51 protein-coding genes (2 of these 51 running past the window's edge) are annotated in these 57,390 nt (G+C 67.9%); 39 read left to right on the top strand and 12 right to left on the bottom strand.

Translation table 11 applies throughout. The annotated features are described in order from the left end of the window. On the bottom strand, nt 1-428 hold the 5' portion of the coding sequence (locus LRM18_RS04030) for a hypothetical protein (protein WP_182067751.1). Its footprint begins 19 nt before the window's first position; only the first 428 of its 447 coding nucleotides appear in the window; it begins with the start codon at nt 426-428; its stop codon lies off the left edge, out of view. Between the two features lie 681 nt (nt 429-1,109). On the opposite strand from LRM18_RS04030, the gene LRM18_RS04025 reads away from it, so the two are divergent. Continuing rightward, nucleotides 1,110-1,424 carry a hypothetical protein gene (locus LRM18_RS04025; RefSeq protein ID WP_270951381.1) on the top strand — a complete coding sequence of 105 codons (315 nt, stop codon included), beginning with the start codon at nt 1,110-1,112 and terminating at the stop codon, nt 1,422-1,424. Between the two features lie 49 nt (nt 1,425-1,473). On the opposite strand, the gene LRM18_RS04020 is transcribed toward LRM18_RS04025, so the two are convergent. The 5 genes from LRM18_RS04020 to LRM18_RS04000 form a co-directional block, all read right to left on the bottom strand. Beyond that, nucleotides 1,474-1,821, bottom strand: a complete 348-nt coding sequence (locus LRM18_RS04020; RefSeq protein WP_019659905.1) for an RcnB family protein — start codon at nt 1,819-1,821, stop codon at nt 1,474-1,476. Between the two features lie 133 nt (nt 1,822-1,954). Continuing rightward, the gene (locus tag LRM18_RS04015) at nt 1,955-3,391 is read right to left on the bottom strand and encodes an efflux transporter outer membrane subunit (RefSeq protein WP_270951378.1); all 1,437 of its coding nucleotides are present in this window, start codon (nt 3,389-3,391) and stop codon (nt 1,955-1,957) included. Next, nucleotides 3,388-4,272 (bottom strand): biotin/lipoyl-binding protein, encoded by an 885-nt coding sequence (locus LRM18_RS04010; RefSeq protein ID WP_270951375.1) that lies wholly within the window; start codon nt 4,270-4,272, stop codon nt 3,388-3,390. The genes LRM18_RS04015 and LRM18_RS04010 overlap by 4 nt, the downstream gene beginning before the upstream one ends. A gap of 1 nt (nt 4,273) precedes the next feature. Continuing rightward, nucleotides 4,274-4,483 (bottom strand): DUF1656 domain-containing protein, encoded by a 210-nt coding sequence (locus LRM18_RS04005; RefSeq protein WP_270951373.1) that lies wholly within the window; start codon nt 4,481-4,483, stop codon nt 4,274-4,276. Nucleotides 4,484-4,487: 4 nt separating this feature from the next. Beyond that, entirely contained in the window at nt 4,488-6,449 is a 1,962-nt protein-coding gene (locus tag LRM18_RS04000) for an FUSC family protein (protein ID WP_270951371.1), read from the bottom strand. A 79-nt stretch (nt 6,450-6,528) separates the two neighbouring features. Between LRM18_RS04000 and LRM18_RS03995 the strand changes: the two genes are divergently transcribed. Beyond that, entirely contained in the window at nt 6,529-7,323 is a 795-nt protein-coding gene (locus LRM18_RS03995; RefSeq protein ID WP_272576347.1) for a helix-turn-helix transcriptional regulator, read from the top strand. A 34-nt stretch (nt 7,324-7,357) separates the two neighbouring features. On the opposite strand, the gene LRM18_RS03990 is transcribed toward LRM18_RS03995, so the two are convergent. Beyond that, nucleotides 7,358-8,179, bottom strand: coding sequence for an alpha/beta hydrolase (locus tag LRM18_RS03990; RefSeq protein WP_206631892.1), 822 nt, complete (start codon nt 8,177-8,179; stop codon nt 7,358-7,360). A 355-nt stretch (nt 8,180-8,534) separates the two neighbouring features. On the opposite strand from LRM18_RS03990, the gene LRM18_RS03985 reads away from it, so the two are divergent. The 4 genes from LRM18_RS03985 to LRM18_RS03970 all read left to right on the top strand — a co-directional run bounded on the left by LRM18_RS03985 (nt 8,535) and on the right by LRM18_RS03970 (nt 15,532). Further along, nucleotides 8,535-13,226: an RHS repeat-associated core domain-containing protein gene (locus tag LRM18_RS03985; protein WP_270951445.1), complete on the top strand. Its 4,692-nt coding sequence runs from the start codon at nt 8,535-8,537 to the stop codon at nt 13,224-13,226. 12 nt (nt 13,227-13,238) lie between these two features. Further along, nucleotides 13,239-13,562 (top strand): hypothetical protein, encoded by a 324-nt coding sequence (locus LRM18_RS03980; RefSeq protein ID WP_130767970.1) that lies wholly within the window; start codon nt 13,239-13,241, stop codon nt 13,560-13,562. 952 nt (nt 13,563-14,514) lie between these two features. Next, nucleotides 14,515-14,901 carry a hypothetical protein gene (locus LRM18_RS03975; protein WP_270951364.1) on the top strand — a complete coding sequence of 129 codons (387 nt, stop codon included), beginning with the start codon at nt 14,515-14,517 and terminating at the stop codon, nt 14,899-14,901. A 244-nt stretch (nt 14,902-15,145) separates the two neighbouring features. Next, entirely contained in the window at nt 15,146-15,532 is a 387-nt protein-coding gene (locus LRM18_RS03970; protein WP_074725434.1) for a hypothetical protein, read from the top strand. Between the two features lie 19 nt (nt 15,533-15,551). Here LRM18_RS03970 and LRM18_RS03965 read toward each other — a convergent pair whose 3' ends face one another. Beyond that, nucleotides 15,552-15,926, bottom strand: a complete 375-nt coding sequence (locus LRM18_RS03965) for a hypothetical protein (protein WP_270951361.1) — start codon at nt 15,924-15,926, stop codon at nt 15,552-15,554. Nucleotides 15,927-16,492: 566 nt separating this feature from the next. Between LRM18_RS03965 and moaA the strand changes: the two genes are divergently transcribed. From moaA to LRM18_RS03910, 11 genes are all read left to right on the top strand, one after another. After that, on the top strand, nt 16,493-17,473 hold the full coding sequence (gene moaA / locus LRM18_RS03960) for a GTP 3',8-cyclase MoaA (protein WP_057493281.1): 981 nt from the start codon (nt 16,493-16,495) through the stop codon (nt 17,471-17,473). Nucleotides 17,474-17,481: 8 nt separating this feature from the next. Continuing rightward, nucleotides 17,482-18,477 carry a bifunctional molybdenum cofactor biosynthesis protein MoaC/MoaB gene (moaCB, locus tag LRM18_RS03955; RefSeq protein ID WP_270951358.1) on the top strand — a complete coding sequence of 332 codons (996 nt, stop codon included), beginning with the start codon at nt 17,482-17,484 and terminating at the stop codon, nt 18,475-18,477. After that, entirely contained in the window at nt 18,477-19,730 is a 1,254-nt protein-coding gene (gene glp / locus LRM18_RS03950; protein WP_270951356.1) for a gephyrin-like molybdotransferase Glp, read from the top strand. Before moaCB ends, glp begins: the two co-directional genes overlap by 1 nt. After that, nucleotides 19,730-19,990, top strand: coding sequence for a MoaD/ThiS family protein (locus tag LRM18_RS03945; protein ID WP_005413671.1), 261 nt, complete (start codon nt 19,730-19,732; stop codon nt 19,988-19,990). Before glp ends, LRM18_RS03945 begins: the two co-directional genes overlap by 1 nt. Before the next feature lie 3 nt (nt 19,991-19,993). Beyond that, nucleotides 19,994-20,494 carry a molybdenum cofactor biosynthesis protein MoaE gene (locus tag LRM18_RS03940; protein WP_270951349.1) on the top strand — a complete coding sequence of 167 codons (501 nt, stop codon included), beginning with the start codon at nt 19,994-19,996 and terminating at the stop codon, nt 20,492-20,494. A 105-nt stretch (nt 20,495-20,599) separates the two neighbouring features. Then, on the top strand, nt 20,600-21,148 hold the full coding sequence (locus tag LRM18_RS03935; protein ID WP_270951347.1) for a molybdenum cofactor guanylyltransferase: 549 nt from the start codon (nt 20,600-20,602) through the stop codon (nt 21,146-21,148). Continuing rightward, nucleotides 21,145-21,510, top strand: a complete 366-nt coding sequence (locus LRM18_RS03930) for a hypothetical protein (RefSeq protein ID WP_064238682.1) — start codon at nt 21,145-21,147, stop codon at nt 21,508-21,510. The genes LRM18_RS03935 and LRM18_RS03930 overlap by 4 nt, the downstream gene beginning before the upstream one ends. Nucleotides 21,511-21,578: 68 nt before the next feature. Next, a complete protein-coding gene (locus tag LRM18_RS03925) occupies nt 21,579-22,355 on the top strand; it encodes a helix-turn-helix domain-containing protein (protein ID WP_074725304.1) in 777 nt (258 codons plus the stop codon). 19 nt (nt 22,356-22,374) lie between these two features. Continuing rightward, nucleotides 22,375-23,118 (top strand): molybdate ABC transporter substrate-binding protein, encoded by a 744-nt coding sequence (modA, locus tag LRM18_RS03920; protein ID WP_270951343.1) that lies wholly within the window; start codon nt 22,375-22,377, stop codon nt 23,116-23,118. Between the two features lie 3 nt (nt 23,119-23,121). Continuing rightward, entirely contained in the window at nt 23,122-23,805 is a 684-nt protein-coding gene (modB, locus tag LRM18_RS03915) for a molybdate ABC transporter permease subunit (protein ID WP_270951341.1), read from the top strand. Continuing rightward, a complete protein-coding gene (locus LRM18_RS03910; RefSeq protein WP_270951339.1) occupies nt 23,795-24,463 on the top strand; it encodes an ATP-binding cassette domain-containing protein in 669 nt (222 codons plus the stop codon). The genes modB and LRM18_RS03910 overlap by 11 nt, the downstream gene beginning before the upstream one ends. Before the next feature lie 333 nt (nt 24,464-24,796). On the opposite strand, the gene LRM18_RS03905 is transcribed toward LRM18_RS03910, so the two are convergent. Together LRM18_RS03905 and LRM18_RS03900 are read right to left on the bottom strand one after the other, a co-directional pair. Further along, nucleotides 24,797-26,326: a sulfite reductase flavoprotein subunit alpha gene (locus LRM18_RS03905; protein ID WP_270951337.1), complete on the bottom strand. Its 1,530-nt coding sequence runs from the start codon at nt 26,324-26,326 to the stop codon at nt 24,797-24,799. Further along, entirely contained in the window at nt 26,323-26,751 is a 429-nt protein-coding gene (locus tag LRM18_RS03900; RefSeq protein ID WP_049469642.1) for a PAS domain-containing protein, read from the bottom strand. Before LRM18_RS03900 ends, LRM18_RS03905 begins: the two co-directional genes overlap by 4 nt. Nucleotides 26,752-27,190: 439 nt before the next feature. On the opposite strand from LRM18_RS03900, the gene glgA reads away from it, so the two are divergent. Genes glgA through glgX form a run of 7 tightly spaced genes read left to right on the top strand, consistent with a single transcriptional unit; the run spans nt 27,191 to nt 39,320 of the window. Next, nucleotides 27,191-28,717: a glycogen synthase GlgA gene (gene glgA / locus LRM18_RS03895; protein WP_270951333.1), complete on the top strand. Its 1,527-nt coding sequence runs from the start codon at nt 27,191-27,193 to the stop codon at nt 28,715-28,717. Then, nucleotides 28,714-30,948, top strand: a complete 2,235-nt coding sequence (locus tag LRM18_RS03890) for a 1,4-alpha-glucan branching enzyme (RefSeq protein WP_270951331.1) — start codon at nt 28,714-28,716, stop codon at nt 30,946-30,948. Before glgA ends, LRM18_RS03890 begins: the two co-directional genes overlap by 4 nt. Continuing rightward, nucleotides 30,945-32,663 carry a malto-oligosyltrehalose trehalohydrolase gene (gene treZ, locus LRM18_RS03885; protein ID WP_270951329.1) on the top strand — a complete coding sequence of 573 codons (1,719 nt, stop codon included), beginning with the start codon at nt 30,945-30,947 and terminating at the stop codon, nt 32,661-32,663. The genes LRM18_RS03890 and treZ overlap by 4 nt, the downstream gene beginning before the upstream one ends. After that, on the top strand, nt 32,660-34,504 hold the full coding sequence (locus LRM18_RS03880; protein ID WP_270951327.1) for a 4-alpha-glucanotransferase: 1,845 nt from the start codon (nt 32,660-32,662) through the stop codon (nt 34,502-34,504). Before treZ ends, LRM18_RS03880 begins: the two co-directional genes overlap by 4 nt. Next, a complete protein-coding gene (gene treY / locus LRM18_RS03875) occupies nt 34,501-37,074 on the top strand; it encodes a malto-oligosyltrehalose synthase (RefSeq protein WP_270951325.1) in 2,574 nt (857 codons plus the stop codon). The genes LRM18_RS03880 and treY overlap by 4 nt, the downstream gene beginning before the upstream one ends. Further along, nucleotides 37,043-37,213 carry a DUF2934 domain-containing protein gene (locus tag LRM18_RS03870; RefSeq protein WP_074725295.1) on the top strand — a complete coding sequence of 57 codons (171 nt, stop codon included), beginning with the start codon at nt 37,043-37,045 and terminating at the stop codon, nt 37,211-37,213. The genes treY and LRM18_RS03870 overlap by 32 nt, the downstream gene beginning before the upstream one ends. Then, on the top strand, nt 37,200-39,320 hold the full coding sequence (gene glgX, locus LRM18_RS03865) for a glycogen debranching protein GlgX (RefSeq protein ID WP_053463038.1): 2,121 nt from the start codon (nt 37,200-37,202) through the stop codon (nt 39,318-39,320). The genes LRM18_RS03870 and glgX overlap by 14 nt, the downstream gene beginning before the upstream one ends. A gap of 70 nt (nt 39,321-39,390) precedes the next feature. Here glgX and LRM18_RS03860 read toward each other — a convergent pair whose 3' ends face one another. Together LRM18_RS03860 and LRM18_RS03855 are read right to left on the bottom strand one after the other, a co-directional pair. Next, nucleotides 39,391-39,705 carry an AzlD family protein gene (locus tag LRM18_RS03860; RefSeq protein WP_057493297.1) on the bottom strand — a complete coding sequence of 105 codons (315 nt, stop codon included), beginning with the start codon at nt 39,703-39,705 and terminating at the stop codon, nt 39,391-39,393. After that, nucleotides 39,702-40,433 carry an AzlC family ABC transporter permease gene (locus LRM18_RS03855; RefSeq protein WP_049468526.1) on the bottom strand — a complete coding sequence of 244 codons (732 nt, stop codon included), beginning with the start codon at nt 40,431-40,433 and terminating at the stop codon, nt 39,702-39,704. The genes LRM18_RS03860 and LRM18_RS03855 overlap by 4 nt, the downstream gene beginning before the upstream one ends. 125 nt (nt 40,434-40,558) lie before the next feature. On the opposite strand from LRM18_RS03855, the gene LRM18_RS03850 reads away from it, so the two are divergent. From LRM18_RS03850 to LRM18_RS03780, 15 genes are all read left to right on the top strand, one after another. Next, entirely contained in the window at nt 40,559-41,023 is a 465-nt protein-coding gene (locus tag LRM18_RS03850; protein WP_049468528.1) for an Lrp/AsnC family transcriptional regulator, read from the top strand. A gap of 476 nt (nt 41,024-41,499) precedes the next feature. Continuing rightward, complete coding sequence (locus tag LRM18_RS03845) at nt 41,500-42,180, top strand: STN domain-containing protein (protein ID WP_329849286.1); 681 nt, start codon at nt 41,500-41,502, stop codon at nt 42,178-42,180. Between the two features lie 16 nt (nt 42,181-42,196). Beyond that, nucleotides 42,197-42,727 (top strand): sigma-70 family RNA polymerase sigma factor, encoded by a 531-nt coding sequence (locus tag LRM18_RS03840; RefSeq protein WP_049466488.1) that lies wholly within the window; start codon nt 42,197-42,199, stop codon nt 42,725-42,727. Nucleotides 42,728-42,796: 69 nt separating this feature from the next. Then, on the top strand, nt 42,797-43,777 hold the full coding sequence (locus LRM18_RS03835) for a DUF4880 domain-containing protein (RefSeq protein WP_270951317.1): 981 nt from the start codon (nt 42,797-42,799) through the stop codon (nt 43,775-43,777). Nucleotides 43,778-43,835: 58 nt separating this feature from the next. After that, a complete protein-coding gene (locus LRM18_RS03830) occupies nt 43,836-44,387 on the top strand; it encodes a transposase (protein WP_270951316.1) in 552 nt (183 codons plus the stop codon). A gap of 120 nt (nt 44,388-44,507) precedes the next feature. Beyond that, nucleotides 44,508-45,092 (top strand): hypothetical protein, encoded by a 585-nt coding sequence (locus LRM18_RS03825; RefSeq protein ID WP_270951314.1) that lies wholly within the window; start codon nt 44,508-44,510, stop codon nt 45,090-45,092. A 57-nt stretch (nt 45,093-45,149) separates the two neighbouring features. Beyond that, complete coding sequence (gene gspG / locus LRM18_RS03820) at nt 45,150-45,587, top strand: type II secretion system major pseudopilin GspG (protein ID WP_049466480.1); 438 nt, start codon at nt 45,150-45,152, stop codon at nt 45,585-45,587. A gap of 54 nt (nt 45,588-45,641) precedes the next feature. After that, entirely contained in the window at nt 45,642-46,502 is an 861-nt protein-coding gene (gene gspK, locus LRM18_RS03815) for a type II secretion system minor pseudopilin GspK (protein ID WP_154331490.1), read from the top strand. Next, nucleotides 46,499-47,662 carry a type II secretion system protein GspL gene (gene gspL, locus LRM18_RS03810; protein ID WP_270951310.1) on the top strand — a complete coding sequence of 388 codons (1,164 nt, stop codon included), beginning with the start codon at nt 46,499-46,501 and terminating at the stop codon, nt 47,660-47,662. The genes gspK and gspL overlap by 4 nt, the downstream gene beginning before the upstream one ends. Further along, nucleotides 47,659-48,186 carry a type II secretion system protein GspM gene (gene gspM / locus LRM18_RS03805; protein ID WP_057493305.1) on the top strand — a complete coding sequence of 176 codons (528 nt, stop codon included), beginning with the start codon at nt 47,659-47,661 and terminating at the stop codon, nt 48,184-48,186. The genes gspL and gspM overlap by 4 nt, the downstream gene beginning before the upstream one ends. Then, nucleotides 48,183-50,564, top strand: a complete 2,382-nt coding sequence (gspD, locus tag LRM18_RS03800) for a type II secretion system secretin GspD (RefSeq protein WP_270951307.1) — start codon at nt 48,183-48,185, stop codon at nt 50,562-50,564. Before gspM ends, gspD begins: the two co-directional genes overlap by 4 nt. After that, a complete protein-coding gene (gspE, locus tag LRM18_RS03795; RefSeq protein ID WP_270951305.1) occupies nt 50,561-51,994 on the top strand; it encodes a type II secretion system ATPase GspE in 1,434 nt (477 codons plus the stop codon). The genes gspD and gspE overlap by 4 nt, the downstream gene beginning before the upstream one ends. Nucleotides 51,995-52,001: 7 nt before the next feature. Beyond that, nucleotides 52,002-53,201, top strand: coding sequence for a type II secretion system inner membrane protein GspF (gene gspF, locus LRM18_RS03790; protein WP_270951303.1), 1,200 nt, complete (start codon nt 52,002-52,004; stop codon nt 53,199-53,201). Between the two features lie 551 nt (nt 53,202-53,752). Beyond that, complete coding sequence (locus LRM18_RS03785; RefSeq protein ID WP_057493307.1) at nt 53,753-54,943, top strand: substrate-binding domain-containing protein; 1,191 nt, start codon at nt 53,753-53,755, stop codon at nt 54,941-54,943. Nucleotides 54,944-55,146: 203 nt separating this feature from the next. Then, on the top strand, nt 55,147-57,390 hold the beginning of the coding sequence (locus LRM18_RS03780; protein WP_270951300.1) for a filamentous haemagglutinin family protein. 10,152 nt of this gene lie beyond the right edge of the window; the window shows 2,244 of its 12,396 coding nt (coding positions 1-2,244); its start codon is at nt 55,147-55,149; its stop codon lies beyond the right edge, outside the window.

Below are 57,390 nucleotides of genomic sequence, written 5' to 3'. Positions count from 1 at the left end.
CAGAAGAGCACGTGGTCTTCGGTCCTGTTGATGGCGACGAAGACTGATTTTCCGGATTCGGGCGCGCAGCGAAAGACACGGTACGACGACTTGAGCGTCCAGTCGCCCGGCCACCAGTATCGATCGAACGCAACAGGATCGCTGCTACTGAATGTCGTTGCCTGGCAATCCGCAGGCAGCTGCAGTGATACCGCAGGGGGTTTGGTGAAGGCCAGCGCGCTGGTGTTCGAGTCGAGGTCATGTACCTCTCGCAGGTCGGTCGCCGCTTGCGGCACCCAGCCGGGAATCCATCCCTTGTTCACCATGTCGGAATCGAGCGCCTCGCGCAGCGTGTCGAACGAACTGTCCATCACCAGGCCGCAGGCGCACAGTACACTGCAGAGTGTCACGACGATGGCGCGCCGGATCACTCCTCCAGGGCTGATCATCGTTGTCGTCCTCACCGGGGAGCACCCTGACCCGCTCTTCTGGCGCCAGACGCTTGAGCCGCTCTCGCAGTTCCAGTCGCAGGGCCGGTCGCTGGATTTGGCATGGCGCCGCCCTTGGGCCCGTACCGCTTCACGAACAGACGGTGCGCCTGCGTGATCCTGTCCTTCCGGCGCTTGCCTGCCATCGACGGGTGTCCCTGCGTTCATCCTGAATCATCGGTCGGCGCACGCTAGCACGGTTGCCGGGCGCCGCAACAGGTCCGCTTGTCGTTGAAGTTTGACGTCGAAGAGCGTCTGCGCGGATGATGCGCGGGCGCGCGGCGCAGGAGGGGATCTGTCAATGAGGACACTGATGTGGGGGCTGGTCGGGCTGTTTATGGCGTACGTGGCCGGTTGCTCGGCGATCTCGGCGTGGCATTCCCACGCGCTTGCCTCGGTCTCGGTCGGGGCGAGCAGGGCAGAGGTACTGCGGGCGCTGGGGCACCCTGACGTGGTGGAGCACGCCGGTGCTCCCTTTACCCGCTATGCCAGCCGTGGATGCAGTGGTCGCTGTGCGCAGCGATGGTGGTATGAGAACCGGCTGCGCCTGGATACCCAAGCCTGGTCGGTAGAGCTGGATGCTTCCGATCGCGTGCTCGCAACGTCGCGCTGGACATCACCGTAGAAGACCGCGACGAGCGCATGCGTATCCATCGACCTTTCATCTTCATCGCAAGCCTGGCCCTGATGGCGTGGTGCGGGCTGATGGGCGTACTGGTGCTCACCCATGGCTTCAACGAGCACGGCCTGCGCTGCGGCAGGCTGTGCTCACTGGAGACCTCCATCCGCCTGCTCTTTGGTGATCGGGGATTCGAAATACTGGTGGCGATGGGGCTATTTGCCACAGCGCTGATGTGCGGGTATATCGCGCTGCGGGAGGGCCTGCATGGCGGGCCGCGGAGGCGGGCGGGGCGCCGTGGGCGCAGACACCGCCGACCGGGGCGGCCCCGGTCGTAAGGTGTCTGCACCGAGGCAGATCGCCCCGCGTGGGACGTTGCAGGTCGCTTCAACGATGCAGGGCGTCGACAATCAAGCCGGTGGCGATCTCCACCAACAGGTACTCGTTGTCGGACTGGCGCACCCAGCGCCGGTCGCGGCCCGGCTCGCGCAGGTGATAGCGGGCGTAATCGTCTACCCAGTAGCGGCGGTCCACTTCGGCCCAGGGCAGGCGCTCGCCACGACGCCAGGCCTTCTTCTGCCAACCCGGCGGCGGCGCATCGCGGTGGTGCGGGCCGCCTGCATGCGGCGGCGGGCCGTTGCCGCGGGCATGGTGCGGCGGATCGGCGAAGGCGGGCGCTACGGCGAGTGCTGCGGCCGAGCCCACGGCAATGGCAAGAAGACGTATGGATGTCATCGGGATGCCTCCGTCATGGCCGCGATATGCGGCGCTGTGAGCGCGAATATAGGGCAGGCTGTGTGAATGAATACGGGTGTGGACAGGGCTTTCATGAACAGATCGGGGAGCGGCTGCGGCTGCGAAGACGATCTCAGCGGGCCGCACCAACGGCGACGGCCCCTCCAGCCCAACCGCCACCCAGTGACAGGAACACATCCATCTGACGGTCGACCCGCTGCGCGCGCGAGGCGGCCAGTGCGGACTCCGCATCTGCCAGCGCGGCCTGGGCCGAAAGCACGTCGAGGAAATCGATCCTGCCGTAACGGTACAGTTGCTGTGCCTGCCCGGCGGCCCGCTCGGCATCCCCACGCGCCTGCGCCAGGCTGCGCTCGCGTTCAAGCTCCTGCGTGCAGGCAGAAAGCGCGGTCTCGGTCTGGCGCAGGGCCTGCAGCACCACGCCGTCGAAAGAAGCAAGAGTGGCCTCTGCATTGGCGCCGGCCGCCGCGATGCGGGCCTCGGCCACGCGGCGGTTGGGCCAGTGCCATGAGAGCAGTGGCCCGACGCTCACCCCGGAACCGTCGGCCGAAAGCAGCTGACGCCGCGTGCCCGCTGTACCCAGGGAACCGCCCAAGGTGACCCGCGGATAAAGGTCTGCGGTCTCTACGCCGATCATCGCCGTGGCCGCCGCAAGGCCGCGCTCGGCGGCACGTATGTCGGGGCGCCGCTGGAGCAGCTGCCAGCCGTCACCGACCGGCAGCGCCTGCTCCAGCTCAGGGGGCTGGGGGCAGGCTTCCGCCTCCCTGGGATAGTCTGCCGGGACCCTGCCCATCAGTGCGGCCAGCTCGAACAGTGCGGCCTGGCGCTCCGCCAGCAGGTGCGGTACCGCCGCCGCGCTGCGGTTGACCGCGGCGCCGGCACGGCTGACATCGAAGTCCGTTCCACGCCCGCCTGCAGCCAGGCGACGGGTTGCCTCCAGCGTGGCGTGCTGTATCGCCAGCACCTGTCGGGTTGCAGTGAGCGTGTGATTGCGGGTGCACACCTGGAGATAGGCCCGGGTGACGGCCGCAGCGACGACCACGCGGACCTGGTCCCGTGCCGCAGCGACGACCTCCGCGTCCGCGTTGGCGGCTTCGATGCCGCGTCGGATGCCACCTGCAAGATCCAGTGGATAGGAGAGGTGAAGGCCCAGCACATACGACTGCGGCGCGGCCGACGCCTGGGTGTAGCCACCGGCATGGGTGAGCGTGCCCGATGCATCCACGTCGGTTTGCACGGCCCCGCGCGCGCGGTACTCCAGCACGGTAGCGCTGGCGCGCCGAAGGTTGGCCTCGGCGGCGCGCAGGTCGGTATTGGCTGCCAGTGCTTCGCCTACATAGGCGTCAAGCTGCGGGTCGCCATACAGCTGCCACCACCGATCCGGAGGCACGTCGCGGCTGAACGATGCGTCCTGGCCCGAGATGAACGGCCGCGCCGCCTGGGGAGAGGCCGCGACGGCATTCGCAGGCAGGTGATAGTCGGGGCCGGAGACGCAGGCCGTCATCGGCAGCAGGAGGGCAAGCAGCCCACCACGCACTGTTCGCACGCTCACTTGCAGGCTCCCTGTGCCGAGGGTGTGATGGTGACAGTCGCGGTGCGACCCACGATCAGGCGGGTATCCGCCGGCGTATCGTCGATACGGATGCGTACCGGGATGCGCTGGGCCAGCCTGACCCAGGTATAGGTCGGTGCCACGGCAGGCAGCAGGTTGTGCGTGCTCGAGCGCTGATCGTCGGCAATGCCGGCGGCGATGGTCTCCACGTGTCCGCGGACATCGCGGGCGTCGCCCATCAGCCGCGCCACGGCGGCATCGCCCTCGGTGATGCAGCCCAGTTTGGTTTCCTCGAAGTAGCCCTCGATACGCAGGCTGCCGGTGTCGATCAGCGCCAGCGCCTGCGCGCCCGGTTGCAGGTAGTCGCCGGCATGCAGGTCCAGGTTGGTGACGATGCCATCGGTACTCGCGCGCACCTCGGTGCGTTGCACGTTGAGCTGGGCAACGCGCTGCTCGGCCCGTGCCTGCGCCAGGGCGGCCAGCTCGGTATCGACCTTGGCCGCATTGCGTTCGCGTGTTTCCGAGGCGACCAGGTTGCCCAGTGCGTTGTCCCGCGTCGATTCTCGGCGGGCCAGCGCCAGCGTGGCGCGTGCGCTGCTGACCGCTGCGTCGGCCTTCTCAAGTGCGGCAGCGAAGCGCGGTTGATCCAGCACCAGTAGCAGTTGTCCGGCGCTGACCCGCTGGTTGTCGTGCACCCGCACCTGGGTCACCAGCCCCCCCATGTCTGATGCAACGCGCACCACATCGGCGCGCACCCGCCCGTCCCGCGTCCACGGGCGCATTTCGTAACGACTCCAGAGCGAAAGCGCGGCGACGGCAGCAAGTGCGCACACGCCCAGTGTGGCGCTCCAGCGCCCGATGACAGCAAGCAGGTGTTTCATTTCATCTCTCGAGCAGGGGCGCGAGCCGGATCATCAGCTCCGCCAGGATCACGAACAGGGACAGGCCCACCAGAGGCCGCGCGGCGAACCACCGGTACAGGCCGAGGCTGGCGAGCAGACGTGAGGTCAGCACCGACAGCACCAGCGCGGCCACCGCCACGGCGAGCAGTGCTGGAATGAGCACCCCATCAATGGAAAGATCAGGAAGCATGAGGTCAGTGCCGATGGGTGAGCGCGGGTACCAGCAGGTCGCGGCGCAGGCTGCAGAGCAGATGCAACAGGTGATCCCGATCAGCCCCGCTGCGGGCCGTCGCGGCCTCGTGCATGCGGTCCAGCAGTTCCAGAAGATGGATGTCGACACTGCGTGCCGAGTGGGCGCGTACCCTGAAATGTGCAGCGATGCGTTCGACCAGTGCCGCATGAAGCGCCCGGACCTGCGGGTTGTCCTGGCACTTGTCCAGTGCGCGGAGTTGGTTGGATGCACGTGCCGCGCGCACGTCCGCAAACAATGCCCGCAGGTCGTCTGCGGCACTGGAACCGCCCCGCAACCGGGGAGCGAGCTGCCCGATTCGATCCAGCATGCGGCTGAGCCAGGCCCGGGCCACGCCGCCTTGTCCGGCGGCGTGTCGTGCGATGTCCCGACGGATCGAACGCTCCAGCCGAGCGCGGTTGCGGCCCGCATCGGCGGTCTGGAACAACTGCATGCTGCACAATGCCACCGTCGTACCGATGAACAACGCAACGCTGTTGTTGAGTGCGCCGACGACGTTGACCGTATTGGTCGCACCCAGGCCGGCGATGAGCGGAAACGTCAGCACCACGCCCAAGGCGGCCATGATGAAGGGTGGTCGGGCCAGGAACGATCCGCACAGCAGCAGCACCGGCGCGAGCGCGGCAATCAGGCCGGTGATATCGGACAACGCGGGGAAGATCAGCAGACCGTAGAGCAGGCCGACGGCAACGCCGATCGACGACCCCACCAGATAGTGCATGAGATGCGGCGCAGGCGCTTCGATCGTGCCGAACAGCACGCACGCCGTGCCGATGATGGACACCGCCGTGGCGCCCTCCGACCAGCCGGTAACGATCCACAGCACGCAGCTCAGCAGGATGCCGACGAACGCGCCCAGCGCGCTGCGCAGGGCAAGCCGATGATCCCGGTGAAGTACCGCACCCTGCGCATGTCGCGCAAGGCGGGCAGGTACATGCCGGCGCCAGTCGGGGCGGGCAGCGCTTAGTTGTGCATGCAGCACGCGGCAGTCGGCGTGGGCGAGGTCGAGCTCGGCCTGTTGCGCGGCGAGGCCGGTCTGCATCAGCTCGCGCCAGCCAGGCGAATCCATGGCGCTGGCCTGTGATGAGCGCAGCCGTGCGAGGGAATCTTCCACCGCGCTGGACAGCATCAGTACGTCCAGCATCCGGTCATGCAGGGCACGCAGGATCTGCACCTGGGCCACGCCGTGGGCGCTGTCGAAGGGCAGGTGGATCGACAGCACATGCAGTTCGAGCAGGTCGGCCGCCACTTTCGAGCGGTCCGTCGCCAGCGCCGTGTCCGATGCGCCGGCGCGCATGTCGCGTGTCCATCGTTCCGCGTCATCCAGCACGGCAGCAACCCGCGCGTGCACGCGCATCGAGACCCGGCGCGGCAGCACCAGCCCATGTACCAGCGTAGCCGCCAGGATGCCGATGGCGATTTCCTGCACCCGCGTGATGGCGATGGTGAACACGTCTCCCGGCACCATCACCGCAGGAAACCCGATCAGGCTGGTGGTATAGCCGGCCAGCAGGAACGCGTACGCACGTGGCGTGCGGTCGAGCATCGCCAGGTACAGGCACAGCGCCATCCAGGTCGCAAGCGCGGCGCTCAGCACCAGGGGTGCATTGGCGAAACGTGGCACCAGCACGACGGTGGCGACGGCCCCGCCCACGGTACCGAGCAGGCGGAACAGGCCGCGGCTGAGTGTTGCCCCGGACAGCGGTTGCGACACCAGATAGACCGTCCCGATCACCCAGAACGGGCGATTCAGGCCGATCCTTAGAGAGACATACAGCCCCAGCGACGCGGCGAGCAGGCATTTGAGCGAGAACAGCACCGCCTCCTGGTCGGTCCTGAGGGCAGGGCTTTTCAACCAGGCGAATGCCTGGAACACGTGGGGACGGGCAGGGGTGGGGGCGTGCATGCGGCTCATGCTAGTGATCGGCCGCACTGGAGAATTTCGCTACAATGACAATTAATCGCTAAAACCGGTCAATGTGAGAATGGCTCGCATTTCGCTCCCCGGCTTTGACCTGGACCCGGACGAGACCGATCGCCCGGCGGTTGCCAGCCGCCTGCAGGTGGCCGAGCACGACGCGGAAATTCCGGTGCATGAGCATCGAAAGGGCCAGCTCATTCTTGCGCTGCATGGGGCGGTGACCTGCGAAGTGGCCAACGCGCTGTGGATCGTGCCGCCCCAGTGTGGCGTCTGGATTCCGGGCGGCATGCCGCACAGCAACCGCGCCACCGCCAACGCGCGCCTGTGCTACCTGTTCGTCGAGCCCGGCATCGTCGACCTGCCAGCGCAGTGCGTGACACTGGCGATCTCCCCGATGCTGCGCGAGATGATCCTGCACCTGGCCGACGCGCCGCTGGACTATCCGCATGGCAGCCACACCGACCGGTTGGCGCGGGTGCTGCTGGACGAACTGGTGCAGATGCCGGCCGAGCATCTGTCGCTGCCGGTCAGCCATCACCCGAAGGTGCGGGCGTTGGCGGCGGCGCTGTCGGCGGATCCGGCAGACCGCAGCACCATCGGCCAGTGGGCCATGCGCCTGGCCCTGGGCGAGCGCACGTTGACCCGGCTCGTTGAGCGAGAAACGGGATTGTCCTTCGGGCGCTGGCGGCAGCAGCTGCACCTGCTCATCGCTATTCGGGAACTTGCCGCGGGCGCATCGGTACAACGCGTTTCCGAGACGCTGGGCTATGAGTCGGTGACGGCCTTCATCACCATGTTCAAGAAGGCGCTTGGCCTTTCCCCGACGCGCTATTTTGCGGTGCGCCTGCGGGAGCAGTAGCCGGGACAACCCGGAAGGCCGTTGCCTGGAACGGCTACTTCAAGGTGCCGGAGACCGATTGAATCGCGGCCACCACCGCAGCAGGATCCTCGCGCTGGAGGGTGTGCCCGGTCGCCAGGTAGCGATGCGTGCCGCGCGTGAACCCCGAGAAGAGCAGGGCGTGCTGTGCCTTCCAGAGCGCCTTGCCCCCTGCGGTTTCCTCGAAGAACAGCGGCTCGGCAGCCAGCCGCGTTGCAGTCAGCAGCGCCACCGGCACGTCCGGCATCGTGCGCGGGGTTTCCGCACCGGGTGCATCCAGTTGTTCGGTCAGCACGGCGTAGTCGGCGGCCATGGCTGGCGGCAGCATCGCCCGCAGCCGGGCATCATCTGCCTGCACGCGGGCACTGTCGGCCTGCTTGAACGCATGGCGCTGCCCCATCGTGGCCGGGTCCACCAGCACCAGGCCCTGCAGGCACTCCGGATGGCGGCGTGCAAACTCCGTGGCCAGCAGGCCGCCATAGGAGTGACCCACCAGCACAACGCGGCGACCGGGTGCGAGCGTATCGATCACTGCCGTGAGGTCGGCCAGATGCGCATCGATGCGCTTGGGGTGGCCGTCGCTGCCGGACTTGCCAAGTCCTGCACGGGCGTAGGTGATGCTGTGGTAGTCGCGCCCCAGACCGGCAACCACCTCCTTCCAGGCGCCCGCGCCCTGCCCGAAACCGGATTCGAAGACCACGGTGATCGGGCCTGTCCCGGTCTCTTCGGCCTGCAGCGCGTAGGCACCGCGATCCACTTGGATTTCCCCTGCGTGGGCGGTGCCCGCCGCGGCCATCACCGCGGCCAGCGCCCACAACGTCACTCGGCTGCTTTTCATTGCCATTCCCCTGGGCCGTGACGCGTGCCGGCCCTTCCGATGGGTCAGGTCTGCAGCGGAGTGCCACAGCCTGCCGACCTCGCGCCAGGTCGTACTGGTAATGTAGTGAGGTATAACACCAATTCCCCGTGCAGGAAGTCATGGGACGGGGCGTAGTCCGCTGGATGGCGTTGGATGCTTGAATCTGTGATCGGTTACGCGACTCCGCACTTGAATGTGCAAGCGTCCTCAACGATAAAGGCGGCATGTGGCACTGCCGCATTCCGGACCAGGGACGATCCGAAGCATGACGCGGGGCACAGCTCCGCGTTCTCGTTCCCGCCGGCGCTGTGTTCGTCCAGGAAGGAGAACAGGGATGTTGGAACGACTGAAGACCATTTCGTGTGCCGTGCTGGCGATCGTTGCCGTTGGCTGCTTCGCCCCCGCAGTGGCACAGGCGCAGGAAAGCAAGATCACCTGGCGCATTTCACAGCCCGGCGGCAATTCGACGCAGTACAAGACCCAGCAGCAGGCGGTGCAGGCGATCAAGAGCCTGCCCGCACCCAGTCCATTCCCGCCGGAGTTCCAGTTCGGCTGGCAGTCTGTCGACAAGATCAAGTCGAAAGTTGTGGACTTGAACGGCAATACGTCGATCACCTACTGGATGGGGAAGTCGCAGCCCTCCGACCCGGACTGGTCCTACATCGGGCGTGACATATTCCCGACGGAAGAGGCGATGGTGGCCGATCTTCTTGCGGACCAACAAGCCAGCAATCCCATGTGCCCCGGGGCGGCGGTCACTCCTTCTGGCGACTGGTTTGCAGCTTCGCCCGATCAGGAAGGTGTCATCGAGTCGCGCTACTACGATCTGACTTCCATGGCTGGCAACAACACGGCTGAATCACCCTGCACGCCGTACACCGGAACGGTGGCGGTCGCGCGTACCCGGCGCTTGAACTGCCCGATTCCCCTCACACAGTGGTCCAACAAGCACAACGCCTGCGTCAGCGAAGAATTCGTTGCGACCATCACCTCGAAGTCGCAGAAATGCGACAAGGACGGCGGCAACGGTAGCTGCCCCATGTCCCGCAACGATACAGCGGTGAACATGAGTCCGATTCCCGACAAGGACCCGGCCTCCAACGGCGGTACCTGCGACGGTAATGTCGGCAACCCATGTGATGTTAAAACGGGCGAGAAGTACGAGATCGCGCCGGACTTCGATCTGGGCTGGATCGCGCTGACGCGCTTCTATCACTCCGGCATCTCGACCTCATCCGGTGGCTTCGGTTATGGCTGGACCCATTCGCTGGGCGCCCATCTGGCACTGGATGGCGTTGACAGTGTGGGCATCATTGAAAGTACTGGTTTCCAGCGAGCATTCAAGAAGGTCGGCCAAGCCTATGAGGCGGACGACGATAGTGGCGATCGTCTGGTCCAGAACGGCAACTGGACACTGTACTCGGAGGGCTCCCTCTCGACCTTCGGCGCGGACGGGCGTCTGGCCGCCAAGCGCTTCCCGGATGGCACGTCGCTGACCTATATCTACGACGACAGCGACCGCCTTGCGGCGGTCATCCACAGCAGTGGCCGCACACTGGAGTTCGTTTACCAGTCCGACGACTATGAGGCGCTGATCAGTTCGGTGCTGGTCGAAGGCATTGCGCTCGCCGCCTATACCTACACGCCGCAGAACCAGGTCGCCACGGTGACCTATGCGGGTGGCGATGTGCGCACGTATCACTACGAGAACCAGGCTTTCCCCCAGCACCTGACGGGTATCACCGCCGAGGACGGTCGCCGCTACAGCACCTTTACCTACGATTCCATCGGTCGTGTGATCTCCAGTCAGCATGCCGGCGGTGCCGATGGCGTGACACTGACCTACAGCCCCAATGGCGGTGCGGTGGTGACCGACGCGCTGGGGCGGCAGACCGACTACACCCTGACACCCGGCGGCGATAGCGCTCCGTCGCGCAAGGTGACCGGCCTGACGGATTCGCAGGGAACGGTCAGCCGAACCTACTACGACCAGAGTGTCGACTTCCGCCGGCGTCTGGATACCTACACCGATCGCCGTGGCATCCAGACCAAGCACACCTATGCGCAGGGTACCGATCCGGTAAGCGGTCGTGCCGTCAGCATCCATACCGTGACCGAAGCGGTCGGCTTGCCCGAGCAGCGTGTGGTGACCACGGCGCGCGACGTTGAAACCAATGCGGTACTGACCACCCGGATCGGCAATCGTGAAACCCGAACGTCCTTCAATGGCCGGCGCCAGCCGACAACCAACACGGTGACCGACATCGCTTCCGGTCAGACGCGCATCACCAGCTACACGTACTGCGAAGCCGCTGATGTGGCAGCGGCAGGCAGCTGCCCGGTGGAGGGGCTGCTGAAGAGTGTGGATGGCCCGCGCACGGATGTGGCCGATGTCGTTACTTATGCCTATTACTCGGATGATGCAGGGTGCGCGACCGGAGGTGCCTGCACCTATCGCAAGGGCGACCTGCGCAGCGTGACCAATGCGCTGGGCCAGACGGTCGAGACTCTGGCCTACGACGCGTTCGGGCGGCCGTTGTCGGTCAAGGATGCCAACGGCGTGGTCACCGACTACACCTACCATGCCCGCGGCTGGCCAACCTCGGTCACCGTGCGTGGCGCGACCACGGCCGAGAATCGGGTCACCCAGATCAGCTACTGGCCGACCGGCCAGGTGCAACAGGTCACCGAGCCTGACGGCGGCAGCGTTACCTATGTCTACGACGCCGCCCAGCGGCTGACGGATATCGCCGACAACGCCGGCAACACCATTCACTACACGCTGGACAACGCCGGCAACCGCCTCAAGGAAGACACTCTGGATACTGGCGGCACCCTGCGTCGCACCCTGGCACGGACGTTCAACACGCTCGGCCAGCTGACCGCACTGAAGGACGCGAGCAATCACGCCACCGGCTTTGCCTACGATGCGAACGGCAACCCGCAGACCGTGACCGACGCCCTGCAGCGCGTGACCAGCCAGCAGTACGATCCGCTCAACCGACTGGCGCAGACCCTGCAGGATGTCGGCGGCGTGGCGGCGGAGATCCGCAGCCAGTACAACGCGCTGGACCAGGTCACCCAGGTCACCGACCCGAAGGGCCTGCACACCACCTACGCCTACAACGGGTTCGGTGACCTGACCGGGCAGGTCAGCCCGGACAGTGGCGCCAGCAGCTTCACCGTGGACGCAGCCGGCAACCGCAAGACGGCCACCGATGCGCGCGGCATCACCGCCACCTATCACTACGATGCGCTCAACCGCCTGATCGGCATCGCCTACCCGGATCCCAATCTGGACGTGGGCTACAGCTATGACGTGGCGCCAGCGGTCTGTGCCGCCGACGAACGCTTTGCCAAGGGACGCCTGGGGCAGGTGCTGCATGCCAATGGCAGCACCCAGTACTGCCATGACCGTTTCGGCCAGGTCACCCGCAAGGTGCAGACCGTCAATGGTGTCGCCAGCACACTGCGCTATGCCTACAGCAAATCGGGTCGCCTGAGCGCGTTGACCTACCCAGACGGGAGCGTGGCCGACTACGTGCGCGATACCCAAGGGCGCATCAGCCAGATCGGTCTGACCCGCCCCGGCCAGGCGCGCCAGATCGTGGTGAACAACGTGACCTATGCGGCCTTCGGCCCGGCGACCGGCTGGACCTACGGCAACGGCCGCCAGCTGCAGCGTCCGCTGGATCTGGATCACCGCCCGCAGGCGGTGCATGACCCGGCCGCCGGTGGCCTGTCGCTGGGCTATGGCTACGATCCCGTCGGTTCGATCACCGAGCTGAAGAACGGCACAGGCTCAACGGTGCTGGCCAAGTATGCCTATGACGCGCTGGGTCGCCTGACCCAGACCCAGGACGGCACGACCGGCACCCCGATCGAAACCTATGCCTACGACGCCACCGGCAATCGCACCGCGCTGACCACCTCGGCAGGCACCGCCAGCTACACCTATCCCGCAACCAGCCACCGGCTGACCGCAGTGGATGGCGAAGCGCGCAACCATGACGCTGTGGGCAACACCACCCGCATCGGCAGCAAGACCTTCACCTACAACGATGCCAACCGCATGAACGCGGTGAAGCAGGGCAATGCCGTGTTGGAAAGCTACGGCTACAACCACCGGGGCGAGCGCGTGCTGCGTACTCCGGCTGGTGGCGCTGCTCAGATCACCCTGTATGACGAGGCGGGGCAATGGCTGGGCAACTACTCGGCCACGGGCCAGGCGCAGCAGCAGGCCATCTGGCTGGAGAATTATCCGGTGGCGCTGATCAACGTGCCGAGTACCGGCGTGCCAGAACTGGCCTACGTCCAACCAGATCACCTGGGCACCCCGCGCGTGGTGATCGACCCGGCGCGCGATGTCGCGATCTGGGAGTGGAGCAACAAGAGCGAAGTGTTCGGCAACCAGATTCCAAGTGCTGACCCGGACGGCGATGGTGTGGCGTTCGAGCTGGCACTGCGCTTCCCGGGCCAGCAGGCGACGGATGCGAGTGGGTTGTTCTACAACTACCAGCGCGAGTACGACCCGGCGGTGGGGCGGTACTCGCAGAGTGATCCAATCGGGCTGGAAGGTGGAGTAAACACCTATGCCTATGTTGGATCCATGCCGATTGCCCTAAATGATCCGCATGGGCTTCAGGCAACCTTCGCCGATTGCGTTTCGGAGAGGCGATGGGACTGGGGCAAGCTTGGCGCTAGCGGGCCGGAGAGTACGTCGACAACTGGTGAAGTCGCATCCGGCGCACAGGTGGCAAATGCTGCTGCCAATTCTGCAGTTGGAAGCACTGGCTCGGGCATCAGCGCTGCTCCTCATGCCACGACGTGGCAGCATGCTGCGGGTTCCCAAGCCGGGCAGGCGATGCAGCGGGCGGCAAACGGACGCCGATTCGGTCCAGTTCAAGCGTCGTGGAGTTCGGCAGGAAGACTTTTGGGGCGCGTGGCTGTGGTGACGACTGTATGGGAGGGGTTCTGGGATATCGGCTCCATGGTCTATTGTGGCTGCAGCGCAGGCGGTGGATAGAGGCGAATGGAAATGAAAGACAAACTGAGAGAAAGAGAGGCGCTGTCGCCAACTGGCTTCTATGACCGATACTATGCGGAGAGTGGCCTGGACCAGGAAACCGTAGTGGAGCTGCTGGAGCATGTTGCAGGCGAGCTTCGTTTGCCCTCCGGGAAGCTCCGTCCTGGAGATCGATTTTCGAAGGAACTGTCGCCCGGTGAAGCTCATGGTTGGGACTCGGGGTATGGGGTGTTGATATTCGAGCTTCAATCGCTCGCAAAAAAACGTGGTATTGCAGTCGATCGCCGGGTGGATTCGCTCGACGACTACATTCGTATCATGGCGGGTCTCTATTGATCAGGTTGATGCGTCCCTGACCGGCTATCGGCGTGAGATGTCGCAGTGCGTACTGAGGATTCGGGGATGCCAAGGGTGGGGTGTGTCGCCGCTGTCGTTGCCGGCCTGGTTCTGGCCGGCTGTGCAACATTGGGTGGCGATATGATCGTGCGCGTCTCGGGAAGCGTGCCGCCAGGTCAGGGTGACGTTCGCGCTCTCAATTGTGAGCTGAGCATGCTTGGGGAGGGCGAAGGTGTAGTTTCGTCGAAACCGGTTGGAAGCACATTCTCGGTCCCCATGATGGTCGTTGCAGGGCCGGAACCCAGAAGCTACCAATTCGCCGTCGAATGCAGGGATGGTCGGAGGTTCGCATCCAAGCCGGTGCAGATCAGTAGTCGGCGGTCCTATGCCCGGGATCTCAATCTTGGGGAGCTTCAGGAGCGGTGACCGGCGAGCGTCGTCGCGCATCCCAGATGCTCTGATGGGGAATCTAGTCCATGAGATTCATTTACGTGTTGCTCTTCATCCTTCTCACGGGTGCGGCGCTATTTTCATTTCGCAAACTCCAACGAGGTGAGCTGGGTGAGAAGCCGGTTTATGCCGCTTTGCAAAGGGCAGAGCTGGAGTATAGACGCCAGCCGGTTGGCGACCTGATCTATGAAGAAGGGGGCGGGCATCTGCTCGCCGGGTTCTCTATAGACGCGCAAGCGAGGGTTTGGGTTGCGTTGGACACAACGAGGGACAATGGGGATCTGTTTGTCGTCCCTATGCACGGGGAACAGAGAATCTCTTGTCAACTCGTCGATCACCTGGTGTCGGCCAATGTTGGATCAGCACAGGCTAGGCACGCGTTGAAGGCGTCTTGCGTGAAGTAGGGCGTTGCGAGGCTGAAGAAATTCCCCGTACACGCCGCAGCAATGATGACGGCGGTGATTCGGTCGTTCTGTTGTATGGGTTTGGGGGATTCCAGTAGATGAAGGATTTCAACGCGCTCGAATGGTGTGACGCCACGTTGCTGGCCATCAACATTGATAGAAGCAGTCCTGGCGAGTCCGACGAGGTAAAGGTCCGGGTGCGCTGGCCGGATGGCCGGCAGGCAGTCGTTTGCTTCCCGGAAGCCTACGGGTGCTCCGCGCTCATGAACTTCGGCGTACTGGGGGAGGAGGGAATAGAGTTCGCCAGGGTCGACGATGACGAGCCGGGACTCGCTGATCTCCTTGATCGTTGGAAGGCCGTCGGCTATCCGTTGTCCGGCCTGAAGTGTTTCCGTATCGAGACCACCTCGACCGGAAGCGTCATTCTCATCTACGCCAGAACATGGCGGATCGAGCATATGCCGATGGTGGATGCAGTGCCCTGAAGGACATTCCGTGCCCAGATTCCTCACCCCCGACAAGGTCTCCCTCATCCGGGGGAAGGCGCCTGAGAAGACCGAGAGGAGATATCCTTGGGGTCATGATTTTTGGCCCTGCGGCGACGTTGGCCGCCACACTCTGCAAATTGGGGCCTTGATGATGGTGAGGATCCTGACAGCACTACTTCTGATTGGAGTCGGACTTGGATTCTCTGGCGGCGCATGGGCTGTAGGAAAGCGGCCCTTCAAGATGATCCAGTTCTGCGTGCATGACCAAGAGGGCGTGAATCGGTTCAAGCAGACCCTCAGCTCTATCGCCAAGGACGAAGGAATGCAGTTCTTCGATGGCAGCGCTGAATTGGATCGCCAGCTTGCCAGGGCAAAGGTGGACGTGAAACGCCCTGTCGTCTACATCGGAGTGAAGCGGGAAGATGGCTCGGGACTGGAGGCGGGGAACCTCGGATTGGATCGCTTCGAGATAGCTATTGGCTTCTCTGAAGGGAAGATGCCCGCCGAGGCATGGTCATTCTCTTTCCGCGTCGAACGCGCTTTGGCAGATCGCTGGAATGTACACGCGGTTCCCCCGAACAAGGGGGCTGCGCCGACGGCGTGTCGGGCGGGAGGCGATCCTCGCTGAAGGGCGTTGCGCTTGGCATTCACCCTTCGGGCTGCAACCGCCCCACCGCCTGCGCGCACAGCGACTGGCAAGCCATGACCAACCCCTCCATCACCCGGTCGCCCACGTACTCTTCCGGTTCCCCGTTCTGACGGGTGCGTTCGGCCGCTAACAGCATTTCCAGCACCACCCGCAATCCATTCAACGCGCAATCGGCGTCGGCCAGGGCCAGGCAGCGGCCGGGCAGTTGATGCCGCTCCGGCCAGGGTTGTCCGTCGGCCGCCGCACCGGAGCCGATGCGGTGGAGATTGGCAATGAAGGTGTTCCTGTCCACTGTTGGCGCAGCCTGTGGCGAACCGTCGTCGTGGGCGGTACCGCGGTAGGCGTGCAGATGCGGGAAGTCCGATTCGTTCATGGCAAGGCTCCGTGCAGGGCAATCGGTAGCCGCCACCCATAAAAGTGGCGGACGGTACGTGGTTCGAACACCGGGTTGATGTCAGTCCGGCGGGCCCGAAGGCCCCCACGCACCGCCCGCCATAGCCGGCAGACGGATTGCCAGCCGGCGCCACGCTAAGGTGGCGCCGGCTGGCAAGCGCATACATCAACATCAACTCGGGTGTTCGAAGCCCGGCCACCCTTTTCCGGTGGCACGCCATCTGAGCCCCTGGCGCTGTGCAATGCCAATCAGAAGAGTTGCAAACATCACTCGATTGGAGACGCTTTTGACATTGTCCTACGCTGTTAAGCCCCGCCAGTGCTGGCTGGCGTAGTGATCCGTCCGCAACGTGCAATCTGCGACAGGGGTCGAGGTTGTCACGGCGAACGGGCCGGGCGGGGAGGGCCTATCACGACAGGCGGTGCCAATTCAGGCTGCGTGGCTCACGGGTTGACGCTTTCAACGCCCCAGCGCACTCTGCGGGTTGGGGACGACAACCCGTTCAGGGGCAGGGCTGCAGGGTGGTACCAGGAGGCGGAACAGCCATGAGCCAACTCACCGACAGCTTCGGACGTAGCTTTCCGTACCTGCGCTTGTCGCTCACCGAAGCCTGCAACTTCCGGTGCAGCTACTGCCTGCCCGACGGTTACCAGGCCGATGGCCACCCGCGCTTCCTGCAGGTGGATGAAATCGCGCGCCTGGTGCGGGCCTTTGCCGCGCTGGGCATGAGCAAGATCCGCCTGACCGGTGGCGAGCCCAGCCTGCGCAAGGATCTGGACGAGATCATCGCCACGGTGGCGGCGGTGCCGGGCATCCGCAAGGTGGCCATCACCACCAATGGCACGCTGCTGCCGAGGCGCCTGCCGGGCTGGCACCGGGCCGGCCTGACCGCGCTGAACGTCAGCATGGACAGCCTGCAACGCGAGCGTTTCCACACCATCACCGGGCACGACCGCCTGCCGGAGATCCAGCAGGGCCTGGCGCTGGCGCAGGCGTTGGGCCTGCCGGCGATCAAGCTCAACGCGGTGCTGCTGCGTGGCCTGAACGACGACGAGCTCCCGCAGTGGATGGAGTACCTGCGCGATCGCCCCTTCAGCGTGCGCTTCATCGAGCTGATGCGCACCGGCGACAACGAAGCCTATTTCCAGCGCCACCACCTGCGCGCCGACCTGATGATCGAGCAGCTGCTGGCCGCGGGCTGGCACGAGCGGCCGCGCGCGGCCGATGCCGGCCCGGCGCGCGAGTTCGGCCACCCCGACCATCGCGGCAGCATCGGCATCATTGCCCCGTATTCGCGTGACTTCTGCAAGGGCTGCAACCGCCTGCGGGTGACCGCCAGGGGCGACCTGCGGCTGTGCCTGTTCGGCGAGTTCGGCGTGCCGCTGCGCCCGCTGCTGCAGCGCGACGATGACCACGACGCGCTGCTGGCACGCATCACCACCCAGCTTGGCCTGAAAGCGGCCGGGCATGGACTGCACCAGGGCCAGACCGGGCTCACCCCGCACCTGGCCTCCATCGGAGGATGAGCAACACGATGAGTGGGGAATTGAACGCGGCCTTCCACATGGCCGATGTGCGCAACAAGCGCATCAGCCGCCGCCGTGCGGTGGCGGTGGGCGAGCTTCATGCCGGCCCGGTGGCGTATCCGCTGATCGTCGAGCGCCGCCTGCCCAAGGGCGATGCGCTGGTGATGGCCGAGATTGCCGGCCTGCAGGGCGCGAAGATGGCCTCGATGCTGATGCCGCTGTGCCACCCGCTGCCGCTGGAACTGGTGCAGGTGTTCTGCGCGCCTGTGCCGGAACGGCAGGCGATCCGCGTGTGGTGCGAGTGCGCCAGCGAGGCGCGCACCGGCGTGGAGATGGAGGCACTGGCCGGCGTCAACGCGGCGCTGCTGACCCTGTACGACCTGAGCAAGCCGGTGGAGCCGGCCCTGCGCATCGAAGGCATCCGCCTGCTGTTCAAGGAAGGCGGCAAGCGCGGGGTCTGGCTGCACCCGGAAGGCATGGACGAGGCCGAGCTCGCGCGTTTCAAGCCGCGTGCGCCGAAGGGCCTGGAGGGCGCCGCCTGCGCGGTGATCACGCTGAGTGATCGCGCCAGCGAGGGCACCTATGAGGATGTATCCGGCCCGACCCTGGTGGCCGGGCTGAAGAAGCTGGGGGGCGAGGTGGTGGCCGCCGAGGTGCTGCCCGATGGCATCGAGCCGTTGGCGGGCCGCCTGCAGGCCTTGGCCGCCGAGGGCGTGCGCCTGTGCCTGTGCACCGGCGGTACCGGGCTGGGCCCGCGCGACCTGACCCCGGAGGCGCTGCGTTCCTTGAACGCGCGGCCGGTGCATGGCCTGGCGCAGATGGTGCGGGCCCTGAGTGCGCAGCACACGCCGATGGCCTGGCTGAGCCGCGCCGAGGTGGTGCAGCTGGGCAACATGCTGATGTTCGCGCTGCCCGGCAGCCCGAAGGCGGCGGCGCAGTGCCTGGACATCCTGGCGCCGGTGCTGGGCCACGCCCTGGCGATGGTCGAGGGGGATGGCCACTGATGATTGCCTACAGCGAGGCCTTGCAGCACCTGCTGGACGCGGCCACGCCGCTGCCGGCCGAACGCCTGCCGCTGCACCAGGCCGCGGGCCGCACGCTGGCCCGTGACATCCACAGCGCGCAGTCGTTGCCGCCGTTCGACAATTCGGCGATGGACGGCTTCGCGCTGCGCGCCAACGGCACGGCGTTCGAGACCGGTACCGAATTTGCCGTGCAGGGTTGGCAGGCGGCCGGCGATGCCGGTGCCGACGGCGGCGAGGGTGCCTGGGAAATCATGACCGGTGCGCGCATGCCGGTCGGGCTGGATACGGTGGTACCGGTCGAGAATGTGGAGATCCTCGCCAGCGAAGAAGGACGCCCGACCCGCATTGCCCTGAAGGGCACGGTGAAGCCAGGCCAGAACGTGCGCCTGCGCGGCGAGGACGTTAGCGACGGCGAGCGCGTGCTGCAGGCCGGGCAGGTGCTGGACATCAATGCGCGCACCCTGCTGCATGCGATCGGCGTGGGCGAGGTGGCGGTGGTGGCGCGGCCAAAGGCGGCGGTGATCGCCACCGGCAAGGAACTGGTGACCGAGGCGGCGCAGGCGCTGGAATCCGGCCAGATCCGTGACAGCAACCGGCCGTATTTGGTCGGTCGCCTGCAGGCCGCCGGTGCTGAGGTGGTCTGGCAGGGCACGGTGGGCGACGAGGTGACCGCCTTCAATGCGGTGCTGGATGCAGCGCTGGACGCGGGTGCGCAGCTGTTGATCAGCACCGGCGCGGTGTCGGCCGGCCGCTACGATTTCATTCCCGACGCGCTGCGCGGCCGGGGTGCGCGCATCGTGTTCCACAAGGTGGCGATCCGTCCCGGCAAGCCGTTGCTGTTCGCGGTGCTGCCCAATGGCGCGCTGTATTTCGGCCTGCCGGGCAACCCGGTGTCGGCTGCGGTCGGCCAGCGTTTCTTCGTGGAACCGGTGCTGCGCCGCCTGCTGGGGCTGGCACCGGAGCCGGTGCTGACGTTGCCGCTGCAGGCCGACGTGCGCACGCCGCCGGGCCTGCGCTTCCATGCACGGGCGCGGGTGGAAGTGGACGCGCAGGGCCGCCTGAGTGCCCGCGTGCTGGCTGGGCAGGAGTCGTTCCGTTTGATGTCCATGCTGCAGGCCAACGCCTGGGCGGTGCTGGAAGGCGAGGGCGGCGTGGTCGCTGCCGGCACGCCGGTGCGCGTGCAGGGCTGGGGTCATCAGGACCCGGTGCAGCTGGCGAGCCAGGAGCCATGATGAGACAGGTGAATCTGCAGTTGTTCGGTGCGTTTTCCGATCTGGATGCCAGCCGCGAGATCGCGGTGGAGGTGGCCGGTGGCACCGTGGCCGATCTGCGCCAGGCGCTGCGCGAGCTGCTGCCGCTGCGTTGGCCGGGTTTCCGTGCCGGCCTGCTGGATTATTCGGCGTTCGCCGACCAGCAACGCGTGCTGCGCGACCACGAGGCGCTGCCCGACGATGGTCGTGTGGCGATCCTGCCGCCGGTGAGCGGGGGCTGAGCGATGAGCGAGACGATCATCGCGAAGGTGGTGGACCGCGCGCAGGCGGCGATCGATCCGGCCGAGGGCATCGCGGCGGTTTCCGATCCGGGCTTCGGCGGCATCGATGTGTTCATCGGCAAGGTGCGCGACGTCAATGTGGGCCGGCGGGTGACCGGGATCACCTACGATCTGTTTGAACCGCTGGTGCTGAACGAATTCAAGCGCCTGGCCGCCGAGGTCGAAGCCACGTTCGGGCCGAAGCTGAAGCTGTATGTGGCCCATGCCAAGGGCCGGCTCGGCATCGGCGATGTGGCGGTGGTGGTGGCCGCCGGCAGCCCGCACCGTGACGAAGCGTTCCGCGCCTGCCGGCAGTTGATCGAAGTGGTGAAGCACCAGTGCCCGATCTGGAAGCAGGAGCACTACGAGGACGGCGACAGCGCGTGGAGCGAGGGTTGCAGCCTGTGCCATGCGGACAGCGAAGCTTCGCAGTCCCACGACCACACCCATGACCACGGGCATTGACCGCGCCCTTCGGGGGGGCGTCGGGTCCAGTGGATCCACGCCATGCGTGGATGAGGCTTTCCCGATGAATCCGGCCGGCGCAGCCACGCATGGCGTGGCTCTACCATGAATGGCACCATCAACGGCATCGTGCTGGCCGGTGGTCTGTCCAGCCGGATGGGCCGCGACAAGGCGCTGCTGCCCTGGCACGGCCGCACAGTGCTGGAACACATGCGGGGCCTGTTGTTGCAGGCGGGCGCCGGGCGGGCGTGGGTGAGCGGTGACTACCCGGCGTTTGGCGGAATTCCGGACCGGGTCGCACGCTGCGGCCCGCTGGGCGGCCTCTACAGTGTGGCGATGCAGATGCCCGATGGCCCCGCCTGGGTGGTGCCGGTCGATACGCCGCGGGTGACGCCCACGCTGTTGCAACGGCTGCAGGCCGATCAAGGGCGTGCCTGCACGGTATTCGACGACGAGCCGTTGCCGATGCGGTTGCAGATCGATGATCATTGCCGCCGCGTGCTGCAGGAGCTGATTGAGGATCCGACGGCGCGTCGTTCACTGCGCGCCCTGCAGCAACGCCTGGGCGTGACCCGGCTGCCATTGGCACCCGAGGATCGGGCGTTGCTGCTCAACTGCAATACGCCATCAGAGTGGGAGTCCATCACAGCATGAAGGTCCAGCTGCAACAGCAATCGATGCGCCTGCGCGTGGATGAGGAAGAACTGGCACGATTGCTGGCAGGTGAGTCGGTCGAGAACCTGACCCGCTTTGGTGGCAGCGGTGGCTGGGGCGCAGCTCTGTCGCTGCATGCCGGCGATCAGGCGGTGCTGCTCGATGGCGGGACATTCTGCCGGTTGGTGCTGCCACGCGAAGCGGTTCAAGCACTAGCGGAGAGGCTGCCCTGCCGCGATGGCCTGGGCTTCGGTATTGCGTTGGATGACGACAGCATGCTGCAGCTGCAGTTCGACGTGGACGTGCGCGACAGCATGCGGCAGCGTGGCCCGCAGCGGCGTTCCGAACCCGCGCCAGAGTAGGCGCAGGTTGCGCAGGGCGGGGCGGCCCGCTGTCGTATGATGAGGGCCTTCGTTCTTGCGTTGCTGCAATGCCCCATACGCCGCCCTCTGCTGCATTTTCCCGGCCAGTCACGCCGAACCCGGCAGCCGCCGATGACGGAGACGCGCTGCACTTCTGCAGTACCTGCGCCTTTTCCGATGCCTGCATGTCGCAGGGCTACGACAAGGCCGCGTTGGGTGAACTGCATGTGCTGGTCGATCACGTGGGTCCGTTCCAGGCCGGTGACTACCTGTTCCGTGCCGGCGATCCGTTCGATTCGATCGCGGCGGTCCGCGCGGGCATGGTCAAGACCTTTGTCGATGACAGCCAGGGCAACGAGCAGGTGCTGGGTTTCAGCCTGCCGGGCGAGGTGATCGGGCTCAATGCCATCCACGGAGCGCGCTTCCCGTGCAATGCCGTGGCGCTGGACACCGTCTACCTGTGCCGGATCTCGTTTCCGCGATTGAGCCTGCTGGCCACGCGCATGCCGGGGCTTCAGGCGCGGCTGTTCAGCCTGCTCAGCGCCGAGATCGGCAAGGTCGCCACGCTGGCGGCCAACCATCGCACCGAGGAGCGCATGGCGGCGTTCCTGCTGGATCTTTCACAGCGCTACGCCCGGCGGGGCTTCTCGGCCACGCGTTTCAACCTGAGCATGGCCCGCACCGAGATCGCCAACTACCTGCGGATGGCGCCGGAGACGGTGAGCCGGGTACTGCGCCGCTTGAGCGACGACGGTGTGATTGCAGTGAACCAACGTGAGATGCTGTTGCTGGACCCGGATCGGCTGGCGGCGCTGGCCGCGGTGCGGGAATCCGGACTGGACTGATCAGGCAGGGGGACTGGGCATGAAGCGAGCGGGAGTGTTGTGGCTGGGGTTGCTGGCCGCTGTGCCGGCCTGGGCGGCGGACCTGACGGTGTCGGCGGCTTCGAGCCTGACCGAGAGCTTCCGCGAACTGGGTGCGGCCTATGAGAAGACGCACCCGGGGACCAAGGTCGATTTCAACTTCGCCGCCTCTGGCGTGTTGCTGCAGCAGATCAGCCGCGGTGCACCGGTGGATGTGTTTGCGTCGGCCGACGAGACCACGATGGACCAGGCCCAGCAGCAGAACCTGCTGGCGGCCGGCACCCGCGCGGTGTTCGCGGTGAATGCGCTGTGGGTGGTGGTGCCTCCGCAGGCCAAGGCGCCGCCGCGAACACTGAAGGATCTGGCCGGCGCCGGCGTGCAGCGCATCGCACTGGGCAACCCGGACAGCGTGCCGGTGGGCCGCTATGCCAAGGGCGCGCTGGACGCGGCAGGGCTGTGGCCGTCAGTGCGGGGCAAGGCCATCACCACCCAGAACGTGCGCCAGTCGCTGGATTACGTGGCGCGCGGTGAAGTGGATGCGGGCTTCGTCTATGCCACCGACGCGCAGGCGATGCCCGACCGTGTGCGCCGCGCGTTCGTGGTGCCGGTGTCCGGGCGCATCGCCTATCCGCTGGCGGTGACCAGCGCCAGTACGCAGCCGGTAGAGGCCAGGCGCTTCGCTGCCTTCGTGCGTTCGCCGCAGGGCCAGGCGATCCTGGCCAGGCACGGGTTCGGCACCCCCTGAGGCATGGATCTGGACTGGACCGCGCTGGGGTTGTCGCTGAAGGTGGCCGGCTGGGCCACCGCGATCAATCTGGTGCTGGGCGTGGCGCTGGGTGCGCTGTTGGCGCGTCGGCGTTTTCCCGGCCGTGAACTGCTGGATTCGGTGCTGACCTTGCCGATGGTGCTGCCGCCGACGGTGCTGGGGTACTACCTGCTGGTGCTGATCGGCCGCAACGGCCCGATCGGCGCCTGGCTGCAATTGTGGTTCGGCATCAACCTGGTGTTCACCTGGCAGGCCGCAGTGATCGCGGCGGCGGTGGCCTCGTTTCCGTTGGTGTTCAAGCCGGCCCGCGCCGCGTTCGAGAATGTGGACGGGCAGCTGGAGCAGGCCGCGCGCACGCTTGGCGTGTCCGAAGCCGCGGTGTTCTTCCGTGTCACGCTGCCGCTGGCGTGGCGCGGCATTCTTGCCGGCCTGCTGCTGGCCTTCGCACGCGCGATGGGCGAATTCGGCGCGACGCTGATGGTGGCCGGCAGCATTCCCGGCCGGACGCAGACGCTGTCGATCGCCATCTACGAGGCGGTGCAGGCCGGGCAGGATGGGAAGGCCAATGCGCTGGTGATCCTGACCTCGGCGGTGTGCATCGTGATCCTGTTGCTGGCCGCGCGGCTGGTGGGCGGGCGTCGCCGGGAGCTGCGCGATGTGGCTTGACCTGCGCGTGCAGCGCCGCCTGCAGGCTGCAGGCCAGGCATTCGTGCTGGACGTCGCGCTGCAGTGCACGCAACGGCAGGTGGTGCTGGCCGGGCCGTCGGGCGCGGGCAAGAGCCTGACCCTGAAGGCGGTGGCCGGGTTGCTGCGGCCAGGACAGGGGCATGTACGCCTGCAAGGCCAGGCCGTGTTCGATGCGGCCACTGGCGTGGACGTGCCGCCGCAGCACCGTCGGCTGGGGTATGTGTTCCAGGACTATGCGCTGTTCCCGCACCTGAGCGTGCGCCAGAACGTGGCGTTCGGGCTGGAGAAGGGCTGGTTGAATCCGCGCGTGGGCCAGCGCTTCGATGCTGTGGAGCACTGGTTGCAGGCATTCCGCATCGACACGGTGGGGGATCTGCTGCCGTCGCAGGTATCGGGTGGCCAACGTCAGCGTACCGCCCTGGCGCGGGCTTTGGTGACGCAGCCGCAGGCGCTGCTGCTGGACGAGCCGTTCTCCGCGCTGGACCATGACCTGCGCCAGCACCTGCGCCTGGAACTGGAGACGGTGCTGGACAAGACCGGTATTCCGCTGCTGTTGATCAGCCACGACCCGCAGGACGTGGCGATGTTCGGCCAGCAGGTGGCGCGCATGGTGGACGGCCGTATCATCAGCGGTTGACCCGTGATGGACGCACCGGCGATGTTGGGTCACATCTGATGGTAGTGCCGGCCGCTGGCCGGCAACCCTGGAATCCGGAGCAGCCGGCCAGCGGCCGGCTCTACCGTGATGCACAGGCGATGATTGGCTGCATATTCTGGTAGTGCCGGCCGCTGGCCGGCAACCCTGGAATCCGGAGCAGCCGGCCAGCGGCCGGCTCTACCGTGATGCACAGGCGATGATTGGCTACATATTCTGGTAGTGCCGGCCGCTGGCCGGCAACCAAGGCATGCTGAGCAGCCGGCCAGCGGCCGGCTCTACCGGTTCAAGGTCCGTGCAGTCCAGTGGTACGGATCAATACAGCTCGCAGTGCGTGCGGCCTACATTGCGCAGCGCGTCCCATTGGCCTGCACCGGCGACGGCATCGATGGCCTCGCGTACCGCGCCTTCCAGGTGGCGCTTGTTGCCGCACAGGTACACATGCCCACCGCGGGCCAGCACATCACGCACCTCGCTGGCACGCTGCTGCAGTACATGCTGCACATAGACCTTGTCGGCGCCATCGCGCGAGAACGCGGTGTGCAGGCCGGCCAGCACGCCGCGCGTGTGCCAGTCCTGCAGCTGGTCGCGGTACAGGTAGTCGTGCTGGCGGTGCTTCTCGCCGAACACCAGGTGCACTTCGCGCTCGCAGGCACTGGCCCGCAGCTCCTGCAGCAGGCCCATCAAGGGGGCGATGCCGGTGCCGGTGCCGACCAGCAGCAACGGCGCGTGCCCGGTATCGGGCAGGTGGAAGCCGGGGTTGGAACGGCAGTACACACGGGCGAGGCCGCCGCCGTGCAGCAGGCTGCCGGTGGCAGTGCCGAAGCGCTCGCGGCCGCGCAGGGGGTAGCGCACTTCGCGCACGCACAGGCTCAGCTGGTCGTCGCACGGGTGCGAGGCGATTGAATAGGCACGCGGCAGCCGCGGTGACAGCAGTTCACGCAGCCGGGGCAGCGGCACGCTGTCCGGGGTGGCGTGGTCCTGCAGCACGTCCAGCAGGTCCAGGCCGTGCAGGTAGGCGTCCAGCTCGCGCTTCTGGCTGACCTTCAGCAGGCCCTTCAGCGTTTCGCTGCCACCGAGCCGGGCCAGCTCGCGCAGCACGCTCTTGCTCAGCAGGCGCAGCTCGCGGTCGCGCAGGGCGGCCACGGCCGTGGTATCGCCGTACCAGCGGGCCACTGCGTGCAGCAGGGTTGGGTCGTTCTCCGGCACCACGTGCAGGGTGTCGCCCGCGCGATAGGCCATGCCACTGCCGGCAATGTCCAGCTGAAGGTGCCACGCGGCCGGGTCGCTGCTGTTCAAGCGGCGGCGCTCGAGGATGCGCGCGGCAAAGGCGTTGTCTTCACCATAGGCGGTGACCTGCAGGTGCAGGTCCTGGCCAGCGCTGAGGTCGCCATCCAGCACCTGGCCGAGCACCGGCTGCCATTGCTGGAAAAACGGCTCGTAGCCGAGGTCGGCATCCACGCGGCGCAACAGCGGCTGCGCCTGGCGCTCGCTCAGCGCGGCATCCAACGCCTTGGTGAAGCCGCAGAAGCTCGGGTAGCCGGTGTCACCGAGGCCAAACACCGCGTAGCGCAGGCCGCTCAAGGTCGGGGTCCGGCGCAGGGTTTCGAAGAACCGCTCGCCATTGGCCGGCGGTTCGCCATCACCGAACGAGCTGGAAATCGCCAGCAGCACGTCGCCGTGGCCGAGACTGGCCACGTCGATGTCGTTGAACGGGAGTACCTGCGGCGCGTGCGGCTGCAGGCCTGCGCCCAGGCGCTGGGCCAGGGCGCGGGCATTGCCCGACTCGGACGCGTAACCCACCAGCAGGCGGCTGAAGGGCATGCTTGTCGGCAGGGCGTTCACGCGGCCTCGTAGAAGTCGTCGAACTTTTCCTTGCTGAACTCGACCAGGTCGTAGTTCTGCATCAGGTCGTTCACCACGCGGCGGATGCTGATGTAGGCGGTGATGTTGCCCTCGGCGTCGAACAGCGGCTGCACGGTGGTATCGACCACATAGAGCACGCCGCCCTTGCCCAGGTTGGGCACGATGCCGGTCCAGGTGCCGCCGGCCTTGATGGTGTCCCACATGTCCTTGTAGACGGCCTTGGGTACGTCTGGATGGCGCACGATGCTGTGCGGCTGGCCGATCAGTTCCTCGCGGGCAAAGCCGGTGAGGGTGCAGAACAGGTCATTGGCGTAGGTGATGTTGCCCTGCAGGTCGGTGGTGGAGATCACCATGACGTTCTGCAGCGCATTCAGGAGCTGGGCGTTGTCGGGGGAGTAGCTCATCGCAGGATCCTTGTAGGGGCCGGCAGTGCCGGCGTGTTCGGGTCCTGCATAGAGATACGCCCGCGCGGCGGCCGGTGTTTTGACATTGGTCAAGCGCGTGGCGTGATGGGCTGCGACCGGGTGTCGCAGGGAGAATCCCTGCAAAGCCGAGCCCATTTCGGCTCGAGCGGCAACAGGACTGCCCGCAGCCGAACGTGCGCCCGGCGCTACAGGAGAGGCGCGGGCGGCGGGCGGGCGCGCGTCATGTGTACTGAGCTCATGACGCCTTGTCACAAAGAAATCGCCATGGCTTCACGGTTGGTTGATCGCATGGAGGGCTATTGTCCTGTTGAGCCTCTCGCTGGCGTCCCCCACGTCCTGCGTCGACTTCCTTCCCAGCCTCAGCGCCCGTCCGGGCGCCGCTGGCGTCTGTCTGCCTGAAGCATCCGAGATCATCCCCATGGCCCGCGCCGCCCAGTCCGCTTCACCCGTTGCGATCTCTCCCGTCACGCCCGTGCCGATCGGCACCCGCCGCGGCCACTCGCAACCGTTGGATCTGCCGGAACTGGTGCAGCGCGTGTTGTTCGTTGCCACCGAGATGGCGGACTTCGTCAAGGCCGGTGGCCTGGGCGACGTCGCTGCGGCCCTGCCGCGTGCGGTGCGCGGTGCGTGTGATTCGCGCGTGCTGCTGCCCGGCTACCCGGAGGTACTGCAGCGCCTGCCACAGCTGCAGCGGGTGGGGCAGGTCAGCGCACGGGCCGGCCTGCCGGCGTGCACGATCGGCATGGCGGTGCAGGCCGACGGCCTTCCGATCTACGTCCTGCTGTCGCCCGAGCTGTACGAACGTGAGGGTTCGCCCTACGTGGACGGGCAGGGGCAGGAGTGGAAGGACAACGCGGTTCGATTCGCCACGCTTTCGCATGCGGCGGCGGAGATTGCGGCCGGGCGTGCCGGGCTGGACTGGTCGCCGCAGCTGCTGCACCTGAATGACTGGCCGGTGGCCATGGCGGCCGCCTACGTGCGTTGGGGCCGGACGGCCGTGCCGACCCTGCTGACGATCCACAACCTGGCTTACCAGGGGCTGTTCCCCTACGCGCTTGCGCCGGTGCTGGGCGTGCCGGCCGAACACCTGGATGAACTGCACTTCCACGGGCAGATGTCGTTCCTGCAGGGCGGCATCACCAATGCCACGCGGCTGAACACGGTCAGCCTGCGCTACGCGCAGCAGATCACCGCCCCGGATGACGGCTGCGGGCTGCATGACCTGTTGGCGCGTCGCGCAGCCGGCGGGCACTTGAGTGGCATCGTCAACGGCATCGACGCCAGCTGGGACCCGCGCCGCGACATCCATCTCAAGGCCCACTTCGGCATTGGCGAGTGGACCGGGCGCGCCACCAACGCCCATGCGGTGCGCAAGGCGTTCGGGCTGGCGCCGTCGACCGGGCCGCTGTTCGCGGTGGTCTCGCGGCTGGTGCACCAGAAGGGCCTGGACATCACCTGCGACGTGGCGCCACAGATCGTGGCGGCCGGCGGCCAGCTGGTCATCATCGGCGGTGGCGAGCCGCAGGTGGAAGCGCAGGTGCAGGCGCTGGCCCGGCGCTACCCGGGGCGGGTGGGCGCCTTCATCGGGTTCGAGGAAGCGCTGGCCCGCCAGATGTTTGCCGGCGCCGATTTCCTGCTGATGCCTTCACGCTTCGAACCCTGCGGGTTGAGCCAGATGTACGCGCAGCGCTTCGGCTGCCTGCCCATCGCACACGCGACCGGCGGGCTGGTGGATACCGTGGAGGACGGCGTGACCGGTTTCCTGTTCCATGGCGCCAATGCCGATGGCCTGCGCCGCTGCGTGGAACGGGCGATGCGCACCTTCCGCCTGCCGGGGCTGCTGCAGGCCATGCGCCGCGCGGCCATGCTGCGGCCAGGTGGCTGGGATGCGGCGGGGCGCGCCTACCTGGCGTTGTACCAGCAGACCTGCCAGGTGGCCGCATGAGCCACGACAGCCTGCATCTGGCCGCCCTGGAGGATGAAACCATCGCGGAGGCGGGATTGGAGCAGCGTGTCGCGCCGGCGCTGGAGGACCTGGTCCATGCACGCCCGGCCGATGCATTCGCCTGGCTGGGCCCGCATCGCCAGCCAGAAGGCGGACGCCAGCTGCGCGTGCTGGTGCCGCACGCGCAGCGCGTCGAGGTGGTTGCAGGCGACGGGCGGCGCTGGGACCTGTCCCCCGGCCCGTTGCCCGGCCTGTTCGAGGGCGCGGCCGGCGACGCGGCGATACCGCTGCTTGCCCTGCATTTCGAACAGGGCGTGGAGCAGGTGCACGATGCCTATGCGTTCGGTCCACTGTTGGACGAAGCCCTGCTGCAGCGGTTCCATGCCGGTGATGCCGATGCGGCGCGGCAGCTGGGTGCGGTGCCGACGCAGGTGCAGGGCATTGCGGGCGTGCGCTTCGCGGTGTGGGCGCCCAATGCCCGGCGGGTCGCCGTGGTTGGCGATTTCAACGGGTGGGACGGCCGACGCCATCCGATGCGGCTGCGTCACACCGCCGGCGTGTGGGAGCTGTTCCTGCCGGGCGTGCAGGCCGGTGCCCGCTACAAATTCCGCATCGTCGGCGCCGACGGCCGGGTGATGCCCGACAAGTTCGATCCGATGGCGCGCTGGGCCGAGCTGCCACCGGCGACCGCATCGCGGGTGCCTTCGGCTGTGCCGATGCAGTGGCACGATGAGGCATGGTTGGCGGCCCGCCGCCAGGCCGGAACCCGCGCACCCCTGTCGATCTACGAAGTGCATGCGGGCTCCTGGCAGCGCAGCGACGACGGTGCGCCGCTGGACTGGGATACCCTGGCCGACCGGTTGATCCCGTACGTGGCCGGGCTGGGCTTCACCCATATCGAACTGTTGCCGGTCAGCGAGCATCCTTTCGGCGGTTCCTGGGGCTATCAGCCGCTGGGGATCTACGCGCCGACGGCGCGCCACGGCACGCCGCAGGCCTTCGCGCGCTTCGTGGACCGCTGCCATCAGGCCGGCATCGGGGTGATCGTGGACTGGGTGAGCGCGCACTTCCCCAACGATGCCCATGGCCTGGCCGGGTTCGATGGGACCGCGCTGTACGAGCACGCCGACCCGCGCGAAGGCGTGCACGCCGACTGGGACACGCTGATCTACAACTATGGCCGCAACGAAGTGGCTGCCTACCTGATCGGCAGTGCGCTGGAGTGGGTGGAGCGCTTCCATATCGACGGCCTGCGCGTGGACGCAGTGGCGTCGATGCTGTACCGGGACTACAGCCGTGCCGAGGGGGAGTGGATACCCAACGAGCAGGGCGGACGCGAGAACCTGCAGGCGGTCGCGTTCCTGCGGCGGATGAACCAGACGCTGCGCGAGCGCTTTCCGGACGTGCTGGTGATCGCCGAGGAATCCACTGCGTGGCCGGGGGTGACCGCGCCGGTGGAGGAGGGTGGGCTTGGCTTCACCCACAAATGGAACATGGGCTGGATGCACGACACCCTGCAGTATATGGGGCGCGACCCGATCCATCGCCCGCATCACCACAGCGAGATCAGCTTCGGCCTGGTCTACGCCTTCTCCGAACGGTTCGTGCTGCCGCTGTCCCACGACGAGGTGGTGCACGGCAAGGGGGCGCTGCTGGCCAAGATGGCCGGCGAGCCAGCGCAGCGGCTGGCCCAGCTGCGCGCGTACTACGGCTTCATGTGGGCGCACCCGGGCAGCAAACTGCTGTTCATGGGCGGTGAGTTCGGCCAGGGCCACGAATGGTCGCACGATGCGGCGCTGGACTGGGCACAGGCAGCCAGCAACGAGGGCCAGGGCCTGTCGCGCCTGGTGGGCGACCTCAACAACGTGCTCCGCGCCGAACCTGCGTTGCATCGCGACGAGCGCGACGAGCGGGGTTTCGACTGGAGCGTGGCCGATGACAACCGCAACAGCGTTTACGCGTTCATCCGCCGGGATCCTGCCGGCAGCGGCCGCACCCTGCTGGTGGTGAGCAACTTCACCCCGGTGCGGCGCGAGGGCTACCGGGTCGGCGTGCCGCAACCGGGGCGTTGGAGCGAACGGCTCAACACCGACAGCGCGTACTACGGCGGCGGCAATAGCGGCAACCTTGGAGCAGTGCATACCGAGCCGCGGCCGATGCATGGCCACGCCCAGTCGCTGCTGCTCACGCTGCCGCCGCTGTCCACGCTGTACCTGCAGGTTGATGCATGACGACAGTCGCGCCGCGCCTGGGCGCATGGCCTGTGGCCGGTGGCGGGGTGGAGTTCCGGGTATGGGCACCGGACGCAGTCGCGATGGCGCTGTGCCTGCACGGCACGCAGCGACCGATGCAACGCGACCCGGACGGCTGCCACTGGCTGCGAACGCCAGCATCGCACGGCGACCGGTACCGGTTCCGCCTGCCTTCCGGCCAGGAGGTGCCTGACCCGGCCTCGCGCTGGCAGCCGGACGGCCTCGACGGCGACAGCGCGGTGGTGCTGGATACGGGGGCAGCGCGGCCTGCCTGGCACGGGCATGCCTGGCAGGACCTGGTGATCTACGAAGTGCATATCGAAGCGGGCGGCGGCTTCGCTGCGCTGGCTGCGCAGCTGCCGCTGCTGGCGGCGCTGGGCGTTACCGCCATCGAACTGATGCCGGTCGCGCAGTTTCCCGGGCAGCGCAACTGGGGCTACGACGGCGTGTTCCCGTATGCGCCGGCCCATGCCTACGGCGGGCCGGCAGCGCTGAGAACCTTCATCGAGGCGGCGCACGATGCAGGGCTGTCGGTGCTGCTGGATGTGGTCTACAACCACTTCGGACCGCAGGGCAACCACTTGCGCGATTACGCGCGCGGGTTCTTCCGTGACGATCGCAGCACGCCGTGGGGCGAGGCCATCGACTTCCGCCAGCCCTGGGTGCGGCGCTTCTTCATCGACAATGCGCTGATGTGGCTGCGCGACTATGGCGTCGACGGACTGCGCCTGGATGCGGTGCACGCCATTGACGATGACCGTTTCCTGCAGCAGCTGGCCGACGAGGTACGTGCGGTGGCCCCGCACGCGCACCTGGTGCTGGAGAACGAACGCAACCAGGCGCGGTGGCTGCGCGGCGCCTACCAGGGACAGTGGAACGATGACTTCCACAATGCGCTGCACGTGATGCTGACCGGCGAGCAGGAGGGCTATTACGCGGCCTATGCCGGTCGCGCCGAAGCACTGCTGGCCCGCTGCCTGGCCGAGGGATTCGCCTGGCAGGGCGAGCCGGACCTGCGCGGCGATCCCCGCGGCGAACCCAGCGCCGACCTGTCGCCCGCGCGTTTTGTGGTATTCGCGCAGAACCATGACCAGGTGGGCAACCGCGCTTTCGGCGAGCGCCTGTCGATGCTGACCGATCCTGCGCCGCTGCGCGCGGCGCTGGCACTGACCCTGCTGACGCCGATGATCCCGCTGCTGTTCATGGGCGAACCGTGGCAGGTGCAATCGCCCTTCCTGTTCTTCACCGACTACGCGCCGCCGCTGGACGAGGCGGTGCGTGAAGGGCGTCGCCGTGAGTTCTCCGGTTTCAGCGCCTTTGCCGACGCCGCCGCGCGCGCGCGTATTCCGGACCCGAACGATGCGGCGACCCTGCAGGCGTCGTACACGCCGCCGCCTGGCGATGATCCCTGGTCGCAGCACTGGCTGCGCTGCACGGGTGAGTTCCTCGGCCTGCGCAGGCGCTATCTGCAGCCGGGCCTGCTGCAGGCGCGGTCGCTGGGCGCGCGCGTGCTGGGCCAAGGCGCGGTGCAGGCGGGCTGGCAGTTGCCCTCGGGCCAATGGTGGATCGCGATCAACGTGGGCCCTGTGCCGGTGGCGCATGCGGTGCCGCCCGGCGACTGCGTCGTGGGTCCGGACGCGGCCGGGATGCTGCCGGCAGGCGGCGGCGTGCTGGCCTGCTGGATCGCCGCATGAGCACGGATGCAGCGGTGCGCGAAACGGCCCGCCGTGCGGGCCTGCTGGTCCGCTGGACCGACGTGGCCGGTGCCGCGCGCGAGGTCGCGCCGGACGTGCTGCGCGCCGTGCTGGAGGGGCTGCAGTGCGAGGCGGTGCCCGAGTACGCTGGCCTGCGCACGGCCTGCTGCGGACAGCTGCTGGCGATGCCGGAGGCAGCCGGCGCAGCGTGCTGGGTGGATGAGCAGGGCGCAGTGCTGCCCGCCCGTGCCGATGCGCAGGGCCGCTGGCGCGTGCCGGCGCAGCCGGGTTACTGGCAGTGGCGCCGGGGCGACCGGCAACAGGCGGTTGCGGTGGCGCCACAGCGTGCCTGGTGGCCGCGGGGCACGCTGCGCAGCTGGGGCCTGTCGGCGCAGGTGTACAGCCTGCGCGCCCCTGGCGATGCCGGCATCGGTGACAGTGCCGGCTGTGCACGGTGGAGCGAGCTGCTGCACCGGCATGGCGGCGACGCACTGGCGTTGAGCCCGCTGCACGCCGGCTTGCCACCGGGCCCGGGCTACAGCCCCTATTCGCCCAGCGACCGGCGCTGGCTCGACCCGCTGCAGGTCTCCCTGCCGCAGGTGCTGCCCGAGGCTGCCCACAGCGTGCTGGGCGGGGACGAGGCGCTGGCGGCGGCGGTGGAAGCGGGGACTGCCGCACGTCGCATCGACTGGCCGCACTCGGCGGCAGTGAAGTGGCGCTGGATACGGCAGGTTCGCCACTGGATTGCAGCGCAGGCACCGGCGCAGCACGCGCAGATCGAAACCTGGCGTGCCATGCAGGGCGATCCGCTGCGGGACTATTGCCAGCATGCCGCCGACCGGTTCACCGGCAGCGCGGACGACCATGCGTTTGCGCAGTGGGTGGCACGGCAGGGCTGGGCGCAGGTGCACGCCACGCTGCGCGACCAGGGCGCCTCGATCGGGTTGATTGCCGACCTGGCCGTGGGCTGCGCGCCGCAGGGCGTGGAGGCACGCACCGGCGGGGCTGATCTGCTGCAGGGACTTGAGCTGGGTGCACCGCCCGATGCGTTCAATCCGCTCGGCCAGGCCTGGGGCATCACCAGCTGGTCACCGATGGCGCTGCAGCGGGAGGGCTTCGCACCCTACCTCCGCGTGCTGCGCGCCGTGATGGCCGACCGCGGCGGCCTGCGCATCGATCACATCCTGGGCCTGCTGCGGCTGTGGGTGCTGCCCCGTGGCGCGGGCGCCGGGCAGGGGGTGTACCTGCGCTATCCATTCGATGATCTGATCAACCTGCTGGTGCTGGAGTCCTGGCGGCATCGCTGCGTGCTGATCGGCGAAGACCTGGGCGTGGTTCCGCCGGGCATGCGCCAGCGGCTGGCAGCCCGGGGCATTCTGGGCATCGAGGTCCTGCCGTTTGCCCGCAACGGCGCGCGCTTCCTGCCGGCGCCGCAGTGGCGCCGCGATGCAGTGGCGATGCCCTCCACCCATGACCTGCCGCCGCTGGCCGGCTGGCTGCGCGGGCGTGACCTGCGCTGGCGTGCACGCCTGGGCGAGCTGGCGGATCTGCCAGCGGCACTGCGCGCGCGCGCCAGCGACGCGCAGGCACTGTCTGCAGCAGCCGGCGGCGAGGGTGCGCCGCTGGACGCCAGGGCGCTGTCACTGGTCGCCCACTCGGCGTCCCGGCTGGCGTTGCTGCCGCTGGAAGACGCGCTGGGCGGTCGCGCACAGGTGAACCTGCCAGGTACCGTCGACGGCCATCCCAACTGGCGCCGCCGCCTGCCGCCGACGTGGGATGTTGACGCTGTCGATGCGCGCGTGGCGCGCCTGAGTGCCACGCGCCGCAGGACCGGGCAATGACGGGGTTGCGTGCCACCGCGCGCCTGCAGCTGCACGCAGGCTTCGACCTGGGGGCGGCTGCCGCGCAGGTGCCGTACTACGCCGCGCTGGGCGTCAGCCACCTTTACCTGTCACCGATCGCTGCGGCGGTGCCCGGGTCGACGCATGGCTACGATGGCATCGACCCGGCTCGCATCAATCCGGAACTGGGCGGTGAAGCGGGCTTCAGGCAGCTGGCGGAAGTGACGCGCGCGCATGGCATGGGCCTGATCCTGGACATCGTGCCCAACCATCTGGCGGCGTCCCCGCACAGCCCGTGGTGGAGCGATGTGCTGATGCACGGGCCACGAAGCCCGCACGCAGCATGGTTTGATATCGACTGGGAGGCGCCGGGCTGCGAGGGCCGGCTCTGGCTGCCTGTACTGGACCGGCCGTTGCACGACGCCGTGCGCGACGGCGTGGTGCGCGTGGTGGTGGACAACGCGCGGCCCGTGCTGCGCCACCATGGGCTGGCATTGCCGCTGTCGCCGCGCAGCCATCCGCTGGAGCCCGCGCAGTGGCCGGCGTGGGCCGAGCGCTGCAATCGCAGCGTTGAACGGTTGCATACGCTGCTGCAGCGTCAGCACTACCGGCTGGCCTGGTGGCGCACGGCCGGCGATCAGGTGAACTACCGGCGCTTTTTCGATATCAACGAACTGGCCGCGCTGCGGGTGGAGCGCGAGGATGTGTTCGACGCAGTGCATGCGCTGCCGCTGCGGCTGGTACGCGAGGGATGGGTGGACGGCCTGCGCATAGACCACGTGGATGGCCTGTCCTCCCCGGGCGCGTACCTACAGCGCCTGCGTCAATCGCTCGACGCCGCCTGCGCGGCCGGCGGTCGTGAGCCGCAGGCCGTCAGCCTGCATGTGGAGAAGATACTGGCCGAGGGCGAGCAGCTGCCCGACGACTGGGCCTGCGACGGCACCACCGGCTATGACTTCATGGACCAGGCCGGTGCCTGGTTGCACGACCCGGCGGCAGCACCCGCGCTTTCGCGCACGTGGCAGGCGCTGGGCGGTGACCCGCGCAGCTTCGACCGGATCCAGCAGGACGCCCGCGCCATGTTGCTGCGCCAGGGCCTTCATGCCGACTTCCAGCGGTTGCTGCGCAGCGCGCAGCAGGTCCTGCAGCCACGGCTGGCCGAAGCCGATATCGGAGTGGCTGCGCTGGCCCGTGCATTGGCTTCAGTGCTGGGGCACTACCGCACCTACCGGCCCTATTCGCTGCAGGAGGCGGGTGAACGAAAGGCACTGGCCGACGCCAGCGCTGCAGCGCGCCAAGCGCTGGACGGTGCGGCTCGCGCGGCGCTGGACCTGCTGCTGGCAGTGCTTCCCGGCGAGGCGCAGGCCGAGCGCGCACTGCGTGTGCGTTTCGGTCAACTGGCCGCGCCGTTGAATGCCAAGTCGGTGGAAGACACCGGGTTCTATCGCTATTTCAGGTTGCTCTCGCGCAACGAAGTCGGCAGTGATCCGCAGCGGCTGGGCATGCAGGGGCGCGCGCTGCTGGAACAGGCCACGGTGCGCCTGCGTCGCCATCCCAGGGCATTGCTGGCGCTGGCCACCCACGATCACAAGCGGGGCGCGGACAGCCGGGCGCGACTGGCGGTGCTCAGCACCTGCCCGAAGGAGTGGCAGGACGCAGTCCAGTGCTGGCGCCGGATGGCGGCCACGGCCGGCATGCCGGTGCCGCTGCCGGGTGCTGAGGCGTACGCGCTGTGGCAGGCCCTCGTGGCGGCGTGGCCGATGCACGGTGCCCCTGGCGCCGACTTCGCCTCGAGGATGGTGCAGTGGCTGACCAAGGCATTGCGCGAGGGCAAGCGGGTCAGCAGCTGGTCTGACCCCAACGTGGCTGCAGAAGAGACCGCCGCGCAGTGGCTGCACGCGCTGCTTGACGCAGCGCCCCTGCAGCCGGTGCGCGAGGCGCTGGCGACCTTCGTGGCACGCATCGCGCCGGCAGGCGCCTGCAACGGCCTGGCGCAGCTGTGCCTGCAGCACTGCCTGCCCGGCGTGCCCGACCTTTATCAGGGCGGGGAAGGCTGGGACCTGAGCCTGGTGGACCCGGACAACCGGCGTGCCGTGGACTATCCGGCGCGGCAGGCCTGGCTGCGCGACAGGCGCGCGTGGCCGGCGCTGCTGGAGGACTGGCACGACGGTGGCATCAAGGCATTCCTGCTGCGGCAACTGCTGGATTGCCGCCGCACGCACCCGCACCTGTTCCTGCGCGGCCAGCTGCAGCCGTTGTCGGTGCCCGCGCGCGCGCCGTGGCTGGCGTTCACGCGCAGCCACGAGGCACAGGTGCTGCTGGTGATCGTGCGGCGGGGTTCGCCCACGGCGATGCCCGGTCCCGGCCTGCACGCCGTGCACGACGTCGGCACCGGCGTGGCGCTGCGCGGGCTGCCGGCAGGCCCCATGCGCAACCTCCTGGACGGGCGCATCGAACATTTCAACGCAACCGCAGACGTGGGCAGGCTTCTGGCTGGCAGCCCGCTGGCGATATGGATCAACGAGGAGACAGGTAGGGATGGACAGCAGGGAACGACGGCAGCGGATTGAGGCACTGGCCCACCAGATCTGGGAAGCCGAGGGGCGCCCGGACGACCAGCAGCAGCGGCACTGGCACATGGCCGAGCGGCTGGTGGAGGCCGAGATCGCCGCAGCACGTGGCGAGGAGGAAAACGATGGCCAGCCGTAAATGGGCGCAGACCTCGCGCGTGCGCGAAGGGCGGCCCTTCCCGCTGGGGGCGACCTGGGACGGGCTGGGCGTGAACTTCGCGCTGTACTCGCGGCATGCCACCCGGGTCGAACTCTGCCTGTTCGACGCGCGCAACCGCGAAGTGGAACGCATCGCGCTGCCGGAGTACACCAATGAGATCTGGCATGGCTACCTGCCCGATGTGCGGCCCGGGCAGCGCTACGGCTACCGGGTGCATGGCCCGTATGCGCCGGAGGAAGGCCATCGCTTCAACCCCAACAAGCTGTTGCTGGACCCCTACGCCAAGCAGATCGTCGGCGAACTGAAATGGGCGCCGCACCTGTTCGGCTACACCCTTGGCCATCGCGATGGCGACCTCAGTTTCGACCGCCGCGACAGCGCCGGCTACATGCCGCGCTGCGCCGTGATCGATCCGGCCTTCAGCTGGGGCGCCGAACGTGCGCCGGCCACGCCCTGGGACCGCAGCGTGATCTACGAAGCGCACGTGCGCGGGCTGACCATGCAGCATCCCGCCGTCCCGCTGGCCGAGCGCGGCACGTTCTCCGCGCTGCGCCATGACGCGCTGGTCGATCATCTCAGCGACCTCGGCGTAACCGCCATCGAGCTGCTGCCCGTGCATGCCTATGTGGATGACCAGCAGCTGCTCGAGCGCGGCCTGCGCAACTACTGGGGGTACAACACCATCGGCTTCTTCGCGCCGCAACCGCGCTACCTGTCGCTGGGTACGGTGGCCGAGTTCAAGCAGATGGTCGCGCGGCTGCACAACGCCGGCATCGAGGTGATCCTGGACGTGGTCTACAACCACACCGCCGAGGGCAACGAGCTGGGCCCCACGCTGTCGTTCAAGGGCATCGACAACGCCAGCTACTACCGCCTGGCCGATGATCGCCGCTATTACATCAACGATACCGGCACCGGCAACACGTTCGACCTGACCAACGCCGGCGCGCTCCGCATGGTGATGGACTCGCTGCGCTACTGGGTGACCGAGATGCGGGTGGACGGGTTCCGTTTCGACCTGGCCACCATCCTCGGCCGTGAGCGGCATGGCTTCGATGCGTCGGGCAGCTTCCTTGACGCCGTGCGCCAGGACCCGATCCTGAGCCAGGTGAAGCTGATTGCCGAGCCATGGGACATCGGCCCGGGGGGCTACCAGCTGGGCCAGTTCCCGCCGGGGTGGGCGGAATGGAACGACCGCTTCCGCGATACGGTGCGCGCGCTGTGGCGCGGAGATGGCGGGCAGCTGCCGGAATTCGCTACCCGCTTCACCGGGTCGGCCGACCTGTTCGATCACCATGGCCGGCGACCCTCGGCCAGCATCAACCTGGTGACCGCACACGACGGCTTCACCCTGCATGACCTGGTGAGCTACAACGATCGCCACAACGAAGCCAACGGCGAAGACAACCGTGATGGCCATTCGCACAACCTCTCCAGCAACCATGGGGTGGAGGGCGATACCGATGATCCGGCGATCCTGTCGGTGCGTGCGCGGCAGATGCGCAACCTGCTGGCCACGCTGCTGCTGGCACAGGGGACGCCGATGCTGCTGGCCGGCGATGAGTTCGGGCATTCGCAGCAGGGCAACAACAACGCCTACTGCCAGGACAATCCACTGAGCTGGATCGATTGGGAGCGTGCCGCGCAGCCGGCGGCGCAGGCGCAGGTGGCGTTCGTGCGGCGCGCGCTGTCGCTGCGGCGGCGCTACGGCCTGCTGCGCAGGAACCGGTTCCTGCGCGGTGAATACGATGAAGCGCTCGGCCTGCGTGATATCGACTGGCGGCACCCTGATGGCCGCGCGATGGAGGCGGCGGACTGGCACGATCCGGCGCTGCGGGCGCTGCTGATCATCCTGGACGGTCGCAGCCCCGACAGCGGCCTGCGCGAGCCGGGGCGGCATGTCAGCCTTGCACTGCTGCTGAATGCCGGCGACCAGCCGCAGCAGTTCCGGGTCTCGGACGAGGCGTTGTCGTTCCGGCGCGTACTGCTGCAGACCGATGAGACGCCGGTGGAGCCGGACGAGGCGGGCAGCTGGACCCTGCCGCCGCGCAGCCTGTGCCTGCTGGCGGCCAGCAGCAGCGCCTGACGGCAGCGCGCGTACAGGGCGTGCTGCGATGACTGGCCAGCGCCGGGCCTTTGCCCGGCGCACCACGCAGTCAGCCCATCAGGTAGCGCAGCAGGCCGGCCGAGGCGACGCCGATCAGCACCGTCGGCAGCATCGACAGCCGGGTGGCGGCCAGCAGGGTGATCGCCAGCGCGGCCAGGTCGGCGGGTTGGTCGGCGACGAAGTCCGGGGCGATCACCGAGATCAGCACGCAGCCCGGCGCGGCTTCCATCACCGTCACCGCGCGCTTGCTCAACGTGCGGTTGCGCAGCGCGAGGAAGCCGACGATGCGGGTCAGGTAGGTGGCGGCAGCCATCAGCACGATGGTCAGCACCGAGGTCCAGTGGATCAGCCCGTTGAACATCATGCCGCATCCTCCGCCAGCAGCCAGGCCGCCGCCAGGCCCGCGAGCGCGCCGCTGGCCACGTACCATGCACCCGGGATCAGCAGGTAGGTGGCTGCGGCCACCACCAGGCTGACCAGCCACGGCCGCGCCGCTTTCATGCCCTGCCACATGCCGCGCAGCAGCACCAGGAACACGGCAGGGAAGGCCATGTCGAAACCATAGGCATGGATGTCGCCCAGCAGCGGGCCGACGATCGCGCCCAGCGCGGTGCAGGCGACCCAGACGGTGTAGAGGCCCGCCGAGACGCCCAGGTAATAGGCCAGGCTGAATCCAAGGGCACGGCGGCGCGCATCGGCCACGCCCATCGCCCAGCTTTCATCGCACATGAAGAACAGGGCCGGCAGGACCCGGCGGCGCGGCAGGTGCTGCAGCAACGGGGCCAGGCTGGCGCCCATCAGCAGGTGGCGGCTGTTGACCAGCGCGGTGATTGCCACGATCAACGCGATGTGCGGCGGCGAGGTCCACAGTTCGACGGCGGCGAACTCCGAGCCGCCAGCGAAGTTGAGCCCGGTCATCAGCGGTACTTCCAGCGCGCTCAGGCCCTTCTGGGCCGCCTGGGCGCCGAGCACCAGGGCGAATGGGATGAAGCCGATCATCACCGGCACGGCGGCACGCAGGCCGCGCAGGAATTCGGCGCGCGGCGCGGTGTCGCAGGTATCGGGCAGGGGCAGGGAAGTTCGGGCGTCCATGGAGGGCACAACGGGGTGGGGTGCTCCATGCTAACGGGCCAACCACGAAATCGGGTTGCGTTGATGCCACTTGATTCGGGATGATTGAAATTTCCTGCGGCCATGTGCCGCCAAGGTGGAATTGCATGCAGTACCAGCTCGACAGCCTTGATCGACGCATCCTCGACGCCCTGCAGTGTGATGGCCGCCTGCAGAACCTGGAGCTGGCGCGACGGGTCGGGCTGTCACCGTCGGCGTGCCTGCGCCGGGTGCGGCTGCTGGAGGAGGGCGGTTACATCGACCGCTACGTGGCGCTGTTGAACGCGGCCAAGGTGGGCCGTGGCTTCACAGTGTTCGTGCGGGTGTGGCTGCGCGGGCAGGACGAGGACACCACCAACCACTTCATCAACAGCATCAAGTCGTTCCCGGAAGTGCTGGAATGCCATCTGATGGCGGGTGACTGCGATTTCCTGCTGCGGGTGGCGGTGGCCGATCTTGATGCCTACCGTCAGTTCCAGATGCAGCACCTGAACCGGATTGCCGGCGTGCAGAACACCAAGACCGAGATTCCGATGCAGCGGATCAAGCAGACGACCCAGCTGCCGCTGTGACGGATGGTGGTGCGGCCGGGTTGCACCCGGCACCCGCAGGTAGTGCCGGCCGCTGGCCGGCAACCTCAGGAGCAACAGCAACAGCGATGCTCCCTGGGGCGGCGGGGCGGTATGGCCAGGCAGGACACGCCGTAAACCCTTCCTTGGGGGCTCGATGGCGCCATCCATGGCGCCAACGGTCCTGCCTGGCCATACCGCCCCGCCGGCTGACAGCTTCCCGCGATCTGTCCGGGTCGGATCCCGTTGCTTCGCAACGGGCTCTGACCCCAAGGGCAGATGATCATGTCTGCTCGAGTCATTGATTCCTGATGGGTGATCGGCTTCACAGAGCCTGCCTCGACGTCCGGCCGTGGGCGGCGGTCATCGCAATGACATGTGGCCCGGGTACGGTTTGAGCCCGCTTGCGGGTCGCGCGCGGGCCGGGTTTCCGGCCGCGCGGTGCGTCCACTGCAGCTGCTGTCGCTGCCGAGGGTCACGTGTTCTACGTCAGGGGGCTGAATGGACACCATGCGGTCAGAACTTGGAAGGTGGCGATCGCCGCATGGCTGCTGCTGTCCTCTGCCGCTGCGGCGCAGGACGCTGTTCATGCCTACGACATCCCGGCGCAGCCGCTGGAACAGGCGGTCGAGCGCTTCAGCGTCATCAGCGGGTGGTCGGTGATGTACCCGGGCGACCTTGCCGCCGGGCGCAGCAGCTATCCGCTGCACGCCAACCTGCCGCCGCTGCCGGCACTGCGGGTGCTGTTGCAGGACTCCGGTATCGAGGCCGAGGTGATCGGCGAGCAGCGTGTGGTGCTGCGCCGGGGCACGCCCTTGGCGACCGGCCCCGATGTTGGTGCTGAACTCCCCCAGGCCGAACGTCGGCGTCGCTACGGCGACCTGCAGCAGCGCCTGCGTGCGGCGTTCTGTGACGACCCGGAGATCGCGCCCGGCCGCTACGCCGCCACGCTGCGCTTCCGCATCGACCGCGAAGGCCACGTGCGCGAGCCCGCGTTGCTGTCCGGCAGTGGCAGTGATCGCCGCGATGCACGCCTGCTGCAGGCGATGCAGGGCCTGGAGCTGGCGACCGGGGCCGCGGCGCTGCCCCAACCGGTGACGCTGCAGATCCGTCCTTCCGGCACCGGCCACGATTGTGGCGGTCGCTCGCCCCTTCCATGACTTCAAGGATTCGAACATGAGCAACGGTACGGCTGGGGCAGTTGACCTGATGGACCACCTGGTGGGTGCCTACGACGAGCTGAAGCGCCGGCTGGCGCGCAAGCTGGGCTCGGAGGAGCTGGCCGGCGATGCGCTGCAGGACACCTGGATGCGCCTGAGCGCGCGTCGCGACCGCCTGGACGCGGTGCAGAACCCCGCGGCCTATCTGCTGCGCATGGCGATGAATACCGTGATCGACCGCCAACGTGCCGACCACCGCCTGCTCAGCCTGGAAGAAGTGGAAACACTGATGGACATGGCCGACCCGGCACCGGGCCCGGCGCAGGCGGCCGAACTGGACTTCGCGCTGGAGGACATGGTCGGCCTGCTGCAGCGCATGCCCGAGCGTCGCCGCCGCATCCTGCTGGCGATCCGCGTCGACGGCCTGCAGCAGCGCGACGTCGCCGACCACCTGGGGGTGTCGCTGCGGCTGGTGCAGCGTGAGCTGAAGGCGGCCCAGGACTACCTGGCCGAACGCAGCGGGCAGGGGCGCCAGGTGCGGTTCTGAACGGCGGCATCCGTCTACACTTTGACGCCGAGCAGAACCCCGCAGCGTGCGGGTCCGGCATGAGCCCCCATGGATCCTGACGATCGCCCGCAACGCCCGCTGGATGCCGTCGAGCGCCAGGCGCATGCATGGGTGGTGCGGCTGACCTCGGGCGAGGCAACCGCGGCCGACGGGCGAAGCTTCCGCGCGTGGTGCGAGGCTGATCCCCGTCATCGCGAAGCATTCGGCCGTGCGCGCCGGCAATGGGAGCAGGTACGCCTGGCCGGCGAGCAGCTGCCTGCCGCTGCACGCCAACCGCTCGCGCCGACGCCGACCCAGCGCTGGAGCCGTCGCGCCTTCCTGGGCGCGGCGATTGCCGCCCCCGCCAGCCTGGCAGTGGTGGCGGCGATCCGTCCGCCGTTGGGGCTGTGGCCCTCGGTGACGGCGATGACGGCCGATTTCCACACCGGCACCGGTGAGCGGCTGCAGATCGCGCCTTCGCCGCAGCTGAAGATCGAACTGGATACGCAGAGCAGCCTGCGCCGACGCGTGGACGCGCAGGGCGAGGGTTTCGAGCTGGTGCAGGGCCAGGCCGCGATCAAAACCGGGGCCGGCCTGCGCCTGGCACTGTTCGCCGGCCCGGGCTGCGTGATTGCTGATGAAGGCGCGGTGCGCCTGGACGTGCGCAACACCCACGGCCGGGTGCAGGTGACCTGCCTGCAGGGCAGCGCCCGCATCGAGCACCCGCAGGGCCGCCTGCAACTGCAGGCGGGGCAGCAGACCCGCTACGACGAGCGCCTCAGTGGCGTGGTGGCCGAGGCCGTCGCTGCCGAGGTGAGTGCCTGGACCGAGGGCATGCTGGTGTTCCGCCGCGCACCGCTGCGCGAGGTGGTGGACGAGATCAACCGCTATCGCCGCGGCAAGGTGCTGCTGGGTGAGTCGGCGTTGGCGCGCGCGCCGGTGAGCGGACGCTTCCGCATCGATGATCCGGACGCGGCGCTGGAGCAGCTGCGCCTGACCCTGTCGCTGGATCTGCGTCGCTTTCCCGGTGGCATCGCCGTCCTTGGATAGATGAAGGCGCGGGCCGTGCGCGCCGCGCAGGGCCGTTGCAAGCAAGGAGAAGCCTGGGGTGCGCAACGAGACCATCGGTGTGCTGGATCTGCGTCGCAATCTGTCGGCGCTGCTGGAAACCACCCAACGGCGCCCCCTGATGGTGCACCGCTATGGCTCGCCTTGGGTGTGCGTGGTGTCCGATGCGCAGTGGCAGCAACAGAGGGTGCTGCTGGAATTCGATCCGCAGTCGCATCCGCTGGCGATGCTCCTGCGGCTGCAGCAGCTGCTGCTGCCCCTGGCTGAGACCGGAGCGCTGCCGCCCGCGGCGCTGGCACGTGCCCTGCTGCTGATGGACATGCATGGCCTCGACAGCGTTGCGCAACTGCATGAGCAGGTGCGGCACCATCGGCTGTGGCACTGGTTCGTGGCGGGCGGCGACGGGGTGATGGATGGCTGGCAGCTGCTGGCCGTGCGCAGTGCGATGGCGTCGTGGTGCGATGACGTGGACATGACCGATGCCCTGGTTGCCTTCGCTGCGCGCAGCGACGTGGCGGTACTGGCGCGCCGTTGTGGCGGTGAGGCACCGCGGATGCAGCGCGAAGCCTGCAGGCGCATGACGCTGCGATGACGCTGCCGATGAAACACCACGCAGCGCACAGCGCTGCAATTGCGCTGTCGCTTCACCTGCCTCGCTGACGTCTTCTCCAGAGTACGACGCACCATGCGTCGCGGAGCACGGGCGACGCAGATGGCAGACAGCCGCAGGATCAGCATGCTGGAGCTGGATCGCCACCTGAGCCGGTCACTGGAGCAGGCGCGGCATGCACCGGTGAACGTGCAACGTTACGGCCACTCCTGGGTCTGGCTGCTCTCCAGTGATGCCTGGGCGGACGCAGCGCGCTGGGCGGCACTGGACGGCAGTGCACATCCGCTGGTGGCACTGCGAGGCGCGCTCGATCCAGTGCTACGGCCGTGGCCCGAAGCGGCCATGCATGTATTGCCGCTCGACGCGGGGGATGCGCGGCTGCTGCAACGTGCGGCCCTGCTGGTGGTCGTGCGCGATCTGAACAGTACCCAGCGCGTCTACGACGATCTGCGCTATCACCAGGCCTACCGGGCCTTCATCGGCCTCGACCACGGAACGGCGTGGTCACCCATGCAGTGCGCGCGCCTGCTGCAGGCGTGCGCACATCCAGTGCTGCGCGATTGCCTGGATGACCTGCTGGCCAGGATGCCGCCGCAGCTGCTCGAGGCGGCCTGTGTACCGTCTGCACGCATTCTGTCCGCGCAGGTGCACGCGCAGCGAATCGGCGGTGGATGTTTATCGTACTGACACATGCACCGCTGACCATGGTGCAGCGGTCTCTTCCAGGATGACGAGGGCGGAACAATGGCAACGCAGGTTCGTGGTCGCAGGGCTCGGCAGCAGGGCTTCAGCCTGATCGAGATCATGGTGGTGGTGGTGATCATCGGCATTCTCGCCGCACTGATCGTGCCGCGGTTGATGGACCGGCCGGACCAGGCACGGGTGGTCGCGGCGCGCCAGGACATTGCGGCGTTGATGCAGGCGCTGAAGCTGTTCAAGCTGGACAACGGCCGGTATCCCAGTGCCGAACAGGGCCTACAGGCGCTGGTGAAGCCACCGCAGGGCAGCGGCGCGCTGCCGGTAACACCGTACCTGGACCGGTTGCCGAATGACCCGTGGGGCCATCCGTACCAGTACCAGGTTCCCGGCAGCCATGGTGACGTCGATGTGTTCTCGCTGGGTGCGGACAGCAAGCCCGGCGGTGAAGCCGGAAACGCGGACATCGGCTCCTGGCAGCTGTGAGGCGCGACCATGGCACAGCTGATGTACTCACCGTCGTGCACGCGCCAGCGCGGCATGGCCGTGATCGTCGCCCTGCTGGTGGTGGCACTGGTGGCGGTGATCGCCACCGCGCTGCTGACCCGGCAGTCGGCGCAGCTGCGGGCGCTGCGTGCCGAGCAGTTGCGCGCCCAGGTACGCATGGCGGTCGACGCCACGCTGGAGCGTGCGGCGCAGCAGCTGCGTGAGGATGTAAAGGAACAGCTGACCACGGTGCGCAGCGGGCGCTGGGCGCGCCCATTGGCGCTGCAGGCGCCGTTGCCGGTGCAGCTGCAGCTGGTCGATGCGCAGTCGATGTTCAACCTGCGCAATCTCCTTGCGCATGGCAGGCCGGACCCCGAGGCGCGGCGCGCGTTCATCGCGTTGTGTGCCGGGCAAGGGCTGGGCCAGGGCGCGTGCGCGTCCGCCGCGGACCACATCCAGGTGCGCCTGCGCGATGGCGACATGCAGGCGCAGGCACCGCTGCCGCGCGAGTCACTGATCGAACAGGCGCTGCCGGGTGCCGATCCGGTGGCGCTGCAGGCGCTGGCGCGGCGCACCGTGGTGTTGCCGTCGCAGACCCTGGTCAATGCCAACACCAGCGACCTGAGCGTTCTGCAGGCGGTGACGCCAGCGGTGGAACCGGCACGACTGCAGGCGCTGCTCGGCGAGCGCGACGCTGGCCATTGGCTGCTCAATCGCGGCGACATCGCCAACCGGCTGCAACTGAGCAACGAACAGATGGCGGTGCTTCCCCTGGGGATCCATAGCGAGTGGTTCCTGGCCGTCGGCCAGGTGCAGGCGGACGGCAGCGCGGTGGATTTCCGCGCGCTGCTCTGGCGCGAGTACCGCGACGACGGGGCGCGTGTACAACGGGTGTGGACGAGGATCGGCGCATGACCGCGCGGCTTCGGGTGCGCCTGCCGGCGCTGGCGGGGCTGCGCGCCGACAGCACGGTGGACTGGGTGCAGCTGCACAAGGGCTCGGTGCTGGCCCACGGCAGCGACACGCTGGCGGCGCTGGGCCTGCGGCATCCGCAGGCCACGGTGCATGCCTGCCTTGATCCGAACGACCTGATCCTGCTGGAACTGCAGCTGCCGCCGCTGTCCGGGCGCCGCCTGCAGTCGGCGCTGCAGGGTGAGGTGGAGGCGATGCTGCTGGATGACCTGCAGGAGGTCACGCTGGCCCACGGTGCGCAGGCAGCGGATGGCACGGTTGCGGTGGCCTGGCTCGGCCAGCAGGCGATCGTGCAACTTCAACAGCTGCTGGCGTCGTGCGCACTTCAACTGCAGGCACTGTATCCAACGCCCCTGCTGCTGCCCTGGCAGCCCGGCCAGGCCACGCTGCAGGTCAGCGGCGCGCACCTGCTGGTGCGCAACGGGCGCGATCGGGGATTCGTCCAATGGCATGGCGGGCGTGACGCGTGTGCAGTGATGCAGGCGCTGGCCGGGCGTCTGCAACAGGCGGGGGTGCAGGCCGTGCAATGGATCGGCAGCGTGCCGCCGGCGTGGCCGGACGACCTGCCGGCCAGCGCGGTCGCGCCTGCGCAACAGGCCTGCGGGCCCTTGCCGGGGTGGTCATTGCCGTTGCCCGGCGCGAGCCGCCAGTCGCCGCGACTGGCCATCGGGCTGGCATTGGCAGCCGTACTGCTGGCCGCGCTGGGATTGCAGTTGCAGGTCGCGCGTTGGCGAAGCGAGGGTGAAGCGCTGCAGCAGGACATGGCACGGCAGTTCAGCGCACGCTTTCCGGAGATCACCACGGTGGTGGACCCGGTGGTGCAGGCAAGGCGCGTACTTGCGCTGCCACCGCCGGCGCCGCCATTGCCACCGCTGCAGCGCCAGGTGGCCGCCACGCTGCAGGCCGTTCCGGAGCTGGCCGGGCAGGTGCGCAGCCTGCACTACCAGCCGGGGCAGCTGAAGATGGAGCTGGATGCCGACGCCCGGGCATTGGCCGACGATCCACAGCGGTTTGAGCACTGGCAGCATGCGGTGCAGGCGCAGGGCCTGCAGGTGGCGCGCGAAGTCGATGGACGCCTGCGGGTGAGCGGAGCGGGGCTGTGACAACCCGAACGCTGCGCCGGGGTGAGGGATGGGCGCGCCTGCAGCAGCGCTGGCAGCGCCTGCCACCGCGCGACCGGCGGATGCTGTGGGTGATGGTGGTGGCGCTGCTGGTGGCGGGCCTGTGGTCGTTGTGGCTGGAGCCCCTGCTGAAGCAGCGCACACACTGGCAGGCTGAACTGCCGCGGCTGCAGGCGCAGTCCCGCGCACTGGCGCCGCTGCTGCGCGCCCGTGAGCGCCAGCAGCAGGCCCAGCGCCAGCACCCGACACTGGCCGGGCTGCGCGATGCAATCAGGACCGCCGGCCTGGCCGACGGCCTGCATATCGAAGCGCGCGACGGGCGCTGGCACCTGCAGGTGCAGGCGGTGCCCGCCGATGCGCTCTGGAACTGGCTGCTGCCGCTGCTGGCCGACCCGGCCATCGAGCTGCAGCAACTGCAATTGACACGCACGGGGGATGCGAACATGCCGGCCGCACGGATTTCCGGACACATCGTGATGGTGGCCACTGCGGGTGCCCATCCATGAGGGCGATGCGCAGCCTTGCCTGCACTACCGCATTGGCCCTGATCGTGGGCATGGCGCACGCGCCGGCACCGGTGCAGGCACGGGACAGCCAAGATGAGCCGGTGCAGTTGAACCTGGTGGACACGGATATCGGTGGCGTGCTGCGCATGGCGGCACGCTTCACCGGCCGCCAGTTCCTGGTCGATCCGCGGGTGACCGGCAAGATGACGGTGGTGTCCGATGGCCCGGTCAGCCGTACCCAGGCCTACCAGTTGCTGCTGGGCGCGCTGCGCATGCGGGGTTTCGCGGTGGTCGAGAACGGCGGCGTCAGCCGGGTGGTGCCGCAGGCCGATGCCAAGCTGCTGGGAGGACGTGTCGGCACGGGCGGTGCCGGCGGTGAGGTGACCACCCGCACCTTCGCGCTGCGCTACGAGAACGCGGCTGCGCTGGTGGCGGTGCTGCGGCCGATGATCAGCCCGGACAATCCGATCACCGCCAATCCCGGCAACAACACCCTGGTGATCACCGATTACGCCGACAACCTGGAGCGCATCGCGCAGGTGATCGCCAGCGTCGATACACCGGCCGGCATGGACACCGACGTGGTGAAGCTGCAACAGGGCATTGCCGTTGATGTCGCGGCGATGGTCGCGCCGCTGCTGGATGCACAGGGCGCCGAGCCCAGCCAGAAGGTGGTGGTGATGGCCGACCCGCGCAGCAACAGCGTGCTGCTGCGTTCCAGCAGCCCCGGTCGCACCCGCCTGGCGCGGCAGCTGGTGGAGAAGCTGGACCGGTCCCAGGATGAGTCCGGCAATCTGCATGTGGTCTACCTGCGCAACGCCCAGGCCAACCAGCTGGCCGGTGTGCTGCGTGGCGTGGTGGCCGGGCAGAGCGATGCACCGGCAATGGGCAGCACGGAAGGCATCACGCCACTGCCGGGTGAGGCCAACCGCTCCACGCCCACGCAGCCGTCGCAACCGCAGCAGGCCAAGACCGGAGGCAATGCGCTGGAATCGCAGCGGCTGGACCCGAGCCGCCGCGACCCGATCGATGCGGGAAGCACCGGCTTCAGCCAGAACGGCATCTCGGTACAGGCGGACGTGGCCACCAACACGCTGCTGATCTCTGCGCCGGAACCGGTGTACCGCAATCTGCGGCGGGTGATCGACCAGCTGGACCAGCGCCGTGCGCAGGTGCTGGTGGAAAGCCTGATCGTGGAGGTCAACCAGACCGATGCGGCCGAGCTGGGCGTGCAATGGATGCTGGGCAATGGCCGTACCTTCGGTGGCACGCACTTCGGTGGCGCCAGCGGCGGCAGCGGGCTGAGCAGCACCGCGCGCACCACGCTGGACGTGCTGCCCAGGGATGGCCTGAAGATCGGCGTGATCGACGGTACCCTTAACCTGCCCGGTGTCGGCCAGATCCTCAACATGAAAGCGTTGGCCAACGCGCTGCAGAGCAAGGGCGGGGCCAACATCCTGTCCACGCCGAACCTGATGACGCTGGACAACGAAGCGGCCAGCATCATGGTTGGCCAGACCGTGCCGTTCGTCAGCGGCCGTTACGTGACCGACGGTGGCGGCGGCAGCAACAACCCGTTCCAGACCATCGTGCGCGAGGACGTGGGCCTGAAGCTGCGGGTACGGCCGCAGATTTCCGAGGGCGGCACGGTGAAGCTGGACATCTACCAGGAAGTCAGCAGCATCGACGCGCAGAGTGCCAACAGTGCCGCCGGCATCATCACCAACAAGCGCGCACTGGATACCAGCGTGCTGCTGGACGATGGCCAGATCATGGTGCTGGGGGGGCTGCTGGAGGACAACGTCAGCCACGGCCGCGACGCGGTGCCGGGCCTGGGCAAGCTTCCGGTGCTGGGCGCACTGTTCCGCAGTGATACGCGCAAGCGCAGCAAGACCAACCTGATGGTGTTCCTGCGCCCGCATGTGGTGCGCGACCCCGCCGCCGGCCAGCGCCTGACCCGCGACCGCTACGACTATATGCGCAATGCGCAGGCCGGTGCGCAGCCGGTGCAGAGCTGGGCGTTGCCGGCGCTGTCGGCGCCGCAGCTGCCGCCGCAGGACCTGTCCGTGCTCGGACAGGGCAATGCGCGCGATGGCCAGGGCCAGCCGTTGCAGAACACCAGCCTGGCGGCGTTGTATCCGGCCGGCGACGGCGATGCGCAGCTGGTGCAGTTCGCGCAGGGGCTGGACCCGGTGCGCGCCAGCCAGGGGGTGGCGCAGGTGCGGGCACTGGGCCTGCAGGCCTACGCTGAAGCGACGCCGGGCGAGGGCGGGCAGCGCCTGCGCGTGCGATTGCCGCGCGATCCGGCGACGCTGGACCCGGCATTGCAGCAGCTGCGCGGGCTTGGCTACACGCCGGAACTGGTGATCGGGCCGTGAGCGCCGCCGCGCCGCTGCCGTACGCCTGGGTGCGCAGCCATGGGGTGATGCTGTCCGAGGCGGGCGGCGAGCCGGTGCTGCTTGGCACCGCCGACACCGCGCCGTGGGCCGTAGCCGAACTGCGCCGCCGGCATGGACCGCTGCCGTTCCAGGTACTGGAGGCCACCGCCTGGCAACAGCGGCTGGGCGAGCAGTACCGGGACGGCGGCGATGCCGCTGCGGTGGTGGGTGCCGCCGAAAGCGAGGTCGATCTGGACCGGCTGATGCAGGACATGCCGGAGGTCACCGATCTGCTGGATGCACAGGACGATGCGCCGGTGATCCGCATGATCAACGCGCTGCTGGCACAGGCTGCACGCGATGGCGCCAGCGACCTGCACATCGAGCCGTTCGAGACCCATTCGGTGGTGCGCTACCGGGTGGACGGCACGCTGCGCGACATGGTGCATCCGCGGCGCGCCCTGCATGCGGCGCTGGTATCACGCATCAAGATCATGGCGCACCTGGACATCGCCGAGAAACGCCTGCCGCAGGACGGGCGCATTGCGATCCGCGTGGGCGGGCGGCCGCTGGATATCCGCGTTTCAACGGTGCCAACCGGGCATGGCGAACGCGCCGTGCTGCGATTGCTGGAAAAGGATGCCGGCCGCCTGCAGCTGCAGCGCCTGGGCATGGCCGATGACACCCTGGCCACGTTCACCGGATTGATCCGGCAGCCGCATGGCATCGTACTGGTCACCGGGCCGACCGGCAGCGGCAAGACCACCTCGCTGTACGCTGCGCTGGGCCAGCTCGACAGCAGCACCAGCAATATCCTGACGGTGGAAGACCCGGTGGAGTACGACTTCGCCGGCATCGGCCAGATCCAGGTCAACACCCGCATCGGCATGAGCTTCGGCACCGCGCTGCGCGCGATCCTGCGCCAGGATCCGGACACCATCATGATCGGCGAGATCCGCGATCTGGAAACCGCGCAGATCGCCGTGCAGTCGTCATTGACAGGCCATGGCGTGCTGGCCTCGCTGCACACCAACGATGCCATTTCGGCGGTGACCCGCCTGGCCGACATGGGCGTGGAGCCGTTCCTGCTGGCCTCGTCGCTGCGCGGCGTGCTGGCGCAGCGGTTGGTGCGGCGGCTGTGCACGCAGTGCCGGCGCGCCGAGCTGGATGGCGAGGGCCGCAGCGTATGGCGCGCGGTGGGTTGCGCGGCCTGCGCCAACAGCGGCTACCGTGGGCGTACGGGCATCCACGAGCTGTTCGTGGTCGACGACCGGGTGCGCGCATTGATCCATGAAGGACAGGGCGAGCCCGCGCTGCGCGAGGCCGCACGGCGTGCGGGCATGCGTACCCTGCGGCAGGACGGCCAACGCTGGGTCGACAGCGGGGTGACCACGCTGGAAGAGATCCTGCGCGTCACCGGCGACGATTGAGGCCTGCATGGCACTGTTCGACTACCAGGCTGCCAACGCGCAGGGCCGCATCGAGAAGGGCCAGTTGGATGCCGACAGCCCGCGCGGTGCTCGCCAGCTGCTGCGTGGACGCGGGTTGACGCCGGTACAGGTCCGCGCGGCGCGCACTGCCGGTGGTGGCTGGGGCGCTCGCCGGCTGTCTGCCAGCGAGCTGGCCTGGGCCACGCGCCAGCTGGCCAGCCTGTTGGCGGCCAGCCTGCCGCTGGAAGGCGCATTGAGTGCGGTGATCGAGCAGGCCGAGCGCCCGCACGTCGCGCAGGCGCTCACCGCCGTCCGTGCAGATGTTCGGGCCGGCCAGCGCCTGACCGTGGCGCTGGCCGCGCGGCCACGCGATTTTCCGCCGATCTATCGGGCGCTGGTTGGCGCTGGCGAAGACTCCGGCGATCTGGCGCGGGTGATGGAGCGCCTGGCCGACTACATCGAAGAACGCAATGCGCTGCAGGCCAAGGTACTGACCGCGTTCATCTATCCAGCGGCGATCAGCCTGGTATCGGTGGCGATCGTGATCTTCCTGCTCAGCTACGTGGTGCCGCAGGTGGTGACCGCGTTCGTGCAGGCACGGCAGACGCTGCCGATGCTCACACAGGTGATGCTGGCCGCCAGCGCGTTCGTGCGCAGCTGGGGCGTGTGGGTGGGGCTGGGCATCGCTGCGCTGGTGGTGGCCTGGCGGTTGGCCCTGCGCCGGCCCGAGCTGCGCCTGCGCTGGGACGCGATGCTGCTGCGGCTGCCGATGGCCGGGCGTTTCGTGCTGGGTGTGAACAGTGCGCGCTTTGCCTCGACGCTGGCCATCCTGCTGGATGCCGGCGTGCCGCTGCTGCGCGCGTTGGAAGCTGCCCGGCAGACACTGGGCAATGCGTTGCTGGCGCGTTGTGCCGATGACGTGTCCGCGCGCGTACGCGAAGGCGCTGCGCTGGGTGCTGCGTTGAAGGTACAGAAGGTGTATCCGCCGATCCTGGTGCATCTGGTGGCCAGTGGCGAGAAGACCGGTTCGCTGGCGCCGCTACTGGATCGCGCCGCGCAGACGATCTCGCGCGAGATCGAGCGCCGTGCGATGGCGCTGACCGCGTTGCTGGAACCCACCATGATCCTGGTGATGGGCGGCGTGGTGCTGACGATCGTGCTGGCCGTGCTGATGCCGATCATGGAAATGAACCAGTTGGTGCAGTGATGCGCAACGCGCATCACGGGTAGAGTCGACTGTCAGTCGACCAGCGCGGCGACCGAGTGCATTCAGACCGTTGCTGCGTGTGAAAAGCAGTCGACTAACAGTCGACTCTACCCAGTCGATCCCATCAGGTCGATCCCATCAGGTCGAATCCATCAGGTCGATCCCATCAGGTCGAATCCATCAGGTCGATCCCATCAGGTCGAATCCATCAGGTCGATCCCATCAGGTCGAATCCATCAGGTCGATCCCATCAGGTCGATCCCATCAGGTCGATTCCATCCAGTCGATTCCATCCAGTCGATTCCATCCAGTCGATTCCATCCAGTCGATCGGGCGGCGTCGTTGGAATGTGGCAATGGGCCGATTCTCCACACAATCCTCCACACCTTTTCCTGATCTTCCACAGGTTTCTTAAGCGGCTTGTCATCGGCGCGGACCAGCATGGCCACGTCGCCGCAGAGCGGGCTGGGAGGCCCTCGGCGGCAGCAGGCGTGTAGTGACCGTTCCTCCCTCGGTGTTTCCCTTCGCAGTAAACCCTTCAGGAGAAGATCATGAACAAGTACAAGACTCTGGCCGCGCTGGTTGCCACCGCGCTGCTCGCCACTGCTGGCGCCGCCTCGGCCCAGACCGCCGTGACCGGCGGCGGCGCGTCGCTGCCGGCCGACCTCTACAAGGGCGCGGCCGACAGCATCCTGCCGGCCAACTTCAGCTACGCCGTGACCGGTTCGGGCACGGGCAAGAAGGCCTTCCTCGAAAACAATGCCTCGCTGTTCTCCACCACCGGCACCGTGCACTTCGCCGGTAGCGATTCGGTGCTGAGCAGCACCGAGCTGAGCACCTACAACAGCACCTACAACGTGTCCGGCGACACCAACCGCTATGGCGCACTGGTGCAGATCCCGTCGGTCGCCACCTCGGTCACCGTTCCGTTCAACAAGGCCGGTTCGGCGATCGACCTGTCGGTCACCCAGATCTGCGGCATCTTCTCGGGCAAGATCACCAACTGGTCGAGCATCGACAGCGCCCGCAGCGGCACCATCCAGGTGGTCTACCGTGGCGAAAGCAGCGGCACCAGCGAACTGCTGGCCCGTTTCCTGACCGCCGCGTGCCAGCCGGCCGACGTCTCCGGCACCACCCTGAAGCTGACCAACGGCGTGCCGGCGTTCTCGGTGCAGTCGACCTTCGCCAACCTGTTCACCACCGTGCCTTCGAACTTCATCGCCGCCCCGGCCACCGGCGGTACCGCGCTGTACAACGCGGTCTACGCTGCCGACGGCCGCATCGGCTATGTCGGTCCGGACGTGATCCCGAGCCTGACCGATGCCACCAAGGTCGCCAAGGTCAAGGGCTTCTCGCCGGACGAAGTGAGCGTGCAGGCGACCCTGGAAACGGCGGCGCCGCCGACCGGCGCTGCTGCCGAGAACCCCGCCAACTGGGTGCCGGTGTTCGGCAATCCGAGCGCGGGCTATCCGATCGCGGGTTACACGAACTTCGTGTTCGGCCAGTGCTACAAGAACGCCACCGTCGGCGCCAACGTGCGCGGCTTCCTGACCCGCCACTACGGCAGCACCGTGGTCAACGGTGTCGAGCAGGGCCCGAACGACGCCGCCATCCGCGCGCACAAGTTCATCCCGCTGACCAAGGCCTGGCGTGACGCCGTCCGCGCCCGCTTCGCCACCGCCACCAACGCCGGTGCGGTGAACAATCCGAGCACCTGCTCGGGCATCGGCCGTCCGCTGTAACGGCGTTCGCTTCGGCGATCGTCTGGAACATGAAGGGCGCCGGCAGCAATGCCGGCGCTTTCTGCGTTTTCGCCCCGCACGGTGGCAAGCGGGGTGTCGCCTTCACGCCACTACCACCGTCTATCAGGTGCAGGGCGTGCGTCACGCAGGCCCATCCGTACTCGCCGCCGCTGACGCGGCCCATCAGGTTGACGAGGTCCCCGATGTCGCACCCGCATTCGCCCCACGCCCGCCCTCCTGCTGCCCTGTGGCGCAGCCACCCGATGGCCTGGGCCGTTGCCGTGGCCCTGGGCACGGTGGTGGCACCGGCCAGCCAGGCCCAGCAGGCATTCAGCCCGGGCTGGTTCGCCGAGCGCGGCGCGGCGCAGGGCGCGGCGGCGCAGAGCGGGCGCATGCCCAACGGCGTGCCGGTCCAGTTCCAGTTGCCCGCGCAGCAGCAGGATGCGGCGCGGCAGAAGCTGCAGCAGTCGATCGACAACCTGGGCACGGCCGCACAGGCGATCGCCCTGCAGCAGCGCCTGCAGGAACAGGCGCGGCAGGGGCGACGTGATGCGGGCGTGGTGGTGGCCGACGGCCTCGGCAAGGACGGCCTGAAGGTCGACGAGAATCCGTTGACCCGCGGCTGGATCAACGCCCGCGAGGCCATCCAGTCGCAGGCTGCCGACGGGCGGCTGCAGGTCAGCATCGAGCAGACTGCGGACCAGGCGATCCTGAACTGGGAGAGCTTCAACATCGGTGGCAACACCACGCTGAACTTCCTGCAGAACCCCGACTGGGCGGTACTGAACCGCGTCAATGATCCGCAGGCGCGGCCCAGCCAGATCCTGGGCCAGCTGAAGGCCAATGGCACCGTGTTCGTGGCCAACCGCAACGGCGTGGTGTTCGGCAACAACAGCCAGGTCAACGTCCGCAACCTTGTTGCGGCAGCAGCGCGGATCAGTGACGCGCAGTTCCGTGAGCACGGCCTGTACAGTGCCGACGCGAACACCTCGGCGCTGACCGATGCCGTGGGCAAGGTCATGGTCGAACGCGGTGCACGCATCGCCACCCATGAACCGACCACGGCCACCCGTGGCGGTGGCTATGTGCTGCTGGCGGGCCACAGCGTGGAGAACGCAGGCCAGATCGAAACCCGCAAGGGACAGGCGCAGCTGGCGGCCGGTGACAGTTTCGTGATCCGTCGCGGCGTGGGCACCGCGCAGAACACCGCGTCCACCACCCGCGGCAATGAGATCGCCCCACGCTTCGCCAGCGACAGCACGGCCGGCCACGTGCGCAACAGCGGCCTGATCCAGGCGCGCGAAGGCGACGTCACGCTGGCCGGCCGCACCGTCGAACAGGCCGGCGTGGCGGTAGCCACCACGACGTTGAACCAGCGTGGCACCGTGCATCTGCTGAACTCGGCATCCGACAGCAAGGGCAGCGTGACCCTGCAGGCCGGGTCTGCCACGGCGGTGCTGATCGAAGACGATGGCAAGGCCACCGCGCTGGATACCCAGCGCGATGCGCTCGTCAAGGAATCCGCCGAGCAGGACAGGCTTCGCGGGTCCAGCAACAGCGGCACCTTCGACAACCTCTCGCGCCTGCAGGACCGTCGCGATCAGTCGCGCATCGAGATCGTCTCCGGCGGCGACGTGAATTTCCAGGCGGGCTCGCTGGCGGTGGCGACCGGTGGCCAGGTCGTTTCCGATGCAGCCCGGCGCAGCTACCTGGACGACGGGGCGCGGGTGGACGTCTCCGGTGCAGTAGGCGTGCAGGTGGCGATGGAAAGCAACAACGTCAAGGTGAAGGTGCAGGGCAATGAACTGCGCGATTCGCCGGACAACCGTGACAGTGGCAAGCTGATCAGCAGCGAAGTGTGGATCGACCGCCGCCAGCTGACCGAGGTCGCTGCCGGCACCGGCGGCTATGACCGCACGCGCTGGTACGCCGGCGGCGGCCTGCTTGAGGTGGGCGGTTACCTGGACAACCAGGGGCATTCAATCGGTGAGTGGGCGGCGCTGGGCGGCACCGTGCAGCTGGCCGGCCAAGAAGTGGTCAGCCATGCCGGGTCCCGCATCAATCTGGCCGGTGGCAGCCTGGACGTACAGTCGGGCGTGGTCCAGCAGAGCTGGCTGCGTGGGCGCGACGGGCAGCTGTACCGGCTTGATGATGCACCGGCCGAAATGCTGTACGACGGTCTGTACCAGGGCTACGAAGTGAAGCAGGAACGATGGGGGGTGACCGAATCGTTCCGCAATCCGCTGGTGGCACCCGGCCAGCGTTTCGACAATGGCTATACCGTCGGTCGTGATGCGGGCCGGCTGCGGGTCTCTTCACCCACCGTGGTGCTGCAGGGGCAGGTGGAGACAGGCACCTTCCAGGGTCAGTTGCAGACATCACGGCCGGACCCGGAACAGGAGGGGTACTCGCAGTCGCAGACGGCAGTGGCGCGCAACGCACAACTC

It is taken from the genome of Stenotrophomonas sp. PI_27 (genome assembly GCF_027854495.1).
Classification (GTDB): Bacteria; Pseudomonadota; Gammaproteobacteria; order Xanthomonadales; family Xanthomonadaceae; genus Stenotrophomonas; species Stenotrophomonas pavanii.
The sequence above is the reverse complement of the archived record's forward strand: the minus strand, read 5'-3'. Positions and strand labels throughout refer to the sequence as shown.

Coding starts and splice junctions, on each gene's coding strand:
- LRM18_RS03870 (WP_074725295.1), top strand. CDS start 37,043: ATGGACAGCAGGGAACGACGGCAGCGGATTGAGGCACTGGCCCACCAG.
- LRM18_RS03995 (WP_272576347.1), top strand. CDS start 6,529: ATGGCTCGCATTTCGCTCCCCGGCTTTGACCTGGACCCGGACGAGACC.
- LRM18_RS03855 (WP_049468526.1), bottom strand. CDS start 40,433: ATGGACGCCCGAACTTCCCTGCCCCTGCCCGATACCTGCGACACCGCG.
- gspK (WP_154331490.1), top strand. CDS start 45,642: ATGGCCGTGATCGTCGCCCTGCTGGTGGTGGCACTGGTGGCGGTGATC.
- moaCB (WP_270951358.1), top strand. CDS start 17,482: ATGAGTGGGGAATTGAACGCGGCCTTCCACATGGCCGATGTGCGCAAC.
- LRM18_RS03965 (WP_270951361.1), bottom strand. CDS start 15,926: ATGAACGAATCGGACTTCCCGCATCTGCACGCCTACCGCGGTACCGCC.
- LRM18_RS03975 (WP_270951364.1), top strand. CDS start 14,515: ATGAAGGATTTCAACGCGCTCGAATGGTGTGACGCCACGTTGCTGGCC.
- LRM18_RS03785 (WP_057493307.1), top strand. CDS start 53,753: ATGAACAAGTACAAGACTCTGGCCGCGCTGGTTGCCACCGCGCTGCTC.
- modB (WP_270951341.1), top strand. CDS start 23,122: ATGGATCTGGACTGGACCGCGCTGGGGTTGTCGCTGAAGGTGGCCGGC.
- LRM18_RS04000 (WP_270951371.1), bottom strand. CDS start 6,449: ATGCACGCCCCCACCCCTGCCCGTCCCCACGTGTTCCAGGCATTCGCC.
- LRM18_RS04025 (WP_270951381.1), top strand. CDS start 1,110: ATGCGTATCCATCGACCTTTCATCTTCATCGCAAGCCTGGCCCTGATG.
- LRM18_RS03930 (WP_064238682.1), top strand. CDS start 21,145: ATGAAGGTCCAGCTGCAACAGCAATCGATGCGCCTGCGCGTGGATGAG.
- modA (WP_270951343.1), top strand. CDS start 22,375: ATGAAGCGAGCGGGAGTGTTGTGGCTGGGGTTGCTGGCCGCTGTGCCG.
- LRM18_RS03840 (WP_049466488.1), top strand. CDS start 42,197: ATGAGCAACGGTACGGCTGGGGCAGTTGACCTGATGGACCACCTGGTG.
- LRM18_RS03970 (WP_074725434.1), top strand. CDS start 15,146: ATGATCCAGTTCTGCGTGCATGACCAAGAGGGCGTGAATCGGTTCAAG.
- LRM18_RS03860 (WP_057493297.1), bottom strand. CDS start 39,705: ATGATGTTCAACGGGCTGATCCACTGGACCTCGGTGCTGACCATCGTG.
- LRM18_RS03890 (WP_270951331.1), top strand. CDS start 28,714: ATGAGCCACGACAGCCTGCATCTGGCCGCCCTGGAGGATGAAACCATC.
- LRM18_RS03980 (WP_130767970.1), top strand. CDS start 13,239: ATGAAAGACAAACTGAGAGAAAGAGAGGCGCTGTCGCCAACTGGCTTC.
- gspD (WP_270951307.1), top strand. CDS start 48,183: ATGAGGGCGATGCGCAGCCTTGCCTGCACTACCGCATTGGCCCTGATC.
- LRM18_RS03910 (WP_270951339.1), top strand. CDS start 23,795: ATGTGGCTTGACCTGCGCGTGCAGCGCCGCCTGCAGGCTGCAGGCCAG.
- gspF (WP_270951303.1), top strand. CDS start 52,002: ATGGCACTGTTCGACTACCAGGCTGCCAACGCGCAGGGCCGCATCGAG.
- moaA (WP_057493281.1), top strand. CDS start 16,493: ATGAGCCAACTCACCGACAGCTTCGGACGTAGCTTTCCGTACCTGCGC.
- LRM18_RS03925 (WP_074725304.1), top strand. CDS start 21,579: ATGCCCCATACGCCGCCCTCTGCTGCATTTTCCCGGCCAGTCACGCCG.
- gspL (WP_270951310.1), top strand. CDS start 46,499: ATGACCGCGCGGCTTCGGGTGCGCCTGCCGGCGCTGGCGGGGCTGCGC.
- LRM18_RS03985 (WP_270951445.1), top strand. CDS start 8,535: ATGTTGGAACGACTGAAGACCATTTCGTGTGCCGTGCTGGCGATCGTT.
- glgX (WP_053463038.1), top strand. CDS start 37,200: ATGGCCAGCCGTAAATGGGCGCAGACCTCGCGCGTGCGCGAAGGGCGG.
- LRM18_RS03945 (WP_005413671.1), top strand. CDS start 19,730: ATGAGACAGGTGAATCTGCAGTTGTTCGGTGCGTTTTCCGATCTGGAT.
- LRM18_RS03835 (WP_270951317.1), top strand. CDS start 42,797: ATGGATCCTGACGATCGCCCGCAACGCCCGCTGGATGCCGTCGAGCGC.
- treZ (WP_270951329.1), top strand. CDS start 30,945: ATGACGACAGTCGCGCCGCGCCTGGGCGCATGGCCTGTGGCCGGTGGC.
- LRM18_RS03935 (WP_270951347.1), top strand. CDS start 20,600: ATGAATGGCACCATCAACGGCATCGTGCTGGCCGGTGGTCTGTCCAGC.
- LRM18_RS03900 (WP_049469642.1), bottom strand. CDS start 26,751: ATGAGCTACTCCCCCGACAACGCCCAGCTCCTGAATGCGCTGCAGAAC.
- LRM18_RS03850 (WP_049468528.1), top strand. CDS start 40,559: ATGCAGTACCAGCTCGACAGCCTTGATCGACGCATCCTCGACGCCCTG.
- treY (WP_270951325.1), top strand. CDS start 34,501: ATGACGGGGTTGCGTGCCACCGCGCGCCTGCAGCTGCACGCAGGCTTC.
- LRM18_RS03990 (WP_206631892.1), bottom strand. CDS start 8,179: ATGAAAAGCAGCCGAGTGACGTTGTGGGCGCTGGCCGCGGTGATGGCC.
- LRM18_RS03825 (WP_270951314.1), top strand. CDS start 44,508: ATGGCAGACAGCCGCAGGATCAGCATGCTGGAGCTGGATCGCCACCTG.
- LRM18_RS04005 (WP_270951373.1), bottom strand. CDS start 4,483: ATGCTTCCTGATCTTTCCATTGATGGGGTGCTCATTCCAGCACTGCTC.
- glgA (WP_270951333.1), top strand. CDS start 27,191: ATGGCCCGCGCCGCCCAGTCCGCTTCACCCGTTGCGATCTCTCCCGTC.
- LRM18_RS03880 (WP_270951327.1), top strand. CDS start 32,660: ATGAGCACGGATGCAGCGGTGCGCGAAACGGCCCGCCGTGCGGGCCTG.
- gspG (WP_049466480.1), top strand. CDS start 45,150: ATGGCAACGCAGGTTCGTGGTCGCAGGGCTCGGCAGCAGGGCTTCAGC.
- glp (WP_270951356.1), top strand. CDS start 18,477: ATGATTGCCTACAGCGAGGCCTTGCAGCACCTGCTGGACGCGGCCACG.
- LRM18_RS03940 (WP_270951349.1), top strand. CDS start 19,994: ATGAGCGAGACGATCATCGCGAAGGTGGTGGACCGCGCGCAGGCGGCG.
- LRM18_RS04010 (WP_270951375.1), bottom strand. CDS start 4,272: ATGAAACACCTGCTTGCTGTCATCGGGCGCTGGAGCGCCACACTGGGC.
- LRM18_RS04020 (WP_019659905.1), bottom strand. CDS start 1,821: ATGACATCCATACGTCTTCTTGCCATTGCCGTGGGCTCGGCCGCAGCA.